Consider the following 54,505-nt stretch of genomic DNA (forward strand, 5'->3'; position numbering starts at 1 on the left):
TCAACGCGGCCGAGGGATTCGTCGCTGGCGAGCGTTGCATTGATGCAGTTGGTCGCGGTGGCCACTTCACGGGTCAACGCGAAGTGCACGCTGAAGTTCGGGTGCGCAGCGGCAAGGCCACGCAGCTCACCCGCGAAGCACAGGTCGGCACGGGTGCGGGCGGAGTACACCAGCGTCAAGGGCACCGGCATGCCCTGCGCGGCCTGCGCGCGTACGTGTGCCATCAGCGGCGTGATCCCGCTGCCAGCCGCCAGGAACAGCAGCGGCGCCGTCGGCATGGACGGCAGCGTCATCTCGCCGAATGCGGGCCCCAGCTCCAGCACCTCGCCGACGCGGGCGTGGTGGCACAGGTGCGTGCTGAGCTTGCCGCCGGGCACGTGGCGCACGGTGACCGACAGCCGGCCATCGGCGCGCAGCAGGTCGGACAGGCTGTAGCTGCGGCTGATGCGCGCGCCCTCGACTTCAGCACCCAGGCTCAGGTGCTGGCCGGGCGCAAACCCGCGCCAATGGCGGTTGGGGGCCAGCAGCAGGGTGACCGCGTCGTGCGACTCCTGCCGGCGGCCCACGATGCGCGCCAGCGGACGCTCCAGCGACCACGTGGGGTCCAGGTGCGACGCCCAGAAGTCGATGAAGGCCGGCGAAACCCACGCCTTGGCCCATCGTCGAAGACGGCCCGGGCGGCGGGTGGCGGGGGGAAGACGGACAGCACTCATGAGGCGCCACTATACACAGGAACAGACAAACGTATATACACGTGTATATTAATCGTTTGGCTATGATGGGGCTCCGAGCCCAGCGACGCGCCCCGTGACCCTTCCTTCCGACCTCGCCACCGACTTCCATACCGGGCGCAAGGCCACCATCTCGCGCGAGGACCTGACCGCGGCCGCGTTGCGCCTGATCGGGCCACACCGCAGCGTGTCGTCGCTGAGCCTGCGTGAAGTGGCGCGCGAGGCCGGCATCGCGCCCAACAGCTTCTACCGCCACTTCCGCGACGTGGACGAGCTTGCGGTGGCGCTGATCGAACTGGCCGGGCAGTCGCTGCGCGAGATCGTGGGCAAGGCGCGCCGCCGCGCCACCAGCGGCCGCAGCATCGTGCGCGGATCGGTGAGCGCGTTCGTCGAGCAGGTGCGCGCCGACGACAAACTGCTGCACGTGCTGCTGCGCGAAGGTACCGTGGGCTCGGATGCATTCAAGCAGGCGGTCGACCGCCAGCTCGACTTCTTCGAGGAAGAACTGCACGTGGACCTGGTGCGCCTGGCCGCCGCCGACAACCTGCCGCTGAAGGATCCGGCACTGGTGGCCAAGGCGATCACCCGCCTGGTGTTCGCCATCGGCACCACCGCGATGGACGTGCCGCGCGAACGCGACGCGGAACTGGTCGAGCAGCTCACCCAGATGGTGCGAATGATCCTGCGCGGCTCGCAGGCGATGGCGCGCACGCAACGCTGAGGGCAGCACCATGACGCACCGCAGCCGCTTGGCCGGCTTCATCATCGACTGCCAGACCGACGACCTCGACCGCGCAGCCGCATTCTGGAGCCAGGCATTGGGACTGCACGTGGCCGATCCGGACTCCGGCGGCCTGGGGCTCTACGCCGAATTCGGCGACGCACCCGGCGGCCTGCACGTGGAAGTGCAGAAGGTGGAGCACCCCTCGCGCGTGCACCTGGACATCGAGGCCGACGACGTCAATGCCGAGGCCACGCGGCTGGAAGCGCTGGGCGCGAAGAAGGTCGCCTTCGTGCGCGAGCGCTGGTGGGTGATGGAAGCGCCGACCGGCCAGCGGTTCTGCGTGGTGCCGATGCGCGAGGACACGCGGCGCGAACCGCCAAACCACTGGCCCTGAGCGGAACCGTCAGTGCAGTTCAGCGGTGGTCGGATCCATCATCGCGCTCACTTGCGACACCCGGTCCACCGGGAAGCCACCCAATTCGGCATGGCGGCGCACCGCGGCTTCGTTGTCGGCGATGTACACGCAGTAAAGCTTGTCGGCGGTGACGTAGGACTCCTGCCACTGGATGTGCGGGCCCATGTTTTCAAGCACGTCGCAGGACTTGCGTGCAACGCCCTGCAACTCGCCAAGGGTAAGCTTGCCCGCGCCGGGGAGGTTGCGTTCGATCAGGTACTTGGGCATGTCAGTGCCTCGGGTTCGCGCGGCCGCGCGTCCACGCCACACCGCGCCGGTTGACGGCGGCCACGCCTCGGCAGGCCGCACCTGCCGCTCGAAAGCGGCATAGAGGAGTCTGCGCCCGTCACCCTGGCACCGCAACGGGCGCCGGTGCCGGCCGCGCCAGCCACACGCCCAGCCCCTGCGCATTGAGTTCGATGTCCATGCCAAGCACGTCGGGCACTGCGGTCTCGGCGTTGGCCACCCCGTGAGCCGTTGCGCGCGCGATGTAGTAGCGGGTTAACCCGTCAACGAGGGCGACGTGGCGACCGGTGGCATCGTCCGCGCCGTCATGCGCGTGGCGGCCCAGCGCGACCATCGCATCGACCTGTTCAAGCAGATCGTGGCCCAGCCTCGCCACGTCCTCGACGCGCCCGTAATGGGTGAGGTACATGGCGTCCGGCTGGCGGGCGAGCAACGTGCGGATCGAGGCCTTCAATGGTTCCGGCTCGAACTGCACCGGCGAAGTGGTCGGGATGATGAAGGGGCGACCATCCACATCCAACTCGCGGTACGACAGACCGAAAGTATCGCCGGTGAACCAGCTGCGGCTACGTGCGTCCCACACGCAGAAGTGGTGGCGCGCGTGGCCGGGCGTGTCCACGCACAGCAGCGGCCGGCCGGCCAGCTCGATGACGTCGCCATCCGCAGCCTCGAGCACGCGCGCGGCGGGCACGCTTTGGATCACGCCATAGCTGCGCGCGATCTCGGCCTCGCCGTATACCGCGGTGGCGCCCGCGACCAGCCGCGAAGGATCGATCATGTGCGGCGCGCCGCGCGGGTGTACCACCAGCGTGGCATTGGGCAGGTGCTGCATCAGCAGGCCCGCGCCACCGGCGTGGTCGAGGTGGACGTGGGTCAGGATCAGCCAGTCCACGGCCTCTGGCCCCAAGCCCTGCTCGTCCAGCATGGCGAGCATCGCCGAGACGCTGTAGTTGGTGCCGCAATCGATGAACGCGGCGCGGCCCTGCTCCACCACCAGGAACGCGGCGTCGAAGTGCGGCCGCTGGAAACCGGTGTCGATGGTGAAGATGCCGTGCGTCGCGCCCATGCGTGCCTCGTTATGTCGGTCGTCAACGCAGTCTAAGCAGCGCCAGCGAGTGTCACGATTCGGCTTTGGTCGCGGCCCAGATCAAGCCTTGGCCGCCTCCTTGTCCTTGGCCGCCTGCACGATGGCATCCAGCGCGGTCTGCGCCTCGTCGGCGGCCACGCCATCGCCCAGCGAAGCGTGCTGACCGATGGTGTGTACCGTGAGCGTGCCGGCCTTCATCGCGCCGATCAGCTCGCCGACCTCGCGCGGCGCGGCGAAACCGGTGCTCTGCAGCAGCACGCGTTCGCCATCGACCAGCTTGAAGTAGAACCGGCCGTCCACCTCGCGGTACTGCTTGATCACCGGCAACGTGGCCTTGTCGACGGCCTTGACCGCGGCCACCGGCACGCGACCCAGGTCGCGCAGGCCCACCGCCTCGCGCAGTTCCGCCATCAGCGGCGTGGCATAGCGTGTACGCAGGCGCTGCGCACCGTCGCGCAGGATGGCCTCGATATCGGCCGGGCGCGCCATCAGCGCTTCGTACTGCTCGCGCTGCGGCGCGATCTCGGCATCGATGCGCTCGAACAGCGCCTGCTTGGCATCGCCCCAGCCGATGCCATCGGCAAACGCCTGGCGCATCGCCGCGGCCTCGGCGTCGGTGGAGAACGCCTGGTACAGCTGGAACACGTGCGAGCCATCGGCGTCCTTGGCCTCGCCCGGCGCGCGCGAATCGGTGACGATGCCGGCGATCAGCTTGCGCAACTGCTCGCGCGGCGCGAACAGCGGGATGGTGTTGTCGTAGCTCTTGCTCATCTTGCGCCCGTCCAGGCCGGGCAGCGTGGCCACCTGCTCCTCGATGTGCGCCTCGGGCAGCACGAAGTATTCGCGGCCGGTCGCCTCGCCGTAGAGGTGGTTGAAGCGCTGGCCGAAGTCGCGCGCCATCTCGATGTGCTGGATCTGGTCGCGGCCCACCGGCACCTTGTTGGCGTTGAACAGCAGGATGTCGGCGGCCATCAGCACCGGGTACATGAAGAGACCCGCGGTCACCGCCGCGTCATCGTCCTCGCCCGCTTCGCGGTTCTTGTCCACCGCCGCCTTGTAGGCGTGCGCGCGGTTGAGGATGCCCTTGCCGGCCACGCAGGTCAGCAGCCACATCAGCTCGGTGGTCTCGGGGATGTCGCTCTGGCGGTAGAACCACACCTTGTCCGGCTCCAGCCCGCAGGCCAGCCACGTGGCGGCGATCTCCAACGTGGAGCGCTGCACGCGCGCCGGGTCCTGCACCTTGATCAGCGCGTGGTAGTCGGCGAGGAAGTAGAAGCTCTCCACGTCGGCGGCGCGACTGGCGGCCACGGCCGGCCGGATCGCACCGGCGTAATTGCCCAGGTGTGGGGTGCCGGAAGTGGTGATGCCGGTGAGGACGCGGGTACGGGACATCGGGAAGGCAGCCGTGGGGTGAACGAATCCGCATTTTACCCGGCGGCGGCCAACCCCGCCGGATGCGGTCGCACGTCCCACCGTGCCCCCCCTGGCGGAGACACGCCCATGTCGCGCCTGACGCTTTGCCGTGGCACCACGCCAAATGTACACGGGCCGGCGATGCCGGCCCGTGTCCTTATCGGTGCAGCATCCACCACGGGTGGCTGGATCACCACGCCGCGGCGTAGTTTCGGTCAGTGCAGGGATTTCTCGAACTCACGGACCTCGCGTTGCGCGCGATCGCGGTCCCAGCCGTACTGTTCCTGCAGCTTGCCAGCGAGGTATTCGGCGTTGCCCTCGCGAACATCGAATACGTCGTCGGTGAGGTCGCCCCACTTGGTCTGGGCCTGACCCTTCAACTGGTTCCACTTGCCGGCGATGATGTCTTTGTTCATTGCATGGTTCCTCGTTCTTCCGGGAGAATGCGGCGGGTGCTTCGATGCCGCATGTACACCATCGCAAGGTGCCCATTCGCATACGGTAAGCGGTGCGTTACGCGCGCATTCGCGCGAGGTGAAGCCCGGCGTGTTCAGATGCCTGACCGGGAGTTCCGGGACCTTTGCAAAAAAAAAAGGACCGGACATGGATCCGGCCCTTCCTGTTCGCGCCGCGTCCCGGCGGGGATCAGCGCCTGCTCAGCACTTGCCGTCCTTGCAGTCGCCAGCCTTGTCTTCCACCTTCTCGCCGACCTTCTGCACGTCCTTGCCCACGCCTTGCATGGTGTTGCAGGCGGTGAGCACGCCGGTCGAGAACGCGGCCAGCAGCATGAGGGCAACAATACGCTTCATGGGTCATCTCCTTCGATCATTGGATGGGTCGCACTGCGCAGGGGAGGCCGCGTCGCCGCGCCGCCCGTATCCGCATCTAACGCGCCGCCATGTGAAACCCTTGTGTGGGCCTGCCGTTGGCGACCAGGCCCTGTTCACCCGGCACCACGCGCCGCGGTGCAAGCGTGGCGGTGGCCGATGAACGGGCGTGCCGCACCTGCCCCTCCGGAAACGAGCAAGGGCCGGATCGCTCCGGCCCTTGCGGGACCCGCATGGCGCGTGCGCTTACTTGTCCGCTTTTTCTTCCATCTGCTCGCCCACCTTCTGCAGGTCCTTGCCGAAGCCCTTGACGGTGTTGCAGGCGGTGAGGCCGGTGCTCGCGAACAGGGCGAGCAACAGCAGGAGGAAGGAACGCTTCATGGGCTCTCCGGTGAATTCTGGCGACAGGATGATTGGCGTGCACGCTACCACAGCGGCACGCCGCTCACCGCGACCGGCGGCGTATTCCACGTGGCGGGGCGCGGCATGCGCCCGCACCCCAGGCCGTCCGCTCAATCGCGCATCAGGGTGGATTTGCCGAACAGGCTTTCCACCAGGGCCACGGCCAGCCTGCCGGTGCGGTTGCGCTTGTCGATGATCGGGTTGAGCTCGACGATGTCCAGCGAGGCCATGCGCCCGGTGTCGGCGATCATTTCCATCACCAGCTGCGCCTCGCGGTAGTTGGGGCCGCCGGGCACGGTGGTGCCGACGCCCGGCGCGATGCTGGGGTCGAGGAAGTCCACGTCGAAGCTGACGTGCAGGTGGGTGTTGTCGTCCACGCCTTCCAGCGCCTCCTCCATCACCCGCTTCATGCCGACTTCGTCGATGTAGCGCATGTCGTAGACGTCGAGGCCGTATTCCTTGACCAGGCGCTTCTCGCCTTCGTCCACCGAACGGATGCCGATCTGCCGCACCACGTCCGGGGTGATGGCCGGGGCGTCACCGCCCAGGTGGGTCAGCTCGCGCGGGCCGATGCCGCACAGGCACGCCACCGGCATGCCGTGGATGTTGCCCGAGGGGGTGACCTGGCTGGTGTTGAAGTCGGCGTGGGCATCCAGCCACAGCACGCGCAGCTGCTTGCCGGTCTCGCGGCAGTGGCGGGCGACGGCGGTGATCGAGCCCAGGCCCAGGCAGTGGTCGCCGCCGAGCATGATCGGCATGCGCCCGCCGCGCAGTTCGGCCAGCACGGCCTCCATCACCAGGCGGTTCCACTCCACCACCTCGGGCAGGTGGCGGTAGCCTTCCACCGGCTTCTGCCACGGGTTGCGCGGACCGTCCAGGTTGCCGCGGTCCTCCACGTCCACGCCGCGGGCGACCAGCGCCTCGCCCAGTCCGGCGATGCGCAGCGCCTCCGGCCCCAGGCGGGCACCGCGGTGGCCGGCACCAACGTCGGTGGGCGCGCCGACGAGGGACACGGGCGGATAACGGCGGCTCATGCGGAAACGGCTCCTGCGGGCATTCGGGGGGATTCCATTCGATGGTGCCGACAGTCCGATTTGAACGGACGACCTACCGCTTACAAGGCGGTTGCTCTACCAACTGAGCTATGCCGGCAGCTCAGGCCACAGTTTACCCGAGTGGCACGCCAACGCCCCAGCGCAGCGTGGCGCAGTCGGCCGGCTGCGCCCGGGCGGCGCGGACCTGGATGCGCACGGCCTCGGCATCGAACCCCGCCGCGGCGCGCACGTCGACCCATGCGGCCCCAGCGCCTGCGCCCAACGGTTCGGCGCGAGCGGCGAAACCTGCGGCGTTGAGCGCGTCGGCATGGCGGCGCGCGGCGGTTTCGCTGCCGAACCGGCCCAGCGCCACCGAGTTGGCTTCCGCGCCCTCGCGCACGATGAAGTAATCGCGGAAGCCCGCGGCCGAGACACGGCCGGCGATGGCGGTCGCCTCCTCGGCGCTGGCCAATGGCGGCAGGTAGACCCGCCAGCCGCGGCCTGGGCGCAGTGGCGGACGTTGCACCAGCAGCGCCTGGGTCAGCGGCTTGAGCGTGGCCTGCGCGGCGACGAGGGCGTCCTCGCTGTCGAACGGCCCAAATCGGTAGCAGCGCGACGCACCGGTTGGCAGTTCCGGGCTTCCGGCATCGCCAATCCCTTGTGGCGCGGCAACCGTGGTCGCGTCGCCGCCGCCGGTCGGTTCGGTGGTCGTCACCGCGGGGGACCCTGGCCCGGTGGCCGATGGCGCCCGCGCCGCCGTCGCAGGCGTGGCCACGACGGCCTCGTCGCGTTCGCGCAGCAGTTGCAGTTGGCCGACGCCGGGCGGCACCGTCCCGGTGGCCTGTGGCGCTGCCGGCGTGGACCAGTGCCACCACGCCGCGACCCCCAGGTTCAATACCAGCAGCAGGACGATGAGGGCGCGGATGAACATGCGGCGATTGTATGCGGGCGCTGCCGATCAGGCGTCGACGCCGGTCTCGGTCCGTGCCCACACCGCCAGGCCGCGCAGCACCAGGTTCGGCACCAACCGCGCCTGTGGCCAGTGCGGCAGCAGCGATGGCGCGCCACCACCGTGCACGTACAGCAGGGGCGGCTGGCCCAGCAGCGCCGTCGCGTCGCGCAGGCTCTGCTCCACCAGGGCGATGGCGGCGCCTTCGCAACCGGAGGCCAACGCATCGTCGGTGTCACTGGCGAATGCGGTGTAGTGGCCGCCGCGCGCGGGCAGGTGCGGTGCGCGCGCATGCAGGGCTTCGCGCATCAGGGTGGGCGATGGGGCGATGCGCCCGCCATGGTGCCTGCCGCTGGCATCCAGCAGGTCGACGGTGACGGCGGTGCCCACACCCACCAGCAGGGTCGCGCCCTGCGTTTCGGCGCGGGTGGCCAACAGGCCCAGGAAACGGTCCACGCCCAGCCGCCGCGGGTCGGCGTAGGCAATGCGCACGCCGGCCAGCGCGGGTTGCGTGCGTGCCAACGAAATGCGCGTGCAGTGCCGTGACAGCAACTGCAGCACGCGGGCGGCGAGCGCGGGTGGAGCGACATTGGCCACGTGCGCCACGTCGATGCGCGGCGGCAGCGACTGGGCCACGCGGGCCTCGAAATCGGCGTCGGCGTGGGCCACGGCCAACACCCGCCCGAGCCCGCCGTCGTCCAGCAACGGTGCGTACTTGAGCCGGGTATTGCCCAGGTCGAAGGCCCAGCGGGTCATGCGCGTCTCCTCATGGCGCGGCCTCCCGGCGAACGCTCACCTCGCCCGAGTGCACGCATGCCTGCGCACCATCGGGCAGGCGCACGCGCAATGCACCGTCATCGGCCAGGCCCTCGGCAATCGCCTCGCGGGTGCCGCCGTCGGCCGCGACGAGGGTGACGTGCTGGCCGACCAGCGCATCCAGTGCCGCATAGCGGGGCAGGAACGGCGCAAGCCCCGCGGCATCGAACTGGTCCAGCGCCGGGACGAGCCGGTCCAGCACGGCCGCGGCCACCACGTTGCGGTCCACCGTGCCCGACAGTTCCGCCAGGTCGCACCAAGGCTGGTCGATCATGGCTGCGTGGGCCGCAGGCATGCGCACATTGATGCCCAGTCCGACCACCGCGTGCGCGGGGCCGGCGTGTTCGCCGCCGCCCTCCACCAGCAGGCCACCCAGTTTGCGCAGCCCACCGTCGCTGACCACCACCAGATCGTTGGGCCATTTCAGCCGCACCGCCGTGGCGCCCAGCGCATGCAGGGCTTCGGCGGCGGCAATGCCGGCGACCAGGCTCAGGCCGCCCAGCCGCCCCAGGCCGCCCGTGAAGCCGCGGGCCACCGACAGATACACATTTGCGCCCAGAGGCGAGGTCCATCGCCGCCCCCTGCGGCCACGCCCGGCCGCCTGGCATTCGGCCAGCAACGCCAGCGCGAGGCCATCCCCGGGCACACCACGGGCCAGCAAGCGGGTATTGGTGGAATCGACCGACCACGCCACGTCCAGCGCGACCAAGCGGGCCCGCGTGGCCGGCGCCAGGCGCTCTTCGATGGCATCTGTCGCCAGCAGCTGCATCGGCACTGCCAGCCTGTAGCCGCGCCCGGGGCTTGCCTCGATCGGCACGCCGGCTTCGCGCAGCCACTGGATGCGCTTCCATACCGCGGCACGGGTCAGCCCGGCGTGGCGTGCAAGCGCATCGCCGGTGGCCGGGCCGGCGATCAGCGTGGCCAGCAGCAGGCGATCGTCCATCAACGGGATGCCGCCGCCTTCGGCAGGGTGGCGGTGGCGGGCAACGCAAACGGGGGGAGGGTCGGCATGCGGGGGATTATGCGGGAGCAGCTGCCGGCACCGTGCGGAGCGTCAGCCCGACCGCCATGACCATGCCGCGTCGCAGCAACCTGCGACTCCCGGCAGCCTTGCGGATTTCACGCTATAGTCAACGAGTTACCTCATCCACCGGCCGAGATCCGCTCGCATGCTCCGCACCAGCCTGCTCCTGCTGCTTGCCTTGGCCAGCGCGACCGTTGCTGCCCGCGACATGAAGCACGCCGACGCCAATGGCGCCTGCGGTGGTCAGGATGGAGAACGTTCGGCCGCCGCCGAGGCCAACGCGCGCAACCCGGCGGCCGCCAAGCCATCCAAGCCGCGTCCAAGCGTGCACGGCGATGCCCCCTCCCGACTGCAGTCGCCGCGCTGGCACAGCTTCCTGCCGGGCATGTTCCGCTGACAGGGTGGGCGACGTCCGTGGCACGCCCACCGCGGTAGCTGCGTGATCGGTTTCCTGCGCCGCCTGCGCGGCACCCCCGCTCCCATCCCCGACGAGTTGTGGCGAGCCACCGCCACTGCCCTGCCATGGGTGCAGGCCCTGCCCGCCACCCGCCAGGCAACGCTGGCCACCTTGGCGGCGCGTTTCCTGCACGAGAAGACCATCACCCCGCTTGACGGGCTGACGCTGGACGACCGCCAGCGCTGCATGCTCGCCGCCCTGTGCTGCCTGCCGCTGCTGGAGTTCGGCCCCGAAGGCCTGCACGGCTGGTCGCAGTTGATCGTCTACCCCGACGCCTTCCGCGTGAACCGCAGCCACGTCGACGCCGCCGGTGTGATGCACGAATGGGACGACGAACTCATCGGCGAAGCCTGGGATGCCGGCCCGGTGATCCTGTCGTGGGCCGACATCATGGCCGACTGCGAGGAACCGCGCGCCGGCTACTGCGTGGCCGTACACGAGATCGCGCACAAACTCGACGTATTGGATGGTGTGCTCGACGGCACGCCGGCATTGCCACGCCGCTGGCAACGCGAATGGGCCCGTGATTTCCAGGCCGCCTACGACGCCTTCTGTATCGAAGTCGACGCCGGCCACGACACGACGATCGACGGCTACGCCAGCGAATCGCCCGAAGAGTTCTTCGCCGTCGCCACCGAATACCACTTCAGCGATCCCGCGACACTGCGCGCAGCGATGCCCGCCGTCGCCGACCACCTGACGCGCTTCTACGGTCCCGCGCCATTCGCTTGAAATGCCGAATTGGCTGCGGGTAGACCAGCATTAAACGCAACGCGCAGTTGCGCCAACCGGCAAACAATTTTCCGACATCGCCCTTGATGCCGCGTCGCGTCGTGCGGTGGCTTGGCAGTGGCGGCGGCGTGGCTGTAGCCGTTGCCATTGCTTCCTCTGCCACCCATAACGTTTGGTCAGGAGTGGAGCGGCGGGTGTGTTGCGGAAAAGCGCGCCACGGATGGCGCGCGGCGCGACTCCGCGCAGGACTGCGCGGACGGAGCGCTGCAGCAACACGCCCGCCGCTCCGCTCCGTACCGCACGCTCACAACCCCGGCGGCAACACCACCTCAAACCGCGCCCCACCCAGTTCCGTCGACCTGCGCACATCCAGCGTCCCGCGATAGCCCTTCACCAGGTCCTGCACGATCGACAGGCCGATGCCATGCCCCTGCACGCGCTCGTCGCCACGCACCCCACGCTGCAGCACCAGCCCGATCTTCTCCTCGGGGATACCCGGCCCATCATCGTCCACCGCGATCAACAGGCCCGGACGCCGGCCCGGCGCCGTCTCGCCCACGTGCACCGTCAACAGCACGCGCGAGCGCGCCCACTTGAACGCGTTTTCCAGCAGGTTGCCCAGCAGTTCCTGCAGGTCGCCGGGCTCGCCCTGGAACGGCACGCCCTCGGCGATGTCGAATTCGCAGATCACGCCCTTGCTGGCATACACCTTCTCCAGCCCGCGCACGATCTGCTCGGCGTGCGGCTCGATGGCGATGGGCGCGGCGAACAGCGCATGGCCCGACCGCGCGGCACGCGACAGCTGGTACGACACCAGGTCGCTCATGCGCCCCACCTGGGTGATCACTTCCTCGCGCAGCTCGCCGTGGGTGGCATCGCTGTCCACGCGTGCGCGCAACACCGCCAGCGGCGTCTTCAGGCTGTGGGCCAGGTCGGCCAGCGTGTTGCGCTGCCGGTCCAGGTTCTCGCGCTCGCTTTCGATGAAGGCGTTGATGCTTTCGGCCAGCGGCTCCAGTTCGCGCGGATGGCGCTCGCTCATGCGCGAGGCTTCGCCGCGCTGCACGCGCTTGAGCTCGTGGATCACGCGCCGCAGCGGCAGCAGGCTCCAGCGCAGGATCACCGTCTGCAGCAGCACCAGGATGATGCCGGCGCCGCCCAGGTAGCGCCACAACTCCTGGCGGAACACCTGCACCTGGCGGCTCAGCGCGGTGGTGTCCTCGAAGATGTACACGGTGTAGGCGAATTCCGCCGCCTTGCCGCCTTCCAGGCTCCAGATCAGGCCGCGGCCATACCGGTACGCCTCGCCCTTGGCGCCACTGATCTCGGTGATCTCCAGCGGGCCTTCGAACACTTCCTCCTGCGCCTGGAGCATCCGGCCCTCGGGCAACAGCGGGCCGATCGAGGATGGCGAGTCCCAGTGGCCGTTGGGGAACACGACTTCGGCGTACAGCCCGCTGCCCGGGCGCTCGAAGCGCGGGTCGGGCATGTCATACGGCGGGATGAAGGAGCCATCGCGGGCGAAGTCGCTGTCGGCGAAGGCCAGCGCGTAGCTGCGCATGCGCTCGCGCAGGTTGCCCTTGGCGGTCTCGAGGAACGCGCGGTCCAGCGCATAGCCGGCCAACGCCAGGAAGGCGACCAGTCCGAGACTGGCCACCAGTACCTGGCGTGCCTGCAGGGATAGCGGTTGCCTCCAGCTCAATCCGTGCCCCCAGAACCCCGTGTCCCCCGGCCGGCGTGGCCGCGACGGATGTCGCGGCGGGTCCGGCGCGGCGCTTCGCCTTCGTCAGTCACCCGACCGCGGGATCGCGAAGCGGTAGCCGCGGCCGCGCACGGTCTCGATCGGCTTCATCGCGCCGTCCGGATCCAGCTTCTTGCGCAGGCGGCCGATGAAGACCTCCAGTACGTTGGAATCGCGGTCGAAATCCTGCTGGTAGATGTGCTCGGTCAGGTCTGCCTTCGAGACCAGCTCGCCGGCGTGCATCATCAGGTACTCCAGCACCTTGTACTCGTAGCTGGTGAGGTCGACGTTGGCGCCGCTGACGGTGACCGTCTGCGCGGCAAGGTCGAGCACCACCGGGCCGCATTCCAGTGTCGGCTTGCTCCAGCCGGCGGCGCGGCGGACCAGCGCGTTGATGCGCGCCAGCAGTTCCTCGACGTGGAACGGCTTGACCAGGTAGTCGTCGGCACCCTGCTTGAGGCCCTCGACCTTGTCCTGCCAGCTGGAACGCGCGGTGAGGATCAGCACCGGGAACTTCTTGCCTTCCGCGCGCAGGGCCTGGATCAGTTCCATGCCCGACATCTTGGGCAGGCCCAGGTCGATGATGCCGAGGTCGAACGGCACCTCGCGGCCCATGTACAGGCCCTCCTCGCCGTCCTGGGCCGCATCGACCGCGAAGCCTTCGCGCTTCAGGCGCGCGGCAAGGGTTTCGCGGAGGGGGGCTTCGTCTTCGACCAGCAAAATGCGCATGGGAACTCCTGTTTCCGGCTGTCGGTTGCGGCGGCCCGGTGCTGCGCGCCAGGTCCGGCCAAGGCGCTACTGTGTGGTGTCAGTCGTCGTCGCCACGTGTACGCGGCCGCTGTCCACGGCCGGGCGGGTCTTCCATGTAGACACGGACCCGCCCGCTGGAGTCGACGACCTTGACCCGACTCACGTCGCGGCCATCGTACGGCACGCGCTCGGCGCTGAGCACCTGGCCGCCGGTACGTCGCTCGACACTGCGCACCGCTTCGGCCAACGCGTCGTTGCCGCCGCGGCGGTCATGGCGCCGGTCGTCGCCACGCTCGGGGCCACGGTGGTCCTGCGCCTGCGGCCCGCGCTCGGGCGGCCCGTCACGCCGCTGCGCCACGGCATCGCCAGCAACCACCAGGGCAGCGACGGACAGGGCGATCAAGGCAAGGCGGACGACGGGGCGGGTCATGGCACTCCCAGAACCTGTGGGCAGGTGACGCGAAGAACCGGATCGACCGGGTTGACGCCATTCTTGGAACGAGGCGGTGAATCCGGTCTGAACTTTTCCTTCACGCGGCAGCCTCCATTCAGGATGACCTGCGTTGGCCGCGAGCGCCAGCCCCCCGGATCAGAAGATCTCGCCCACGCAGCAGCGCAGCGAGCCGCCGCCGGCTTCGATGGCGTCGATTTCCACGATACCGACCTCGAACCCGGCTGCCGCCAGTTGCGCGCGGTGTGCTGGCGTGAGTGTGCGCCCGGCGTTGGCGCTCATCCACAGCTTCTCCGGGGTCAGCGCGATGCAGTTGCCGACGAAGGCCGCGTGTTCCTCCGGCGTGCACAGCACCGCGTGCGGGGCGTACAGGGCGACGATGGCGTCGGCCACCGCGGGATCGGCGAAGCCCTTGGGGCAGACCACGGCCGCACGCCCGGCCAGCACCGCCAGCACCACGTTGGTGTGGTACTCGCCTTCGGCCAGGTCGAACAGCAGCGTGGCGCGCAGGCCCAGCGCCTCGTGCATCAGGCGCGCGCCTTCGGCATCGCAGCGTTCGGACAGGCCGGCAAAGCCGAGGCCGCGGGCACGATCGATGACCAGCGCGCCGGTCAGTTCGGCCGGGTGTGGCTGGCGTGACAGGTCGACTTCGACATAGCCCATGGTGGCGAAGAAGCCACGGATGTCGGGGCGGTTGGCCTCGCGCTGGCGGACCTCGTGGCGCATGCGGCCGACCACGTAGCGCGGCGCGCCGTGCGGGTCGACGGCGGCATCCGGGCGGCCGGTGGCGAACACGTTGTTGGGGAACAGCGCGTCGGGGGTGTCGGGATTGCCGGCGAAGCACACCGTGGGCAGCACGCCGGCGAAGGCGCGGTGCAGGTCGCGGTGCTGGGCCGAGGCGCGCGCGGCGTCGAACGCGGCGGCCTCGGCCATGTAGCGGTTGTCCTGCGCGGACTGCTCGGCCAGGGTGAAGCCGTCGGGCGCGACCAGGAAGGCGGCACGCGCGGTGGCGGGACCGAAATCCGGCGCGGTGGCGCGGGCGAAGGCGAGGAAGGCGGCGGGATCGCGGGTCAGCATGGTGGGTCCAGTGCGTCGGCGTTTGCTTGGGGGAAGGCGACTCTCAGGCCGCCGTGGCGGCACCCTCGTCGCGACCGCCGGCGGCGAACGACTCGGTGACCATGATCGCCTGCTCCACCAGCGTCCAGTCCGCGCCGGGCTTGTGCGCGCCCTCACTGAGGATCTGGCGGAATGCGCGGCCGCCGCGCTCACCGGCGAACAGGCCCAGCAGGTGGCGGGTGATGTGCTTCAGGAACACGCCGTCCGCCAGTTGCGCCTCCACGTACGGGCGCAGCGCACGCAGCAGTTCAGCGCGGGGGCGCAGTTCGCCGCCGAACCACGCCATGTCCAGCCGGTGCAGCAGGTAGGGATCGTGGTACGCCGCGCGACCGAGCATCGCGCCGTCGGTGTGCTGCAGGTGCGCGGTGGCCTCGTCGGCATCGGCAATGCCGCCGTTGACGATGATCTGCAGGTCGGGGCGCTCGCGCTTGAGCCGGTAGGCCCAGTCGTAGCGCAGCGGCGGCACTTCGCGGTTCTCCTTGGGCGACAGGCCCTGCAGCCACGCATTGCGTGCGTGCACGATGAACATGCCGCAGCCGGCGTCGGCGATGCGGTCGATGAAGGCGCGGAAGCGGTCGTAGTCGTGGTCGTCGTCCACGCCCAGGCGGCATTTCACCGTCACCGGCACATGCCGGTCCAGCGTGGCGCAGGCGTCGACCATCGCCGCCACCGACTCGGCCACCAGTTCCGGCTCGCGCATCAGGCAGGCGCCGAAACGCCCGGCCTGCACGCGGTCGGAGGGGCAGCCGCAGTTGAGGTTGATCTCGTCGAAGCCGGCCTCGGCACCGATGCGCGCGGCCTGTGCCAGCAGGTTTGGCTCGCTGCCGCCCAACTGCAACGCGACCGGGTGCTCCACCGGGTCCATCGCCAGCAGGCGCGCGCGGTCGCCGTGGATGACCGCGTTGGCGTGCACCATTTCGCTGTACAACCGCGCATGTGGCGCGAGCAGACGGTGGAAGACACGGCAGTGCGAATCGGTCCAATCCATCATCGGGGCGACGGACAGACGCAGTTGCGCGGGATCGATGGCGGGCAAGGCGGTCATGGGGGCGCCATTGTACGGGCTGGCGCCAATGCGGGCCGGGAGGCCCCGACGTTCGGTCGTCAGGTGGTGCCGTCCGCCCCGTCCACGTGGGTCAGGTGCGCGAGCGCGGCGGTCTCGGCCTCGCGGTTGGCATCGTCGAACGGGGTGATGTCCATGCCCTCGACGGTGCCCGCCTCCAGGCAGCGCGCGTTGACGCTGTAGCCGTCCGGGTGGCTGCGCGGCACGTAGAAGCTCTTGATGCCGCAATGGCGACAGAACAGGTGATGCGCGGCGCCGGTGTTGAAGGTGTAGTCGGCCAGCGCGTCGCCCCCCTGCAACAGGCGGAAGCGCGCGGCGGGCACGATCAGGTGCAGGAAGCCGGTCATGCGGCAGATGGAGCAGTTGCAGTCCAGCACCGGCAACACGGCCGCGGCATCGACTTCAAACTGCACGCGGCGGCAATGGCAGCCGCCGCGGTGCGTGACAAGGGCGGTGGTCGCGGGTGGTTTCACCCATGCAGCTTAACCTTTGCCGTTGCCTTTTCCCTTGTCGTCGCCCTGGCCCTTGCCTTGCGACTTGCCCTTGCCGGGCGCGTTGCCTTGGCCGGGGCCGCGGTCGTCGACGCGCGCGCCGCCCGCATTGCCCTGCCCCGCCTTGCCCGCCGACGGGCCCTTGGCCTGGCCCTGGGTCTTGCCTGGCCCGCCCGCATGGGCCGGCTTGCCACCGGCCGTCGGCACCTTGCCCTGGCCGTTGTGACCCGGCACATGGCTGCCGTTGGGGCCCTTGCCGCGCCCCGGGAAGTCGGCGCGCAGGTCCTCCGACAGCGAGATCGGGCGGCCCCAGCGGTCATAGGTGGGCACGAAGCCCTTCTTCAGGCGGTGGAACTCGGCCGAACCGGGCTTGATGCCCAGCTCCTTGGCGACCACGCCCCAACCCTTGCCGTGGTGCTGGTCCCAGTAGTCGGCCACGTAGCGGCACGGACGGCCCAGTATCTGGGCGATGGCGCAGGCGTAATACACGTCGCCCGGCGCCCAGTTGCGGGTGGTCAGCAGGTCCACGACCAGGTCACGCGGTGCGCCGTAGTAGCGCACCATTTCGTTGACGAACGGATCGCGGTAGCGGCTGCCATAGCGGTTGACATCGCCCAGGTAGGTATCGACCCAGACGTCGCCGCTGCGCGGGTTCCAGCCGATGCTGTAGTCCTGCGCGTTGGCGCTGCCGGTGAATCCAGCCACTGCGGTGGCCAGCACGAAGAGCATGGGCTTGAATGAACGCATCAGCGGGTTCCTCCAGTTGGAAAAGTCACCGGCATCGGGCACCGGCAGGATGGACCGATCGTCGCCTGCCGAGACCGGTCCGGTTTGGGGCGGATACTGGCCGCCGGCCAATGAACGCGCGGTGAGAACCGCTCCCCATCCCGCGCGCCGTTCAAGGCCCGTTGCCCAAGGTGAGCGCGTGGCAACGCCGCTACTGGCTCAGCGTGACCCTGCTGACCGCGAAACCGAGGTCCCAGCCGCGACCCTTGCCCTTCATGCGCAACCTCACCGGGCCGTTGGTCATGGCGTGGGCGCTGCCCGCGCGATGTGCGCCGGCATGCGCGTCCACCGCCACGTAGCTGCCCAGCACATCACGGATGCGGTACACACCAGTAAAGCGGCCACGGCCCTCGATGGTGCGCAGCCGGCCGAAGCTCAACCCGCCGCCGCGCATGCGGATCTTCACTGTCAGGCTATCACCGCCATCGCAGGTCACCGTGCCGGTGCCGTTGGCGGTGCTGTACAGCGCCGACCAGCCGCTGAGCGTGTAGCGCAACGTGCACGCCTGCGGTCCCTTGGCCGCGGCGGCCGGCAACAGCAGTGCCAACAGCAGCATTCCCAGCATCCATACTGGCGTGAACCGACCCATGCAACCCCTCGCGGCAACGGCCTGCGGCAAGGCTATCACTGGCGCGATGACAGGCAACCATGCGTGCGGACGCGGAAACGCCGACGGCAAGGAATGCAGGGGCAAGCCAGCGGGAAAGCATGGTCATGATGACTTCTCCTTCGTCGAGCCAACCCGTGGCGGGTGGCCATGGAACCGACGATGCAGAAGTGGCGGTGAACCGGTTTTTTAACCGTGCCCCAGCCGCGGCTGAACACGCAAAACGGTATACGCGGCGTTCACCCGGCGGCGAGCGCCGCCAGCGTGCGCACCGCGTCCGGGAGCTCAGCGGCGGAGGCAACGCGGCGCATGCGCGCGACATCGCGCGCCGGCACACTGGCCTCGGTCTCGTGCGCCCAGGTGGTGTGGTACGGCATGTGCACGCCCCATCCGCCCAGCGCCAGCACCGGCGCGATATCCGAACGCAACGAGTTGCCGATCATCATGAACTGCGCGGGCGCCACGTCGAACTCGTCGAACAGCCGGGTGTAGGTGGCCGCGTCCTTCTCGCTGACGATCTCGATGCGACGGAAGCGGTCGGCGAGTCCGCATTGCTTCACCTTGGCCTCCTGGTGGAACAGGTCGCCCTTGGTGATCAGCACCACGTCGAACTCGCCGGCGATGGTGTCCACCGCTTCGGGAATGCCGGGCAGCAATTCGACAGGATGGCGCAGCAGATCCTTGCCCATGGCGACGATGCGGTGCAGGTCGGCGGCGCTGATGCGCTGCCCGGTGATCTCCACCGCGGCCTCGATCATCGACAGCACCATGCCCTTCACGCCGTAGCCGAACACGGCGATGTTGCGCGTTTCGATGGCATAGAGGTGGTCCTGCGCACCGCGCGCCTGCAGGTCGACGTACTGGCCGACCAGTCGCTCGAATTCGAGTTGCGCCTCGTCGAAGTAGTCCTGGCTGCGCCAGAGGGTGTCGTCGGCATCGAAGCCGACCAGGCGGATGGAAGAAGGGGCGTCGCGCATCCGTACAGTATGACGCGGGCCGGTGTGCCTAGGGTGGCCGCGATCACGGCCGGCGGCGGAAAAACAGGGGGCGGCGCGGGGGCCGCCCCCGAACACAGGCCTGCAGCGTCCCTGCTCTTTTTACTTCTTGGACGCGCCGCCGGCCCGCTTGCCAACACCACTGTTAGCCGCGGCCACGCGCTAGCGCCACCCTGAAAACGTGACGCGTTGGCAGCTTGGCCCCTGTTCAGTAGCCGCGGCAATCGCTGAACACCACACAACCTTCACGAATGGCGGCGTCCATGCCCGGCTCCGGTTCAGGACCCGGCTTCGGATTCGACGGTCACCAGCGGTTCGCCGTCGTCGTCGAGGTCGACCACCACGTACATGGGCTTGCAGCACACCGGGCAGTCCTCGGTGTAACGCTGCTCCTCGGCGCAGTTCTCCACGCGCAGTTCGATGCGCTCGCCGCAATAAGGACACTGGACTTCGACAACAGGCAGCATGGCGATACCCTCACTGATGAAGGGAACGAGCAGATCCCGCTGCGGCGGCCATGTACCGGCACTTGGCCGCGTGCCGGCGGCCATGGAGGCGGCCCTCGGCAGTGTCGGGAGTCGGCTACCGCGTTGCGACCGGGTTGTCGGCCGGGGCCGGACCGGAGATCGCCCGCACCAGCACCAAACCGCTGCCGCTCGATGCGCCCGGCCTGATGGCGTGCGTGCCGCCGCCGTCAGCGGCGTAATGCAGGCGTGGCGATCCCCTTGTTACGAGCGACCCACTGTCGGGCCGCTGCGCTTAGTCTAGCCTTGGCCGGCGGCCCGACCGCCGGGTCACGCCGTGGCATCAAAGTCGTCATATTCGATGGCTAGAGTCGGCACCTTCATTCGTCAACAGGGAATCGTTTACATGTCCATCCATCCGCTTCGGGGAGCGTGCGGGCTGCTGGCCCTCACGCTGGCGGCGGCGCCATTGAGCGCATCCGCCGAAGTCTTCATCAATGAACTGCACTACGACGATGCCACCAGCTCCGGCGACGTCGGCGAGAAGATCGAGGTGGTCGCCACCGCCGGCGAAAGCCTCAGCGGCTACCGCATCTACCTGTACAACGGCGCCACGCCATCGGCCGCGACCAGCTACGACAACGACCTGGTGCCTACCGGCAGCCTGGTGACCTGCGGTGGCACGGTGCGCATTGCCACGGTCAGCTACCCCACCAACGGCATCCAGAACGGCGCGCCCGATGCGATCGCGCTGGTCAACGGCAGCGGCCAGCTGGTGCAGTTCCTCAGCTACGAAGGCACCGTCACCGCCTCCAGCGGCCCCGCCGCCGGTCGCACCAGCACCAACCTGCCGGTGTCCGAGACCGGCTCCACGGCGGCCGGCACCTCGCTGCAGCTGGGCGGCAGCGGCAGCACCTACGCCAACTTCAGCTGGAAGGCCTCGGCCAAGCAGACCTTCGGCGCGTGCAACAACGGTCAGAGCTTCGCCTCGACCAACCCGGCGCCGACCGTGGTCTCCACCTCGCCGGCCAACGGCGCCACGGGCGTCGCCCCGGCGACCGACCTGGCGGTGACCTTCAGCGAGTCGGTGGGCCTGACCAGCGGCGCCTTCACCCTGCAGTGCAGCATCAGCGGCGCGGTCGGCCTGACCTATCCGGCCAGCGGCACCAGCTTCACCATCACCACCAGCGCCACGCTGGCCGGCGGTGAAACGTGCGCCTTCACCGTGGACAAGAGCAAGGTGTTCGATGCCGGCGGCGCGTCGCCGGCGCAGAACACGGTGGCCAACTTCACCGTGGCCAGCAGCGGCGGCACCGGCTACTACTCGCGCGTCAACACCAGCAGCGCCAGCCAGCTGCGCTGCTCGCTGCACGCGACCATCAAGGGCCACACCGCCTACCCGTACAGCGCCAGCACCACCGACACCTGGGACATCCTCGAGATCGCCGACGAGGACCCCAACAACGCCGGCCGCATCCTGGACGCCTACCGCAACCGCAGCTACCTCAAGGGCAGCGAGCGCGCGGGCACCGGCACCGGGATCGTCTACAACCGCGAGCACACCTGGCCCAACTCGCTGGGCTTCGGCAGCGCCACCGGTGACAAGGGCCTGCCCTACGCGCCGTACACCGACACCCACATGCTGTACCTCACCGACTCCGTCTACAACTCGGACCGCGGCAACAAGCCGTATGCCAGCTGCACCCTGGCCGGCGGCTGCGGCGAGCGCGTGACCGAAGCCAACGCCGGCTTCGGCGGCGGCAGCGGCGTGTACCCGGGCAACTCCAACTGGGTGAAGGGACCGGACGGCAACAGCGGTTCGTTCGAGGTGTGGGGCCACCGCAAGGGCGACATCGCGCGCGCCGTGCTGTACATGGCGATCCGCTACGAAGGCGGCGTGCACCCGACCAACGGCCAGGGTGAGCCCGACCTGGAACTGACCGACGACCGCAGCAAGATCGTCATCACCTCCGCCTCGCCGGCGTACATGGGCCTGCTGTCGACCCTGCTGGCCTGGCACCAGGCCGACCCGGTCGACGCCGCCGAGCGCGAGCGCAACGAGGTGATCTACAGCTTCCAGGGCAACCGCAACCCGTTCATCGACCACCCGGAGTGGGCGAGCTCGGCGCTGTTCACGTCCACCAAGCCGGCCAGCTGCCAGCTCAACTGAGCCACGCGGCAGCACGAAGGACGGCCCGGGCTTCGACCCGGGCCGTTTTTCTTTGTGGGCGTGATCGTTCCCTGCATGCAGGCGATGGCCGTGCACGTGCAGGGCGCTCACGCGGCGCGGTGCCGGCCGCATAATCCAGTCTGGCCACCGCCCCGGCGGCGGCCATCGCGCCCACCCCCACAGGAGCCCAGCATGACCACCAAGGCGTACGGCGCCCTCGCCGCCGACCAACCGCTCGAACCGCTCGATGTGCAGCGCCGCGCCCCGGGCGCGCACGACGTGCAGATCGACATCGCCTACTGCGGCGTGTGCCACTCCGACCTGCACACCGTGCGTTCGGAATGGGGCGGCACCCTATTCCCGTGCGTGCCGGGCCACGAGATCGTTGGCCACGTGAGCGCGGTTGGCAGTGCGGTCAGCGGCTTCAAGCTGGGCGACACCGTGGGCGTGGGCTGCATGGTCGACAGCTGCCAGCACTGCGATTCGTGCGGCGAAGGCCTGGAGCAGTACTGCGAGAACGGCTTCACCGGCACCTACAACAGCGCCACGCCCGATGCGCCGGGCCACACCCTGGGCGGTTACGCGCAGCGCATCGTGGTCAACGAGAAGTTCGTGCTGCGCATCCGCCACTCTGCCGACCAGCTGGCCGCGGTCGCGCCGCTGCTGTGCGCCGGCATCACCACCTGGTCGCCGCTGCGCCACTGGAACGTCGGCCCGGGCCAGAAGGTCGGCATCGTCGGCATCGGCGGGCTGGGCCACATGGGCATCAAGCTCGCCCATGCGCTGGGCGCGCACGTGGTGGCGTTCACCACCAGCGAAAGCAAGCGCCAGGACGCGCACGACCTGGGCGCGGACGAAGTGGTGGTGTCGCGCAACAAGGACGAGATGAAGGCGCACGCGGGCAGCTTCGATTTCATCCTCAACACCGTCGCCGCCAGCCACGACCTGGATGCATTCACCCGCCTGCTCAAGCGCGACGGCACGCTGTGCCTGGTCGGCGTGCCCGAGCACCCGCACCCCAGCCCGAGCGTGGCCGCGCTGATCTTCGGCCGCAAGGCGCTCGCCGGCTCGCTGATCGGCGGCATCGCCGAGACGCAGGAGATGCTGGATTTCTGCGCCAAGCACGGCATCGTGTCGGAGATCGAGATGATCAACGCGCAGCAGATCGACGAGGCCTACGACCGCATGGTCAGGAGCGACGTGAAGTACCGCTTCGTGATCGACACGGCCTCGCTGGCCCGGTGAACCGCGGAGGAAGCGCGGCGGCTGCAACCACCACGAACGGCAAGGTGGACGGGGCGATCCCGGCCGGTGCCGCGTCGGCACGATGACCGCCATGTCCCGCGCTCACGATGACCTCTGGATCGACACCGCCGACGGGCGCCTGTTCGCCCGTCGCTGGCATTCCGCCCTGCCGGCGCCGAGCGCTCGCGCGCCACTGGTGCTGTTCCACGACTCGCTGGGCTGCGTCGCCTTGTGGCGGGAATTTCCACAGCAGCTGGCCGACGTGACCGGCCGCGAACTGATCGCCTACGACCGCCTCGGCTTCGGCCAGTCCGACCCGCACCCCGGCCGGCTCGAGCGCGGCTTCGTGCATGACGAAGCCACCGGTGGGTTCGGTGCGGTGCACGCACAGCTCGGACTGGATGGTTTCGTCGCCTTCGGCCACAGCGTCGGCGGCGGCATGGCCATCGCCACCGCGGCCGCGCACCCCGACGCCTGTCGCGCGCTGGTCACCGAGGCGGCGCAGGCCTTCGTCGAGGACCGCACCCGCACCGGCATCCTGGCCGCGCGCACCGCTTTTGCCGCGCCGGGCCAGCTGGAACGCCTGGCGCGATACCACGGCGACAAGGCCGCATGGGTGCTCCACGCATGGATCGACACCTGGTTGGCCGACGACTTTGCCGACTGGCAACTGGACGACGCATTGGGCCAGGTGCGCTGCCCGGCGCTGGTGCTGCATGGCGACCAAGACGAATACGGGTCGACCGCGCACCCACAGCGCATCGGTGCGCGGCTCGGCGATGCCGCCTGCGTGCACCTGCTGCCTGGCGTCGGCCACGTGCCGCACCGCGAGCGCGCGGACGCGGTGCTGGCGCTGGTCAGCGGCTGGCTGGCCGAACACGCCAGGTGACGGCCACGCCTCGGCCGCACTCCTTGCGATGCATCAGCCCGGCGCCGTTATTTCTCCCGCTTGCCCGCCGGAATCGTCAGCAGGATCGAGACGATCGCGCCCACCACCATCAGCAGGTTGAAGCCCAGCGCGACCATCGCCGCCTCGCGGATGGCCATGTTGTCGCTGCGCCCCTGGAAGGTGATCACGCCCTCCAGCCACTGCACGCCGCTCCCGGACGGGCCCAGCGCGGTGAAGATCGCACCGGAGATCGCCACGCCCAGCGCGGCGCCCAGCGACGAGGCCATCTTGTAGATGCCCGCACCGGAGCCGGACTGGTCCATCGGCAGGCTCGACAGCGCCGCGTCGGTGGACGGCGTGGCGTAGAACGCCAGCCCCACGCCGAACAGCGTGTAGGCGACGACCGCCAGCACGCGATAGGTAGCGAGCATCACCTGGGTCGGCATCAGCAGCGCGATGGCCAGGGCGGTGATCAGGCAGCCCCACACCATCGGCTTGCGCGGTCCGAAACGCTGCAACAACTTCTCGCCCACGCGGATGAAGGCGATGATCGCGATGGCGTAACCCAGGGTCAGCAGGCCGGCCTGCTGCGCGCTCAGGCCGCCGCCCATCTGCACCAGCTGCAGCGACACCAGCTGCATGCCGACCGAGGCGTTGACCAGGAAGTTGGAGATGGTCGCGCCGGTGTACATCGGGTTGCGGAACAGCCGGAAGTCGATGAAGGCGTGCGCATTGCCCGCCTCGATGCGAAAGAACGCGATGGCGGCCACGACGAAGGTGATGGCCAGGCCGATGATCGTCGGGCTGCCCCAGCCCAGCGTGCTGCCCTGGGTCACCACCACCTGCAGCGCCAGCATGGCTGCCATGAACGTGATGACCCCAGGCAGGTCGAAGCGGTAGCCCTCCACCGCCGCCGCCTTGCTCTCCGGCGTGCCACGCACCAGCCAGAGGCCGAGCAGCGACACCGCCACCGAGATGAAGAAGATCCAGCGCCAGCCCAGCGACTGCGCCATGTAGCCGCCGAACAGCGCCGCCAAGCCCGAACCGCCCCACGAGCCGATCGACCACAGGCTCACCGCGCGCTGGCGCGCGGGGCCATCCCAGTACGCCTTCACCAGCGCCAGGCTGGACGGCATGATGCAGGCCGCCGACAGGCCCTGGATAGCTCGCCCCACCAGCAGCATCGCCGTGCCCGCACCACCGGCCGGCGCCAGCCCCACCAGCAGCGAGCCGACGATGCCGAGCACGAAGCCCAGCCGCAGGATGCGCATGCGGCCCAGGCGATCGGCGAGGCCACCCATCACCACGACGAAGATGCCGGAGAACAACGCGGCCATCGCCACCGCGTTGTTCATCGTGCCCGCGCTGATGCCCAGATCGCGCTGCATGTCCGGGGCGATGTTGAGCGTGGTCTGCGCGAACAGCCAGAAGGTGACCACGCCCAGGATCATGCCGAACAGCAGGCGGTCGTTGCCCTGGAAGCCGGCGCTGGTTTTCGCGGGGTTGGCCGTCGCGTTCATGCAGCACCGCCACGTGCATCGGCCACCGGTGCGCACAACCACGCCGACGCGGCGCTGAGCATCGCCTGCAGTCCCACCTTCAACGTCGGCTCCAGCACCGGCGCGAAGCGCGGCGAGTGGTTGCTCGGCAGCGTGTTGAGCGTGCCCTCGGCCTTGGCCTTGGCGTGCACCTGCGGATCGGTGCCGCCCACGAACCAGAACACGTACGGCACGCCCCAGGTGCGGCCGAACACGCTGAAGTCCTCGCTGGCCGCCATCGGCTTGCTCTCGAGCGCGTTGTCGCCGAACTGCGCGTGGAACGCTTCGGCCACCCGCGCGGTGGCGTCGCGGTCGTTGTCGGTCATCGGGTAGCTGCTGAGCGTGGTGAACTCCGGCGGGCGCGGCGCGTTGGACGCGTCGCACTCGGCGCAGCAGATGCGCTTCACCGCCTGCAGCATGTGCGTGCGCACGCCCTCGTCGTAGGTGCGCATGTTGAGCTTGATGGTGGCGTCGTCGGGGATGATGTTTTCCTTGGTGCCGGCCTGCAGCGAGCCGATGGTCAGCACCGCGCTGTCCAGCGGCGCGACCTCGCGGGAAACAATCGTCTGCAGGCGCATGACCGTGGCGGCGGCCATCACCACCGGGTCGATCGAGGTCTGCGGCTGCGAGCCGTGCGAGCCGCGCCCGAACAGCTTCACCTTCAGGCTGTCGGCCGCCGACAGGATCACCCCCGGCCGGTAGCTGACCGTGCCGGCCGCGCCCACCATCACGTGCTGGCCCAGCACCACGTCGGCCTTCGGCAGGCCGGTGCGCTCCCAGTCGCCGACCATCGCGCTGGCGCCCTCCGCGGTTTCCTCGCCGGGCTGGAACACGATCATCACGGTGCCGCGCCACGCGTTGCGGGCGTTCGCCAGCACCTGCGCCGCGCCGAGCCCCCACGTCACATGCAGGTCATGGCCGCAGGAGTGCGCCACGCTCACGGTCTGCCCGTCGGCATCGGTGGCGGTGACGGTACTGGCATACGGCAGGCCGGTGTCCTCGGCCATAGGCAGCGCGTCCATGTCGGCGCGCAGCATCACCGTGGGCCCGTCGCCGTTGCGCAGCAGGCCGACCACGCCGGTGACGCCGACGCCGCGGGTGACCGAGTAGCCCAGCTTGTCGAGGTAGTCGGCGGCGATGCCGGCGGTGCGGTGCTCCTGCATCGACAGTTCCGGGTGCTGGTGCAGGTCCTGGTAGATCTCCAGAAGCCGTGGCGCGAGTTGCGCGAAGGCCGGTTCCAGCGCGGCGGTCAGCGGATTCATGCCCGTTCCTCGGTAGATGACCAGTGGGCAGGCTACGCCCGGCCATGTTCACCCCGGGTGACACTGAGTCGGCCGCCCCCATCATCCCAGTACCGCGTGCCACCGGCTTCCGGCTGCCGGGCAAGCCTAGGGCCCGGGTATCCGGTGCTCCAGGATGAGCCGCCCGCGCGCATAGTCGAAAACAACGTTGAAGCGCGACAGGAAACGGGCCCCCAGACGGCCATTCTGGCCACTGGCGATCACCTCCCGCCCCATGGCGTATTCCACTGGCGTGGTCGTGGCGGCGCCGGCCAGCGCCACCTGCACCGGCACCCCCACCGTGTAGCGCGCCAGTCCACCGACGAAGCAGGCCTCGCGCACACGTCCACCGACCGGCGCCTTCACCGCCGGAGTGCTGCCCGGGAACAGCGTCATGTCGATGCCGGCGCCACTGTCCACGTGCAGGCGCGCGGCGTAGGCGGCTTCGCCTGGTGGCGCCACCTGCGCATCGACGAAGGGCTGGCGGCCTTCGATCCGCGCCGGCACCACCCGGCCGCTGCCCGTGTAGCGGTAGGTCGCCGGGTCGTGCAGCGTCACCGTGCCGCGGTCACGGTTGACCTCGACGGTGAAGCGGCGGAACAGGTCGTGGCCGATCACGCCGTTGAACGGCACTGGCTGACGTTGGCCCTTGCAGTCCATGGTCTCGGCGGGGATGGCGAGCGCGGCCTGGTCGGTGAGCGTGACGCCGCCAAAATCGATGGACAGTCCATCCTGCCGCGCACCGATCGGCGCGGCGAGGTTGTCGGCGGCGCCCAAGCGGCGCACCTCGCGCATGTCCAGCCCGAGGTGCGCCGTACGCCGGTCTGCCAGCAACGCCACCACCGAGGCGCCTGTATCGAGCACGAAATCCACCGGCGCATGGCCGTTCACGCGTGCCGGCAGCAGCACCCAGCCGTCGACGTCCTTGTAAGGCAGGGTCAGCGGCAATGGCTGCGTCACCGTGGCCTGGGTACCGTTGTTGGCCAGGTACAGCCGCGCCAGGTCCACCTGGTGGCATGCGACGAGCGGAAACGATATGGCCAACACCATACCGCGGATGCAGTTGCGCATGGTCGAGCCCTCCTCGGGCAATGGATGGCAATGGATGGCGTATGCGTCGCGGGCGACGCCGTTGCGGCGACCCGCTCAGTCCTTGTCGCTGCCGGCCGGACATGCGGCCGCGATCCGGCGACTGGACAGCACCATGTGCGTACCGACCGGCCCGGCACCGGGCGCGACCACCATGCTCATGCGCATGTCCATCGTCATCGCCGTTGGCGAATAGTTGCCGCTCTGCTTGAGGCTGGAGCGGATGCCGTCGTTGTTGCACGTACCGGCAATCGCAAACCGTCCGCCGCCGATGCTGCGCTGGGTGAAGCGGCAGTTCGCATCGTCCATGATCTCGGCCAGACGACGCTCCAGCGACTCCTGCTTCGCCTCGGCCGGCGTCACGCATTCGCGTGAGGTCTCGGTGCCGGGGCCGTCCTCCGGGTAACGCACCTGGGTCTCGTACAGACCAGGCAGGAACGTCACTTCCGCAGCCGCGGCATGCGCGGTGAACAGCGCGGCGAAGCCCAGCAGGGCGCTGATCAACGCCGCCTCGTTCATCGGGCGGGGCCCGATGGCGTTCTCGTGGTGGCACTGCACGCTCGGCATCATGGTTCGTCTCCTCGGGTGGCCCGGCGGGCCGCATGGCGCGTCGATGGAGGGGATGCTAGGCGTGCACCTGGCGCCGGGCGAGCAGAACTCGACCAGAGCACGCGGCCTGTCGACCGGTACCGGATGCATCGACAAAAACCGGGAATGGCGCGACGAAATCCGCGCGTCCACAGCGCCATTTCGCTAAGGTGGGTCCATTGCAGCAGGGGGGCCTGATGGCACGGTTGAGCGCGGACACACGGCAGGCGGCCTGGCTGGCCATCAGCGTCTGGACATTGTCGTGCGTCCTGTTCGTGCTGCCCACCTACTTCAGCGCAGGCGAATTGCCACCTGCCTTCCTCGAGCATGTGGGCGTGCTGTACCTGGTCGGGATCGCCCTCACCTCGCTGGTGCACCTGACGGCCGTACGCGCGCGGCAATGCCCGCTGGCCACCAAGATGATCGCCATGGTCGCAGCCGTGCTGGCCGCCGCCGCGCTGCTCGGCGTCGCGGATTTCCTCGCCACGTGGTGGCTGCGGCTGGGGGCGCGCGACGACCCGTTCGCCACGCTGGGCCGTTCGCTCAACAACGTCATCGGCTTCGTCTGGCTGTACGGGTTGATCGCCGCCATCCTCGTGATCATCCAGGCCAACCGCACGGTGCGCGAACGCGAGCGCGAACTGGCCGATGCGCGCGCAGCCGAGATCGAGGCACGCGCGCTGGCAGCCAGGGCCGAAGCCGCCGCCAGCGCGGCACGGCTCGCGGCGCTGCGCTACCAGCTCAACCCGCACCTGCTCTTCAACGCGCTCAACGCGGCCTCGTCGCTGGTGGTGACCGGGCGCAACGAGCAGGCCGAGGCACTGCTCTCCAAGCTGTCCGCGTTCCTGCGAACCACGCTGGTCACCGACCCGGCCAGCACCGTGAGCGTGGCGCAGGAGCTGGCCACCATCGAGACGTACCTGGACATCGAGACCGTGCGCTTTGGCGAGCGGCTGCGGGTGGTGCTGGACTGCCCACCCGAACTGGAGGACGCGCAGGTGCCGAGCTTCATCCTGCAACCGCTGGCGGAGAACGCGGTGAAGTACGCGGTGGCGCCGACGCGCGACACCGTGACCCTGCACATTGCCGTGGCACGCGAGGGCGACGACCTGGCGATCTTCGTCGAGGACGACGGCGCCCCCATCAAGGCCGCCGGCGTGCGCGGCGGTACCGGCGTGGGCTTGGCCAACGTCCGCCAGCGCCTGGCGGTGCTGCACGGCGAGCGTGGCACATTGCACGCAGCGCCCCTCCTCCGCGGCTATCGCGCGACGCTGCGCCTGCCGCTCGCACAAGCCCATGCCATCACGCTGGAGGCTCCATGAGCCGGCTGCGCGTGCTGCTGGTGGATGACGAACCGCTGGCGCTCGACCGGCTGTTGGCGCTGCTGCAGCAGCTGCCCGACGTGGAGGTGGTGGGCACCGCACGCGACGGGCAGGAGGCCAGCGAGAAGATCGCCACCCTGCAGCCAGACCTGGTGCTGCTCGACATCCAGATGCCGGAAAAGTGCGGGCTGGCCGTGGCCGCCGACCTGGCCACCGGCCCGCGCCCGGAGATCGTCTTCGTCACCGCCTTCGAGCAGTTCGCGCCGGACGCCTTCGAGGTGGACGCCACCGACTACCTGCTCAAGCCGGTGCGCTTCGACCGGCTGCGCCAGGCCGTGGAACGCGCCCGGCGGCGTCGCGCCCTGCAGGACATCGCCGCCGCCAAGCCTGCCGAGGTCGAAGCCGCGGGGCAGTACGAGCAGGCTATCTGGGTACAGGTGCGCAACGGCTCACAGCGCGTGCCGGTGGACAGCATCGACTGGATCGAAGCAGCGCGCGATTACGTGATGCTGCACACCGCCACGCGTAGCTACATCCACCGCGTCACGATGAGCGCGCTGCAGCGCCAGCTTGATCCGGCTGGACTGGTGCGCGTGCACCGCTCGGCGTTCGTCAGGCTCGGCCTGGTGACCGCCGTGCAGCGTCAGGGCAACGGCGGCATGGTGCTCACCCTGCGCGATGGGGCCTCGGTGCCGGTGGGGCCCAACTACGCCGATCCGGTCAGCGAACAGCTGGGGCTGGCCAAGGGTTGAGCGTTCCGAGGGCACCGAGGCGGAGCAACCCTCACTTTTTGTCGGTGCCCGCCGGGCAGGCCGCGGCGATCCGCTTGCTCGACATCACCATGCGTACGTCCACAGGCTTAGTACCCGGCGCGGGCACCATGCTCATGGTCATGTTCATCGCCATCGCCGTCGGCGAGTAGGTACCGGATTGCTTGAGGGTTGAGCGTACCCCGCCGTTGTTGCATGTGCCTGCAATGGCAAACCGGCCGCCGCCGATGGTGCGCTGGGTGAAGCGGCAGTTCGAATCGCTGACGGTCTCGGCCAGTTGCTGCTCGAGCGATTCCTGCTTGGCCTCCGCTGCCGTCAGGCATTCGCGTGACGTCTCAACCTCGGGGCCCTCGTCGGGATAGCTCACCTTGAACTCGTACAGCCCCGGCAGGAACGTCGCTTCTGCGGCTGCGGCATGCCCGGCGAACAGGGCGACGACGCCGAGTACGCAGCTGATTACTGGTTTCGTATCCATTCCTTTTCCTTTCCTCAATCTTGCCGATGGCCCTGCGGCCTTGGCGGGCGGAGGATGCTAGCAACGCCCCTGGTCCGCGCTGGAGTGCATATCGGCAGGGGTACTAACTACCCAGGATTGGTTGCCGCGCGGCCGGGGCTGGCCAGGGACTGAACCTCCAGCTGCGTCAGGTACAACCGCAGATCAAACTCCAACTGGTGGTAGTCCGGCTCCATGTGCGTGCACAGCTGGTAGAACGCCTTGTTGTGCTCGGCTTCCTTCAGGTGCGCCAGCTCGTGCACCACGATCATCCGCAGGAACGCCGCGGGCGCATCGCGGAACACGCTGGCGATGCGGATCTCGCGGCTGGCCTTGAGCTTGCCGCCATGCATCCGCGAGATGGCCGTGTGCGTGCCGAGCGCGTGCTTCATCACCTGCAGCTTGCCGTCGTAGAGCACCTTGCCCAGCGGCACCGCCTTGCGCAGGTGGCGATCTTTCAGCTCCTGGACATAGGCGTACAACTGGCCGTCGTTGCGCACCGCGTGGTCGTCCCGGTACTTGTCGGCCAGTACCGCGCCCAGCCGGCCCTGCGCAATCAACTCGTGCACGCGCGCCTGCAGGTGCGGCGGGTAACCGGCGAGGTACTTCAGGGGCTGCATCGGCGGCGGGCGCGACGGCGGGTGGTGGGGACGACGGGTATCATGGGCCGGAAACCCTGAACACGAAACCGCGACATGGCGAAGGCGAATCCGCTCCAGGAACAACTGCTCAAGGCTGGCCTGGTCAAGAAGTCCAAGGTGGCCGAGGTGGCGCGCGAGCAGAACAAGGCCCGGCATGCCAAGGGGCCGGCCGCACCCAACGAGATCCAGCTTGAGGCCGAGCGCGCGCGGGCCGAGAAGGCCGAGCGTGACCGTGCGCTGGAAGCGGAGCGCAAGGTGCAGGCGCGCACCGCGGAGCTAAGGGCGCAGGCGCGGCAGATCATCGAGGACCGCAAGGTGCCGCGTTCGGGGGAAAGCGAGTACCGCTTCACCGCCGATGGCGCCATCCGCACGCTGCTGGTCAATGACGACTTGCGCAGGCAGTTGTCGACCGGCGCGCTGGTGATCGTCAGCCTGGGGGATCGCTTCGAGTTGCTGCCGCGCGTGGCCGCGGACAAGGTGCGCGAGCGCGATCCCGGCATGATCGTGGTCGACCACGGGCAGGCTTCGGAGCCTTCGCCCACCACATCCGAAGATGATGCGTATTACGCCCAGTTCCAGGTGCCGGACGACCTGGTCTGGTAGCCACCCGCCGTCGGCGTTGACCACTGCGGCGACGGTCGCATCATCGGCAGCACTCAGGTCGCCAGGCCGGGTAGCGCATTCGTGTGCCGGGGCAACGCCAGCGGCAGCAGGGCGGCAATCCCCACCAGCACCGCCGATAGCGCCAGGCAGGCTTCAAGACCCGCCACCTGGAACACCCAACCTGACAGCACCGTGCCCAACAGGCGGCCCAACGCATTGGCCATGTAGTAGAAGCCCACGTCGAGTGATACCCCGTCCTCAGTGGCATGGCTGACGATCAGATAGCTGTGCAGCGACGAGTTGATCGCGAAGAGCACCCCGAACACCAGCAGGCCCACGATGAGCACGGTCTGGGCCGGGAGCTCCCGTGCCAGCATCGCCGCCATCACCGCCGGAACGACCGCGAGCACGGCCGCCCAGGCGAATGCCGTCCGACCATCGGGCAGCCTGCCGCTGCCGCGCCCGGTGAAATACGGCGCCAGTGACTGCACCACGCCGTAGCCGATCACCCACGCGGCCAGGAACCCGCCCACCTGCCAGAAATCCCAACCCAGTGATTGCGCCAGGAACACCGGCAAGGCGACCACGAACCAGACGTCGCGTGCACTGAACAGGAACAACCGGGCCGCCGACAGCAGGTTGATTGCGCGGCTCTTGGAGAACAGGTCGCGGAACTTCGGCTTGTTCCTGGCCTTGCCCAGATCCCGCTTGAGCAGCATCAGGCTGAGCACCCACACCACCGCCAGCGCGATCGCCATGGCGGCAATGGTCGCCCTGAAACCGATCAAGGTCAGCAACGCGCCGCCCAGGAAGAATCCGATGCCCTTCAGCGCGTTCTTCGAGCCGGTGAGCGCGGCCACCCACCGGTACAGCATGCCCTGCTGGTCGCCCGGGACGAGCAGCTTGATGCTGCTCTTGGCGCTCATCTTGTTCAGGTCCTTCGCGATGCCCGACAGCGCCTGCGCCGCCATCACCCAGGGCACGGTCAACAGCGCCGCCGGCACCAGCAGCATTGACAAGGCGACGACCTGCATCGCCAGGCCGAGGTTCATCGTGCGGTTGAGGCCAACGCGCGCGCCCAGCCAGCCCCCGAACAGGTTGGTGATGACGCCGAAGATCTCGTAGAAGAGGAACAGCATCGCCACCTGCAACGGCGAATAGCCCAGCTGGTGGAAGTGCAGCACCACCAGCATGCGCAGCGCGCCGTCGGTCAGGGTGAACGCCCAGTAGTTGCCGGTGATCAGCAGGTACTGGCGGACGTCTGGCGACAAACGCGCGAGCATCGGCTCAGCCCGCCCGTCCGACCAGTTGCACCAGTTCGGCGGTGCGGTTCACGTAGCCCCACTCGTTGTCGTACCAGGCGTAGATCTTCACCTGGGTGCCGTTGATGACCATCGTCGACAGCGCATCGACGATGCTCGAGCGCGGGTCGGTCTGGAAGTCGATCGACACCAGCGGACGCGTCTCGTATCCCAGGACGCCCTTGAGTTCGCCCTCGGCCGCATCGCTCAGCAGTTGATTGACCTCCTCGACCGTGGTCGCGCTCTCCACCTCGAACACGCAGTCCGTCAGCGAGGCGTTGGTCAGGGGCACGCGCACCGCGTGGCCATTCAGGCGTCCCTTCAGTTCCGGGAAGATCTCGGCGATGGCCGTGGCCGAGCCGGTCGAGGTCGGGATCAGGCCGCTGCCGCAGGCACGGGCACGGCGCAGGTCCTTGTGCGGGGCATCGACGATGACCTGCGTGTTGGTCAGGCTGTGGATCGTGGTCAGGCTGCCGTGGCGGATGCCCAGGCCTTCGTGGATGACCTTGACCACCGGCGCGAGGCAGTTGGTCGTGCACGACGCCGCGGACACGATGCGGTGCTGCGTGGGATCGAACCGCGCGTGGTTCACGCCCATGACCACGTCCAGCGTACCGGGCGACTTGACCGGCGCGGTCACCACCACGCGCTTTACGCCCTGGTCGAGGTACGGCTGCAGCACGTCGGGCTTGCGGAACTTGCCCGAGGCCTCGATCACCACGTCGCAGCCCGACCAGTCGGTGGCGGCGAGTTCCCTGTTGCGGCTGACCGGGATGCGGACGCCGTCGATGAGCAAGGTGTCGCCCTCGCTGCGCGCCTCGCGGTCCCAGCGTCCGTGCACGGAATCGAAGTTCAACAGGTGCGCCAACGTGGCGGCGTCGCCGGCCGGGTCATTGATGTGCACCCACTGCAGGTCGGGATTGCCCCAGGCGGTGCGCAGGGTGAGGCGACCCATGCGGCCGAAGCCGTTGATGCCAACGCGGATGCTCATGTTCTGCTCGTGGTGGTGGTAAATGGAAGTTGGATGGCCACCATGGTTGCGCCGGCGTAGCCTGGTGGGTTGAACTGCGCTACGCGCCGGAACGGCACCAGACCGGACACCTTGGTCGGTGCCGGCGCACTCATGCGGTTCGCTTCCTGGCGGGCACCCGCACCTCGGGTGCGCACTTGCCCGGATCGCCGCCACAGCAGTTCCGGGTCAGGAAATCGACCAGCCCCTGCATTTCCTGGAAGTTGGCGCGATACAGGATGTTGCGGCTGCTCCGCTCGGCCTCGATCAACCCGGCCTGGGCGAGGTTCTTGAGGTGGAACGACAACGTCGCCCCGGGCAGATCGAACTTCTGCACCAAGTCACCCGGACAGGCACCCTCGGGCCCCAGCTCGACGAGGTGGCGGAAGATGCCCAGTCGCGACGGGTTCGCCAGCGCGGCCAGGGCAGTGACAGCGGCACTCATATCCATATTTTTAGTATTATCGAAATAATACGGGGACGCAACGCCGCGACGCATACGTCCACCGACGCCCATGCGGGGCAGATCCGGTCCGGGCTGGCAGGGACACGTCCCACACTGGGCGCCTCCCTAGGTGGCGCCACGGCGAGCCGGTCAGCCCATCCCCATGGCACGGGCCAGCGCGGCCGCTGCAGCGCCCACCACCACGACCCCCAGGAACGGCACGCGCAACCAGAGCGCGACGCCGGCGGCCACCAGTGCGAGCGTGCGCGCATCGAAAACGAGTGCCTGGCCGGCGCTGAACGCATTCATCGCGGTCAACGAGGCCAGCAACCCAATGGTCAGCGTGCCGGCCACCCGCGTCATGCGCGGGTTCTGCAGCCACTGCGGCGGCACCAGGTACCCCGCCAACTTGGTGGCGTACGCGGCCGCGCTCGCGAGCAGGATCCACCCCCACAGCGACATCAGGCGCTCCCCTTGGGAGTCCCGCGACCGGGGTCTTGTGCAGCGCTGTCGTCTACGCGCTCGTAGTCCGCCGGGTCGACATCCGGCTCCAGCCCCTCGTCCGCCGGGCCACGGCTGAACCAGCCCCACAGCGCCGCGACCACGGCGGCCACCAGGATCGGGACCCCCGGCGGGGCCAGCGGCACCGCCAGCATCGTGACCACGGCGCAACACACGGCGATGGCGGCCGCTTCGCGGGCACGCAGGCGCGGCCAGAGCAGCCCGAGGAACGCCGCGACCGCAGCGCCATCCAGCCCCCACTGCCTGGGATCGCCCAGCGCGTCGCCCAGCACCGCGCCGACCGCCGTGAACAGGTTCCAGAGCACGAACACGCCCAACCCGGCGGTCCAGAAACCGCGTCGCTGCTCGTCCGCCTCGACCTGGCCGGCGGCGGTGGCGGCGGATTCGTCGATCGTGACGTGCGCGGCCGCGAGCCTGCGCCAGCCTTGCGGCTTCAGCATCCGGTTCAACTGCATGCCGTAGACCGCGTTGCGCACGCCCAGCAGCGTGGCGGCGCCAAACGCCGCCGAGCCGGTGCCACCGCCCGCGATGACCCCGATGAAGGCGAACTGCGACCCACCGGTGAACATGAGCAGGCTCAGCGCCATGGTCTGCCAGATGTCGAGTCCGGACGCGACGCCAAGCGCGCCGAACGAGAGGCCGTACAGGCCCGTCGCCAGCGCGATCGAGAGGCCGATCTTCACGGCATTGGACTGTCGCAGGTTCATGCGTGGATTGGGAGCCGGGCCCGCGAAAGCCCCTTCCCTGCGAACTTCAACCGCCCGTCCTCACCCGCACTTGCTGTAGCCGCAGTTGAGGCAGGTCGCGCACCCATCCATGATCACCACGGCCTTCTGACTGCACTTGTGGCACATGGTGGCCGACGGCGGGAACGAGGCACCTTCGCCGGTGACCTCAACATCCTCGCTGCGCGGCGCCTCGGCCACCCTCGGCTCAGGGAACAGGTCGGTTACATCAGAGTTTTTTTTTGAGCGGTCTTCGTACGCGCGGCGCTTCTCGGCGATCAGCGCGCGCTGCTCCGGACTCATCTCCGGGTCGTGCAGCATGCCGATCGACTTGAGGTGATCCTCGACAATCGCGCCCAGCTCGGCCACCAGCGACGGCATGTACACGCCGCCGGCCTTGAAGTAGCCACCGCGCGGGTCGAACACGGCCTTCATTTCCTCGACCACGAAGGTCACGTCGCCGCCCTTGCGGAACACGGCGCTCATGATGCGGGTCAGCGCCACGATCCACTGGAAGTGGTCCATGTTCTTCGAGTTGATGAAGATCTCGAAGGGGCGGCGCAGCTCGTGCTCGGTGCCGGCGTTGAGCACGATGTCGTTGATCGTCACGTACAGGGCGTGCTCGAACAGCGGCGATTTGATCTTGTAGGTGCTGCCGATCAGGATTTCCGGGCGCTCGATGCGCTCGTGCATCTGGATGACGTTGTCGGCCGGGGCCTCGGCGGCCGGCGCGGCGCTCTTGGCGGCCTCCGCCTGGGCCTGCTGCTTGGCCTTGTCCTCCGGCGTCACGACGCTGTAGCCCTTGATTTTCTTGTCGATCTTGACGGCCATCGGCCCTGCTCCTGGTGCGGTATTGCGGTGGTGTCGCATTGTTGGGTGGTCCGGGCCTCCCCTGCCAGGCAGGGGAGGTTCGGTACCGGGACGTGCTTACTTCCTGGCAGCCTTCTTCGCGACCTTCTTGGCGGGGCGCTTGGCGACCTTCTTCGCAACCTTCCTGGCTGGGGCCTTCTTGGCCACTTTCTTGGCCACTGCCTTGCGCGCGGTGGCCTTCTTGGCGGCGGCCTTCTTCGCCACCTTCTTCACCGCCTTCCTGGCGGCGGTCTTCTTTGCAGTCGCCTTCCTGGCCGCCTTCTTCACTGCCTTCTTGGCGGCGGCCTTCTTGGCAGTGGCCTTCTTCGCCACCTTCTTGACCGCCTTCTTGGCGGCCTTCTTCACCGCGACCTTCTTGGCGGTGGCCTTCTTGGCGGCCTTCTTCGCAGCCTTCTTGGCGGCGGTCTTCTTGCCGGTGGCCTTGGCCTTCAGCACCTTGGCCTCCTTCTTGGCGGCGGCGCTGGCGCTGGCGAGTTTCTTCTTCGCCGTGCCGACCGCCTTCTTGGCGGCCTTGCGCGCCTTGGTCGCGGTCTTCTTGACCTTGGCCACGGCATCTTCGGCGGTGCTGGCGATCGCGGTGCCGATGTTGCTGGCGGTTTCCTTCACGTTCTCGGCGGCCTGGTTCAGGGTCGCCGTCACTCCATTACCGTTGCTCATGCAGCCCTCCTTGCGGGCATCTATGCGTACAGACGTTGGGTGTTACCGGAGCGATGCTATACCTGCTGCGCGCGCAACGCGCCGTGAAGCGCGCCGCCTGCGGGGCCAACAACGTGACCGCGGAACCGGCCCGGTTTCCGCGCGGGGCGATGCGTCCGCCCCCACCGTGATCCGCAAGGATCAAGACTTGCCCGGCATCGGCGTTTGCCGATGTCAGAACTTGCCGTAATAACCTTCCTTCAGCGCGTCGAACAGGTTGGCGGCGGTGTGCATCTCGCCGTCGTACTCGATCTGCTCGTTGCCCTTGACCTCCAGCACCGTGCCGTCTTCCAGCTCGAAGCGGTAGGTGGTGTTCTCCAGGTCCGCTTCCTTGACCAGCACGCCCTGGAAGGCGGCCGGGTTGAAGCGGAACGTGGTGCAGCCCTTCAGGCCCTGCTGGTGGGCGTAGGTGTAGATGTCCTTGAAGTCTTCGTACGGGTAATCGGTCGGGACGTTCGCGGTCTTGGAGATGGAGCTGTCCACCCACTTCTGCGCGGCGGCCTGCACGTCCACGTGTTCCCTGGGCGTGATGTCGTCGGCGGCGATGAAGTAATCCGGCAGCGCGGCGGCGGCATCGTCGGCGAACGGCATGGCCTTCGGGTTGACCAGCTCGCGGTACGCCAGCAGCTCGAACGAATAAACGTCCACCTTCTCCTTCGACTTCTTGCCTTCGCGGATCACGTTGCGGCTGTAGTGGTGCGCGAACGAGGGCTCGATGCCGTTGGAGGCGTTGTTGGCCAGGCTCAGCGAGATGGTGCCGGTCGGGGCGATGGAGCTGTGGTGGGTGAAGCGGGCGCCGACCTCGGCCAGCTCGTCCACCAGTTCCGGGGCCACTTCGTGCACGCGCTGCATGTAGCGGCTGTACTTGGCGTGCAGCACCTTGCCTTCGATTTCCTGCCCGACCTTCCAGCCGTCCTTCACCATCTCCGGGCGCTTGCGCAGCATCTCGGCGGTGACGGCGAAGCGCTCTTCCATGATCGGCGCCGGGCCCTTCTCCTTCGCCAGCTCCAGGCCCATCTCCCAGCCGGCGACGGCCATCTCGCGGGCGATGCGCTCGGTGAACTCGCAGCTCTCCCTGGAGCCGTACTTCATCTGCAGCATGGTCACGGTGCTGCCCAGGCCCAGGAAGCCCATGCCGTGGCGACGCTTGCGCATGATCTCGTCACGCTGCTGCTGCAACGGCAGGCCGTTGACCTCGACCACGTTGTCGAGCATGCGGGTGAACACGCGCACCACTTCCTTGTACTCCTCCCAGTCGAACTCGGCCTGGTCGGTGAACGCGTTGCGCACGAACTTGGTCAGGTTGACCGAGCCCAGCAGGCACGCGCCGTACGGCGGCAGCGGCTGCTCGCCGCACGGGTTGGTGGCGCGGATGTTCTCGCACCACCAGTTGTTGTTCATCTCGTTGACGCGGTCGATCAGGATGAAGCCCGGCTCGGCGTAGTCGTACGTCGAGACCATGATCATGTCCCACAGGTGGCGGGCGCGGATGTGGCCGTAGATCTTGCAGGCCACCAGGCCGTCGTCGCGGGTGATGTAGTTCTTGTGCGCCGGCCAGTCGCGCCACACCACTTGCGCGGCATCGTTGAGATCGATGTCGCCCTGCTCCTTGATGTTGACCGGGAACACCAGCGGCCAGTCGGCGTCGTCGTGTACCGCGTCCATGAAGCCGTCGGTGATCAGCAGCGACAGGTTGAACTGGCGCAGGCGGCCGTCCTCGCGCTTGGCGCGGATGAAGTCCTTCACGTCCGGGTGCGACACATCGAACGTGCCCATCTGCGCGCCGCGGCGACCGCCGGCCGACGACACGGTGAAGCACATCTTGTCGAAGATATCCATGAAGGACATCGGGCCGGAGGTGTACGCGCCGGCGCCGGCGACGAACGCGCCGCGCGGACGCAGCGTGCTGAACTCGTAGCCGATGCCGCAGCCGGCCTTCAGGGTCAGGCCGGCCTCGTGCACCTTCTCCAGGATGCCGTCCATGGAGTCCTCGATGGTGCCGGACACGGTGCAGTTGATGGTGGAGGTGGCGGGCTTGTGCTCCAGCGCGCCGGCGTTGGAGGTGATGCGGCCGGCGGGGATGGCACCGCGGCGCAGCGCCCAGGTGAAGCGCTCCTGCCAGTACTGCTGCTTCTCGGCGGTCGGCTCGGCCTCGGCGAGCGCCTTGGCCACGCGCTGGTAGGTGCCGTCGATGTCGGCATCAATGGCCTCGCCGGTCTTGGTCTTGAGCCGGTACTTCTTGTCCCAGATGTCCGTGGACGCGGGTTGCATCGGGATGTCTTTGGCTGTGGTGACCATCTTTACCGCCTCGAGGCGCACGGTGCTCATGCCTGTCCTGTCTCCGTGATTGTGGTCGTGGAGGGCATCCACAACCATGGTTTCTTGTTTTCGTCGCCCCGACAGAAACCCGTCGACGCGCGTGCCCGCGGCTGCGTCATCCACGCCGCGGCTACTGCTGGTTTTGTGGGCCAAAGGCCATGCTTGCTTCGCTCATGCGCCAATCCCCATGGCTGCCTTACCGATCCAAGCGAACCCCTAAAACTGGGATTCCCCGCCAACCCGACCACAAGATGTAGTGGGCCGCGACGGCATTCGAAACTACCCCCCACCCCGAGGGAAGTCAACGGCTTTTTCATGTCGGTCGCGTATTGACTTTGCTGTCGCGCAGACGGAGCAGGGGTTGGCGCGCGAACGGGCATTTTTCCCGGTGCTGGCGCAGGCAGTGCATCGCGTCACGGCCGGCCCCTTCAGCCCCGATTGCAGCATCCGATTCGAAACTGAATGACAACCGCTTATTGTGGGCGCATCGCCCATGCCCCCGTCCTCCACCGACGCAACGCCGATGAAGACCTCCACCAAGACGCTGCTCGCCCTGTCCCTCGCCGCCACCTTCGGCGGGTTTGCCGCCACCGCCATCCGCGAAGGCCTGCGCACGCCGGCTGAAGCCGAACCGCTTCCAGCCGCCTCGACGCCGATGACCGCCGTCCTGCCGGCGTCGGTGGGCAACCAGACACTGCCCACGCTGGCGCCGATGCTGGCGCGGGTCACCCCGGCGGTGGTCAGCGTGCACACCAAACAACGCGTTCGAGTCAGCCCCTTCGGCAGCGATCCGATCTTCCGCCGCATGTTCCCCGAGTTGACCCAGGAGCGGATCAACGAGTCGCTGGGCTCGGGCGTCATCGTGGATGCGCAGCGCGGGCTGGTGCTGACCAACCACCACGTGATCGAAGGCGCCGACGCGGTGTCGGTGACGCTGGCCGACGGGCGCACGCTCAAGGCCGACTTCATCGGCTCCGACGCCGATACCGACATCGCGGTGATGCGCATTCCCGCCGACAAGCTGCAGGCGCTGCCGCTGGGTGATTCCAATGCGCTGCGCGTGGGTGACTTCGTGGTGGCGGTGGGCAATCCGTTCGGCATCGGCCAGACGGTGACCTCGGGCATCGTCTCGGCCATCGGGCGCAGCGGCCTGCGCGGGCTGGGCTTCCAGAACTTCATCCAGACCGATGCATCCATCAATCCGGGCAACTCCGGCGGCGCGCTGGTCAACCTCAACGGCGAGCTGGTCGGCATCAACACCGCCAGCTTCAACCCGCGCGGCAGCATGGCGGGCAACATCGGGCTCAGCTTCGCCATCCCCACCAGCCTGGTGCGCAACGTGATGGACCAGCTGGTGGCCACCGGCGAGGTGCGCCGCGGCACGCTGGGACTGGAGACGCAGGACCTGGATGCACGCCTGGCCGCCGGGCTGGGCGCGGCCGATGCGCGTGGCGCGGTGGTCACCCGGGTGTTTGGCGGCAGTGCGGCCGCCACCGCTGGCCTGCGCCCCGGCGATGTGATCACCGCGGCCAACGGCGAGCGCGTTGACGGTCACGATGCGCTGCGCAATTTCGAGGGCCTGCAGGCGGTGGGCAGCCGCATCACGCTGGACGTGCTGCGCGATGGCAAGCCGGTCAAGCTGACGGCGACGCTGCACGAGCAGCCGCGCGCGCTGGCGGGCGCCGACCTGGACACGCGCCTGGCCGGCGCCACCTTCGCCGAACTGCCCGAGCGCCTGCGCCAGGCCGGTGAGCGCGGGGTGCTGGTGGAGGCGGTGGCCCGCGGCAGCCGCGCGGCGCAGAATGGCCTGCAGGCCGGTGACCGGATCGTCGCGGCCAGCACCGGCGAGTTCGAGGATCTGCCGGGCTTCCGCGCCGGCTTCACACGCGCCCCGGCACAGTTGGTGCTGCGCATCGTGCGAGGCAACCAACGCGGCGACCTGCCGATGCGCTGACCCCACACCACGTAAGGAGCCGTAAGGATGAGCCCGAACGCCACCGATTCGATGAAGTCCAACCTTGGCGAGGCCGGCGGCCAGCTGCGCCAGGCTGCGGCCGATGCCGGCAGCGCCATCAAGGAGGCCGCCAGCGCGGCCGGCGCCGAACTCAGGGTAGGCAAGGCCAACGTCAAGGCCGACCTGGCCGACAGCGCGCTGGCCGGCATTGCCGCGGCCGAAGACGCCGGCGGCGCCGCCCGCGAGCAGGTGGACGCCCTGATGGACAAGGGCCGCGACCTGATCGACAGCGCCGCGGAGCTGATCCGCGAGCGGCCGCTGGCCTCGTTCGGCGTGGCGTTTGCCGCGGGCTGGATCATCGCCAAGCTGGCCCGCAGCGGCGACAAGTAAGCCATGGGTGCCAGCGGGACCGGGGACGACCGCGCCACACCCAACGATCCTGGCACGGGCCCCGCGCCCGGCTTGGACGATGCGCTGCGCGACATTGGCGACACCGGCAAGGCCACGCTGAAGGCCTCGGTGGATGCGGCCAAGGCCTTCCGCACGCTGGTGCTGGCGGACATCTCGCTGGCGCGCAGCGCGTTGGGTCGCGCGCTGGCCTTCACCGGCGTGGCGATCGCCTTCGGCGCGTCGGCGTGGCTGCTGCTGATGGCCGCGCTGATCGTGTTCCTCAGCAACGGGCTTGGCTGGTCGTGGACACTGTCGTTGCTGCTCACCGCGTTGCTCAGCCTGGCGATCACCGTGTTTGGCGGCTGGAGCGCGATACGCTATTTCGAACACACCCGCCTGCAGGCCACGCGGCGCCAGCTGGCGCGGCTGGGCATCGGCGAGCTGGCCGAATTCACCCCCACGCCGGGCTCGCCCGAGTCCACCCGCGAGGCAACCGAAGCCGCGCCGCCGGAGACCCCCGCGGGCGAGCCGGCGAAGGACAAGCGCGGCGTGGACATCACTCCGCCCTGAGGACCCTGCATGGGATTCGAGCAGCTCATCGAAAAGGTGCACCAGGCCGAGGACGCGCTGGAGTCGCGCGAGCGGGCAGTGGTGGCGCACGTGCGGCACGTGAAGGCGTCATGGCGGTCGGCGTGGACGCCGGGACGGATCGTGGTGGCGGGGCTGGCCAGCGGCTTCCTGGTCGGCCGCGCGCGCCCGCTGCGCGCGGCGGGCGATGGCGGGCAGTGGCTGCAGATGATTACGGCGCTGTCTGGCCTGCTGGCCAGTGGCAGCGCGCAGGTGGCCGCGCAGAGCGCCGACGAAGCGGCGACCGAGGCAAGCCAGGCCGCGGCGGCGGCGGCACCGGAGGCAGCCATCGCCGGCGCCACACGCGTATCGCCCACATCCGCTTCATCCCCCGGCGCTGACCCTGTTCATCCCGACGCCTGATCGACCGCGGCCCGCCATGCCCAATCCGCCTTCCTCCGGCACCAACCCTGATGCCCTACCCACGTCCGGGCAGGATGACCAGCGCCCTGCCCCGCCCACCGCTGCGCAAGCCGAACTGCCGGCCCGGCCGCGCTCCAGCATGGCGGCGATGGTGCTGGCCACGCTCGCCATCGGCTTCACCCTGTGGGCCACGCAGGGGCTGGTGCTGCCGATCCTGCTGGCGATGTTCTTCGCGCTGGTCGGCAATCCGATCATCCGCGGGCTGCAGCGACTGTACTTTCCCCGGTTTCTTGCCGCACTGGTGGTGTTGATCGGCGGCATCGCCATCACCGTGCTGCTGGGCAGCCAGCTGGTGGAACCGGTGGGCGACTGGATGCGCGAGGTGCCGCGCGAGATGCGCAGCGTGGCGCCCAAGCTGCAACGCATGGTCAAGCCCGTGCAGGAAGCCAACAAGGCGGCGGAGAACATCGCCCGCGCCGCCGGCGGCGAGAGCACGTCCAAGCCGGTGCAGGTGGTCAAGACCGAGGCCAACGACCCGTACAAGGCGCTGACCACCACGCCGCGCATGGCCGCGTCGGTACTGGCGGTGGTGCTGCTGACGTTCTTCTTCATGGTGTACGGCGAGAACCTGCAGAAGAAGGCGCTGGCACTGCTGCCCGGCCGCCAGCAGCAGAGGCTGACCGTGGAGATCCTGCAGTCCATCGAACGCGAGATGTCACGCTACGTGCTGACCATCAGCGTGATCAATGGCGTGGTCGGCCTAGTGTTTGCCGGCGCGTTGATGCTGCTGGGCGTGCCCATGCCCGAAGCGCTGATGTGGGGCACGATGGCCGCGCTGCTCAACTTCGCGCCGTACGTGGGGCCGCTGATCGGCATCATCGTGATGCTGCTGATGGGCTTCGTCACCTTCGACGACATCTGGCAGTCGCTGCTGCCGGCCGGCATCTACCTGCTGCTGCATACGCTGGAAGGCCAGATCATCACCCCCATCGTGCTGGGCAGGCGCATGGCCATCTCGCCGCTGATGCTGATCCTGGCGCTGATGGTGTTCGGCTGGCTGTGGGGCTTCATCGGCCTGTTGCTGGCGGTGCCATTGCTGGTGTGCGTGAAGCTGGTGCTGGAGCGGGTCGAAGGCCTGGAGGGCTGGGCACGGTTGCTGGAGTGAGCCCCAATCGCCGATTGATGCCGGCCGGCCCGATGGCGGCCGCCGCCGCAGGGTAAAATGGCAGCGTGAGCTTCCCCGTCCACGCCATCACCTTCGATCTCGACGACACGCTGTGGCCCATCGGCCCGGCGATCAACCGCGCCGAGGAGCAACTCGACACGTGGATGAAGCTGCACGCCCCGCGCAGCTTCGCCTGCTGGCCGCAGTCCAAGCGCCGCAAGCTGCGTGAACAGGTCGACCGCGAACGCCCGCACTTGGCCCACGACATGACCGTGCAGCGCCAGTGGATGCTGGAGCGCATGCTGGCCGAGGCCGGCGACGACGTTGCCCTGATGCCCGCTGCCTACGAGGCGTACTTCGCCGGCCGCTGCGACGTGAAGCACTACGGCGACAGCGTGCCCGCGCTCGACCGCATGGCCGCGCGCGTGCCGCTGGCGGCGGTCAGCAACGGCAACGCCGACCTGGCACGTATCGGCCTGATGCACCTGTTCCGCTTCCAGCTGGGCGCACGCGAGCACGGCAAGGCCAAGCCGTCGCCGTGCATCTTCCACGCCGCCTGCGCGCAGTTGGATGTCGCGCCGATGCACGTGCTGCACGTGGGCGACGACCCTGACGCCGACGTGGTCGGCGCCCATCGCGCCGGCCTGCGCACCTGCTGGATCAACCGCGAGTCGCGCCGCTGGACGCGCCGCGACGTGCAACCTGACCTGCAATTCACCAACCTTGCCGCGCTGGCCGACTGGCTGGACGCGACGCACCCCACGAGTTGACCCCATGACCCTGCCCACCGGCTTCACCGACGTTTCCGCCTCCGCCCTGCCGCTGCACGTGGTAAGCCGCACCGACTTCGCCGCCTGGCGCGATGCGCAGCCCGCGCACGTGGCCGCGTGGACGCAGGCACAGGGCTTTGACGGCAGCGCCGGCACCGCGCTGACCCTGCCCGGCGCCGACGGCGCACTGGCCGCCGCGGTGATCGGCGTCGGCGACGCGCTGGACCCCTACGCCTACGGTCACGCACCGGCCGCGCTGCCGGTGCGCGCGTGGGCGCTGACCACCGCGCTGGTGCCCGAGCAGCGGGCCGCGCTGCAGCTGGGCTGGGGCCTGGGCAGCTACCGCTTCAGCCGCTACAAGCAGCCGCTGCGCCAGCCCGCGCAGCTGGTGCTGGACGGCGACACCGCCGAACTGGGCGACGTGCTCGCCGCGTGCCTCCGCGTGCGCGACCTGGTCAACACCCCCACCGAGCACATGGGCCCCGACCAGCTGGAGCAGGTGGCCTGCGAGATCGCCGAGCGCCACGGCGCGAAGATCGAAGTCATCAGCGGAGATGACCTGCTGGCGAAGAACTTCCCCGCGATCCACGCCGTCGGCCGCGCCAGCCACCGCGCGCCGCGCCTGGTCGCGCTGACCTGGGGCGAGGCTTCGCACCCGCACGTCACCATCGTCGGCAAGGGCGTGTGCTTCGACACCGGCGGCCTGGATCTCAAGCCGGCCGACGGCATGCGCAACATGAAGAAAGACATGGGCGGCGCCGCGCACGCCATCGCGCTGGCCGAACTGGTGATGGCGCGCAAGCTGCCGCTGCGCATGACCCTGCTGGTGCCCGCCGTCGAGAATGCCGTCGGCCCCAACAGCTACCGCCCGGGCGAAGTGATCGCCACGCGGGCCGGCGTCAGCGTGGAGATCGACAACACCGATGCCGAAGGCCGCGTGGTGCTGTGCGATGCGCTGACCTACGCCGGCGAGCAGAAGCCGGCGCTGCTGCTCGACTTCGCCACCCTGACCGGCGCGGCGCGCATTGCGCTGGGCCCGGACTTGCCGGCGCTGTACAGCAACGACGACGCACTGGCGCAGCAGTGGCTGGATGCCGGAGTGCAACTGCGCGACCCGCTGTGGCGCATGCCGCTGTGGCGCCCGTACTGGCGCTACCTCAGCAGCGGCATCGCCGACATCGCCAACGGCGGCCCGTCGAAGATGGCCGGCAGCGTCACCGCCGCGCTGTACCTGGAGCGCTTCGTGCCCGCCGGGCAGAAGTGGGCGCACCTGGACGTGTACAGCTGGAACGATGCCGACCGCCCCGGGCGCCCGGCCGGTGGCGAGGCGCAGGGGCTGCGCGCGGCGTATGCGCTGTTGAAGGCGCAGGCCTGAAGCACCCGCGCCGCTGAGCGGCAGCCCATGGATGACTTCGGGTGACTCCCGTGCGGCCACAGGGCAGTGGTCGTCACGGTACAGGTTGACAACTCTGTATTTCAGAGTACTTTACATTACGTCAACCGACCCATTCGCAAGGAGCCCGCCATGCCCCACGCCGACCGCCTGCAGCAGGACCTGGACTACCTTTCCCGCACCGTGCGCCACCGCGAGCGCCCGGTCGGCACCCCTGCGATCTACTTTCTCTGGGCGCTGATCGTGCTGGTCGGGTTCGCCCTGCCCGACCTCGCCCCACGGGTCGCCGGTGCCTACTGGTGCGTCGTCGGCATCGGCGGCGGCCTGCTCAGCTGGTGGCTGGGCGCGCGCGACGCGCGCGTCACCGGCGTCAGCGATCCGGAACTGGGCAAGCGCTACGGCTACCACTGGCTGATCGGCGGCATCGGCTTCCTGCTTGCTGCGCTGCCGGTGGCACTGGGGCGCGCGCCGATCGAATCCGCGGTGGGCACGTTCATGCTCGTAGCCGGCCTCAGTTACGCGTTCGCCGGGCTGCATCTCAATCGCCCGATCCTCTGGAGCGGACTGCTGATGCTGGCCGCCTACGGGGTGATGGTGGTGGCCCAGCCGCCGTATGCCTGGACGTTCACCGGCATCGCGATTGCCGCCTCCCTGTTGTGGGCTGGCCTGTCCGCGCAGCGTCAGCGCAGGGCCGGGGCACTGCAGTGAAGGCGCTGGAAGGCCTGGACGCCGCACTGGAACACCGGGTGCGGCTGGCCATCGCCGTGCTGCTGGCGCGCCATGGCGAGATCAGCTTCGCCCGCTTCAAGCAGCAACTGGAGCTCACCGACGGCAACCTCGGCGCGCAGCTGCGCAAGCTGGAGGACGTGGGCTACCTGGCGCTGCGTCGCGACTTCGCCGACCGCAAGCCGGTGACCTGGTACTCGCTGACCGACGCCGGCCGCGCCGCGCTGGAGCGCCACCTGCAGGCGCTGCAGCACGTCATCGCCCAGGCGACCGGCACGCCGATGGCATGACGCCCTCGCAGCCGCGACGGCAAAGGACTGACTTCCGGCAGGATGGCGACGCCACGCGATCACCGTCACACTGCGCACCATGCCCGTAATGGACGACCGCATGAACCGCCCGCAAGACATGCTGAAGCAGCTACGCATCGAACGCCGTCCCGGCGCAAAGGGCGCCAGGCGCCGCAAGTGGCCGTGGGTTGTCGGCGCGACCATCGCGCTGATCGGCCTGTTCGTGGCGCTGGGCATGAACCGCCCGGTGCCGGTGGAAACCGCCCCCGCGCGCGATGCCGCCGATCCCGCCAACGCCTCGGTGCTCGACGCCTCCGGCTACATCGTCGCGCGGCGCATCGCCACGGTCTCGTCCAAGATCACCGGCAAGGTGCGCGAGGTGCTGATCGAAGAGGGCCAGAAGGTGGAGGAAGGCCAGGTGCTGGCCCGCCTGGACCCGTTGGACGCCGACGCCCAGCGCGAGCTCGCCGGCGCACAACTCGCTGCCACCCGCAGCCAGGCCGCGCAGGTGCAGGCGCAGCTGCGCGAAGCCGAGGCGCAGGCCACGCGCCTGCACGCGCTGGTGCGCGACAAGCTGGTCTCCCGCGCGCAGTACGACCAGGCCATCGCCCAGCGTGACGCCTTGCGTGCGCAACTGGCCAGCGTGCAGCGCAACGCCACCGTCGCCGGCCGCCAGTTGCAGGTGGCCGAGATCGGCGTCGACAACACCGTGGTGCGCGCGCCGTTCGCCGGCGTGGTCACCGCCAAGGCCGCGCAGCCGGGCGAGATCGTGTCGCCCATCTCCGCCGGCGGCGGCTTCACCCGCACCGGCATCGGCACCATCGTCGACATGGATTCACTGGAAGTGCAGGTGGACGTCAACGAGGCCTACATCGGCCGCGTGCAGCCAGGCATGCCGATCGACGCCGTGCTCAATGCCTATCCCGACTGGCGCATCCCCGGCGAGGTCATCGCCATCATCCCCACCGCCGACCGCACCAAGGCCACGGTGAAGGTGCGCATCGCGCTGGCGCAGAAGGACCCGCGCATCGTGCCGGACATGGGCGTGCGCGTGAGCTTCCTGGAGAAAGCCGGCACCAATGCGCCCAAGCCGGTGGGCGTGTGGATTCCGTCGAAGGCCATCGTGTTGCCGGAAGGCACCGATGACAAGGCCGCCGCGCGCGCGAAGACCGGCCACGTGTTTGTCGTAGCGGACGGCAAGGCCACGCAACGCGAGGTGCAGCTGGCCGAAGTGCGTGACGCCGACCGCCACGTCATCGCCGGGCTGAAGCCGAACGAAGCCGTGGCGCTGGAGCCCGCCAAGCTGCGCGATGGCCAGCGCGTGACCACCGCCGCTGACAAGCGTTGACGCCATGCACGCGTCCGATCACGCCGCAATGGGCACGGAAGCCAGCGACCCGCGCCCGTTGGTCCAGATCCGCGACCTGACCAAGACCTACGAACGCGGCAAGGAACGCATCGAGGTGCTGCACCACATCAACCTCGACATCGCGCACGGCGATTTCGTCGCGCTGATGGGGCCGTCCGGCTCGGGCAAGACCACCCTGCTCAACCTGATCGGCGGGTTGGACTCGCCCACCGACGGCGACCTGCGCGTGGACGGCGTGGCCATCGACGACCTGGACGGCGACGCGCTGGCCGCATGGCGCGCCGACACCGTCGGCTTCATCTTCCAGAGCTACAACCTGATGCCGGTGCTGACCGCGCAGAAGAACGTGGAGCTGCCGCTGCTGCTGACCGACATGGGTGCGGCCGAACGCGCGCACCGTGCCGGCATTGCGCTGCAACTGGTCGGCCTCGGCGACCGCGCCAGGCACAAACCCAACGAACTCTCCGGCGGCCAGCAGCAGCGCGTGGCCATCGCCCGCGCGCTGGTGTCCGACCCGCTGCTGCTGATCTGCGACGAACCCACCGGCGACCTGGACCGCAGGACCGCCGACGAGGTGCTGACCCTGCTGCAGCAGCTCAACCGCGACTTCGGCAAGACCATCGTCATGGTCACCCATGACCCCAAGGCGGCCGAATACGCCAAGCACACCGTGCACCTGGACAAGGGCACTTTGGTCGCCGAACCGCTGGATGGCGCGCACTGAGCCATGCTGCGCAAATACGTGCCACTGGTGTGGGGTTCGCTGTTCCGCAAGAAGACGCGGACCGGGTTCACCCTCGCCTCGCTGACCGCGGCGTTCCTGCTGCTGGGGCTGCTGCAGGCGGTGAACTCGCTGTTCAACTCCGGCGCGGATTTCCTTGGCGCCAACCGGCTGATCGTGCAGGCCAAGACCAGCTTCACCCAGCCGTTGCCGATGCGGATGATGCCGCAGCTGGAAGCGGTGCCCGGCGTGGAGCGCGTGGCCACCTCGCAGTTCTTTGGCGGCCAGTACCGCGACGAGCGCGCGGGCTTCCCGCAGTTCGTCGTGCTCCCGCAGCGACTGCGCGACACCTACCCCGAGTGGGTCATGCCCGAAGACCAGTGGCGCGCGTTCGTGTCCACCCAGGACGGGGCCATCATCGGTCGCCAACTCGCGGACAAATACGGCTGGAAGCTGGGCGACATCGTGCCGCTCAACAGCTGGATCTGGACCACCGCCGATGGCGGCCGGATCTGGGAGTGGCGCATCGTCGGCATCTTCGACGGCCGCGACGCCAAGTGGCAGGACCAGGCCAGCATCATGTACCTCAACTACGGCCAGTTCGACGAAGCGCGCAGCAAGGGCGCAAAAGGCCTGGCCGGTGTGTTCATCGTGCGCGTGGCCGATCCGCTGGATTCACCGCGCATTGCGGCGGAGATCGATCGCCGCTTCGCCAATTCCTCCGACGAGACCAAGACCCAGAACGAGCAGGATTTCCAGCTCGGTTTCCTGCGCCAGTTCGGCGATATCGGTTTCATCATGAACGCCATCTCCGGCGCCGTTTTCTTCACCATCCTGATCCTCACCGGCTTCACCATGAGCCAGGCGGTGCGCGAGCGCATCCCGGAGCTGGCCGTACTCAAGTGCCTGGGTTTCACCGACCGCACCGTCCTGTGGCTGGTGCTGGCCGAGGCGTTCCTGCTGTGCGCACTGGGTGCGGCGCTGGGGATGGGGCTGGCCGCGGTCATCACCGCAAACCTGCCACCGGAGTTTCCGCCGCTGCAGCCGGATCGGCGCGTGTGGCTGTTCGTGACTGCGGCCGTGCTGGTGCTGACCGCCGCGGTGGGCCTGCCGCCCGCGCTGCGCGCGATGCGGCTGAAGATCGTCGATGCATTGGCGGGGCGGTGAGATGAACCCCGGCGACCAGCAGCACGCAGGTGGCGCGCACCCCCATGGCATGAGTCCAGCGGGGCGATCACGATGATCGAACTGCCCAACGCCTTTCGCCAGGTGCGCGAGATCGTGTGGATGAACCTGCAAAGCATTCCGCAGCGGTGGGGCGCATCGCTGGTCATCGTGGTTGGCATCGCGGGCGTGGTCGCCGTCCTGGTGGCGATGCTGTCGATGTCCGCCGGCCTCACCCGCACGCTGGGCACCACCGGGCGCGTGGACCGCGCGATCGTGCTGCGCGCCGGCAGCAATGCCGAGCTGTCCAGTTTCCTCGACCGCGCGCTGGTCACCCTGATCAAGCAGGACCCCGCGATCGCCCGTGGCCGCGACGGGCTGCCGCTGGCTTCGGGCGAGATCATCGTCATCACCGAGGTCGCGCGCAAAGGCGAGAGCGGCGGCACCAACGTCACCCTGCGCGGCGTGGAACCCAACGCCTTCGAGCTGCGGCCCGAACTCACGCTGGTGCAGGGACGCCGCTTCCGGCCCGGCCTGCAGGAACTGCTGGTGGGCGTGGCCGCGCAGCGCCAGTTCGCCGGGCTTGAGGTGGGGCGCACGTTGCGTTTCAAGGGCTCCGACTGGCGCATCGTCGGTGTCTTCGAATCCGACGGCGATGGCCACGAGTCCGAACTGTGGGCCGACACCGAATCGGTGCAGAACGCCTTCGACCGCAGCGGCTATTCCTCGGTGCTGGCGCAGATGACCAGCGTGGCAGCCTTCGATGGCTTCCGCGAACGCCTGAAGAACGACCCGCAGCTCACCGTGGACGTGGAACCGGAGCTGGAATATTTCAGCAAGCAGTCCGAGACGCTGACCTTCCTGATCGGCCTGCTGACCAACGTGATCACCGTGATCATGGCCATCGGCGCATTGTTTGGGGCGCTCAACACCATGTACTCGGCGGTGTCGGCACGCACGCGCGAGATCGGCACGCTGCGCGCACTCGGCTTTGGCCGCCTGCCGGTGATCGCCTCGGTGATGGCCGAGGCGCTGGTGCTGGCGGTGGCCGGCGGCCTGCTCGGCGCGCTGCTGGCGTACCTGATGTTCAACGGCTACAGCGTGTCCACGCTGAGTCCCGGCTCGTTCACCCAGGTGGCGTTCAATTTCGCGGTGACGCCGGCCTTGCTGGCACAGGGACTGGCGTGGGCGCTGCTGATCGGTTTCCTCGGCGGGCTTATGCCGGCGTTGCGCGCGGCGCGGATTCCGGTGACCGAGGCGTTGCGCGCAACGTGAGTGCACTGACTGGCGATGGTTCAACGTCACGCTTGATTGCGCTCGCTGCCCGCAGCTAAACGGTGCAGCCGCGCAACCGCCTTATCCGCGCATGCCCCTGCAGACGCCCTTCGGCATGGGCATGCATGCGCCTGCACCCAGCCGCTTGTTTCATTGTTCCAGTGGCGTGGCCGCGGGTGCAACACGCCGGCGCGACTGCCGCCACCCATCCACGGCGAACACCACCAGTCCCAGCCAGATCAGCGCGAAACCGAGCATGCGCTCGCGCGGGAAGGCCTCGCCCAGCACCAGCACGCCCAGCAGCAGCTGCAATGTCGGCGAGATGTACTGCAGCATGCCGACGATGGTGTACGGCACGCGGCGCACGGCGAAGGCGAAACCGATCAGCGGCAACGCCGTCAGTGCACCGCCGAATATCAGCAGCAGGTCGATGCCCAGCCCCCAACCGGACAGGAAATGTCCCTGGCCGGTGACCTCGAACCACACCAGCGCGGCCAACGCCGGCAGGAACAGGTAAGCGCCTTCCACGCCCAGTCCAATGACCGCATCCACCGCGAGGATCTTGCGCAGCAACCCGTACACGGCGAACGACAGCGCCAGGCCCAGCGCGATCCACGGTACCTGCCCCAGCGCGAACGTCAGCCACAGCACGCCGGCAGCGGCCAGGCCCACCGCCACCCACTGCGCCACGTTCAGTCGCTCGCGCAGCACCAGCACGCCCAGCACCACGTTGACCAGCGGGTTGATGTAATAGCCCAGGCTGCCTTCGATCACATGGCCGGCATTCACCGCCCAGATGTACAGGCCCCAGTTGAAGGTGATCAGCACGCTGGTCACGGCCAGTAGTGCCGCGGCGCGCGGACGCGCCTTCACCTTGCGCCACCAGCCGCCGCCCTGCGTGATCACCAGCCACAACGCGACCAGCAACGCGCTCCACACGATCCGGTGCAGCACGATCTGCAGCGACGGCACCGCCTTGAGCAGGTGCCAGTACAGCGGCATCAGCCCCCACAGCACGAAGGAGGCCACCGCGCCCCATAGTCCGGCGCGGTCGATACGGGTGCCCGCGCTCATGCGGCCGGCTCGGATTCGGCGGGCGCTTCCACCGGTTTACCGGCACGCGCCTTGGCCAGGGTGATGATCACCACGCCGACGAGGATCACCGCCATCGCGCCCAGGTCATGCGCGGTGAAGCGCTCGCCCGCCAGCAGCGCACCGAACAGCACCGCGATGGGCGGATTGACGTAGGCGTAGCTGGTGGCCAGCGCGGGGCGCACGTGGTGCAGCAACCAGATGTAGGCGGTGAAGCCGAAGATGGAGCCGGCCACCACCAGGTACAGCATCGCTGCCGTCGCGCCACCCGAAGGCATGCCGTCGAAGCGCTCGCCTGTGAGCGCCGCCGCCGCCAGCATCCAGATGCTGCCGGTGAGCATCTGTCCCGCCGCCGACATGAAGGGGCCGGGCAGGTCCTGGTCGCGGCTCCAGATGGAGCCCCACGCCCACGCGATCGGCGCGATGATCAGGCACACCAGCCCCAGCGTCGACGACGACAGCGCACTGCCCGCATTGAGCCACAACACGCCGAGGAAACCGACCACCAGGCCCACCCACTCGATCCTCGACGGATGGCGCCCGCGCAACATGGAAAACACGCCGGCAAACAGCGGCATCGACGCCACCGCGATCGCCGCCAGACCGGAACCGACCTCGGTCTCGGCCAGGTTCACCAGGCCGTTGGACAACAGCACCATCCAGATCGACAGCACCCACAGCGTGCGCCATTGCCTGCCGGTGGGCCGCGCCTCGCCGCGCGCGCGGAGCACCGCGTACATGATCGCGCCGGCCAGCGCCATGCGGATGGCGCCGAGCAGGAACGGCGGGTAGCTCTCCAGCGCGAAGCGGATCGCGAGGTAGGTGGAGCCCCACAGTACATACACCGACGCCAATGCGAAGGCGATGGCGGCGGGCGACGCGGGGCGGGCGGAAGCGGCATTGCTCATGCAGTGGGGACTCGGGGGAAAGTCGTAGCCGGACCGTCAGCCGCGGAGGCGGCCCCGGTCCGGAGCGGAATGTCGCACACGCCAAACGCGCCGGGGCGGTCGCTCCTGCGAGCCGTCCCCCGGCGCCAATCAGGCGACGAGTGCCGCCAGCGTAGCCGGTACCCACGCACGTCGGTTGAAAATTAATGCGCTGCAGCGCAAAAATCTTGCATGGACTCACTGCCCCCGCTCGACGAGTTCGACCATCGTCTACTCGAACTGCTGCAGCGCGACGCCAGCACCACCCTGACCGCCCTCGGCGAGGCCGTGGGCCTGTCGGCCAGTGCGGTGCAGCGGCGCATCACCCGCTATCGTGCCAGCGGCCTGCTGCGGCAGGTCGGCGTGCTGGACGCGCGCCAGCTGCCCCACGTCACCCTGGCCTCGGTG

The 54,505-nt window shown here is 68.9% G+C and carries 61 protein-coding genes and 1 tRNA gene (2 of these 62 running past the window's edge); 24 read left to right on the forward strand and 38 right to left on the reverse strand.

Translation table 11 applies throughout. The annotated features are described in order from the left end of the window. Positions 1-713, reverse strand: the 5' portion of a protein-coding gene (locus IP93_RS01595; protein ID WP_144811287.1) for a ferredoxin reductase. 421 nt of this gene lie to the left of the window's left edge; the window shows 713 of its 1,134 coding nt (coding positions 1-713); it begins with the start codon at positions 711-713; the stop codon falls past the left edge of the window. A 94-nt stretch (positions 714-807) separates the two neighbouring features. On the opposite strand from IP93_RS01595, the gene fabR reads away from it, so the two are divergent. After that, complete coding sequence (gene fabR, locus IP93_RS01600) at positions 808-1,452, forward strand: HTH-type transcriptional repressor FabR (protein WP_144811288.1); 645 nt, start codon at positions 808-810, stop codon at positions 1,450-1,452. Positions 1,453-1,462: 10 nt separating this feature from the next. Next, positions 1,463-1,849 (forward strand): VOC family protein, encoded by a 387-nt coding sequence (locus tag IP93_RS01605; protein ID WP_144811290.1) that lies wholly within the window; start codon positions 1,463-1,465, stop codon positions 1,847-1,849. A 9-nt stretch (positions 1,850-1,858) separates the two neighbouring features. On the opposite strand, the gene IP93_RS01610 is transcribed toward IP93_RS01605, so the two are convergent. From IP93_RS01610 to IP93_RS01660, 11 genes are all read right to left on the reverse strand, one after another. Next, positions 1,859-2,137, reverse strand: coding sequence for a DUF4242 domain-containing protein (locus IP93_RS01610; RefSeq protein WP_144811291.1), 279 nt, complete (start codon positions 2,135-2,137; stop codon positions 1,859-1,861). 118 nt (positions 2,138-2,255) lie between these two features. Continuing rightward, positions 2,256-3,221, reverse strand: coding sequence for an MBL fold metallo-hydrolase (locus tag IP93_RS01615; protein WP_144811293.1), 966 nt, complete (start codon positions 3,219-3,221; stop codon positions 2,256-2,258). Positions 3,222-3,302: 81 nt separating this feature from the next. Beyond that, positions 3,303-4,634 (reverse strand): tryptophan--tRNA ligase, encoded by a 1,332-nt coding sequence (locus IP93_RS01620; RefSeq protein WP_144811294.1) that lies wholly within the window; start codon positions 4,632-4,634, stop codon positions 3,303-3,305. Between the two features lie 236 nt (positions 4,635-4,870). After that, positions 4,871-5,071, reverse strand: coding sequence for a CsbD family protein (locus IP93_RS01625; protein ID WP_144811296.1), 201 nt, complete (start codon positions 5,069-5,071; stop codon positions 4,871-4,873). A gap of 240 nt (positions 5,072-5,311) precedes the next feature. Further along, on the reverse strand, positions 5,312-5,464 hold the full coding sequence (locus tag IP93_RS01630) for an entericidin A/B family lipoprotein (protein ID WP_144811298.1): 153 nt from the start codon (positions 5,462-5,464) through the stop codon (positions 5,312-5,314). Positions 5,465-5,728: 264 nt separating this feature from the next. Continuing rightward, positions 5,729-5,863, reverse strand: coding sequence for an entericidin A/B family lipoprotein (locus IP93_RS01635; protein WP_144811300.1), 135 nt, complete (start codon positions 5,861-5,863; stop codon positions 5,729-5,731). Between the two features lie 131 nt (positions 5,864-5,994). Further along, positions 5,995-6,918: an arginase gene (gene rocF, locus IP93_RS01640; protein WP_144811301.1), complete on the reverse strand. Its 924-nt coding sequence runs from the start codon at positions 6,916-6,918 to the stop codon at positions 5,995-5,997. A 42-nt stretch (positions 6,919-6,960) separates the two neighbouring features. Beyond that, a tRNA-Thr gene (locus IP93_RS01645) sits at positions 6,961-7,036 on the reverse strand. A gap of 15 nt (positions 7,037-7,051) precedes the next feature. After that, complete coding sequence (locus tag IP93_RS01650) at positions 7,052-7,849, reverse strand: SPOR domain-containing protein (RefSeq protein WP_144811303.1); 798 nt, start codon at positions 7,847-7,849, stop codon at positions 7,052-7,054. A gap of 27 nt (positions 7,850-7,876) precedes the next feature. Beyond that, the gene (locus tag IP93_RS01655) at positions 7,877-8,623 is read right to left on the reverse strand and encodes a type III pantothenate kinase (protein ID WP_144811304.1); all 747 of its coding nucleotides are present in this window, start codon (positions 8,621-8,623) and stop codon (positions 7,877-7,879) included. 10 nt (positions 8,624-8,633) lie between these two features. Further along, the gene (locus IP93_RS01660; RefSeq protein ID WP_144811306.1) at positions 8,634-9,626 is read right to left on the reverse strand and encodes a biotin--[acetyl-CoA-carboxylase] ligase; all 993 of its coding nucleotides are present in this window, start codon (positions 9,624-9,626) and stop codon (positions 8,634-8,636) included. A gap of 226 nt (positions 9,627-9,852) precedes the next feature. On the opposite strand from IP93_RS01660, the gene IP93_RS01665 reads away from it, so the two are divergent. Then, entirely contained in the window at positions 9,853-10,104 is a 252-nt protein-coding gene (locus IP93_RS01665) for a hypothetical protein (protein ID WP_144811307.1), read from the forward strand. Positions 10,105-10,146: 42 nt separating this feature from the next. After that, on the forward strand, positions 10,147-10,896 hold the full coding sequence (locus IP93_RS01670; protein ID WP_425480008.1) for a M90 family metallopeptidase: 750 nt from the start codon (positions 10,147-10,149) through the stop codon (positions 10,894-10,896). A 304-nt stretch (positions 10,897-11,200) separates the two neighbouring features. On the opposite strand, the gene IP93_RS01675 is transcribed toward IP93_RS01670, so the two are convergent. The 10 genes from IP93_RS01675 to IP93_RS01720 all read right to left on the reverse strand — a co-directional run bounded on the left by IP93_RS01675 (position 11,201) and on the right by IP93_RS01720 (position 19,360). Continuing rightward, positions 11,201-12,595 (reverse strand): ATP-binding protein, encoded by a 1,395-nt coding sequence (locus IP93_RS01675; RefSeq protein ID WP_242006681.1) that lies wholly within the window; start codon positions 12,593-12,595, stop codon positions 11,201-11,203. Positions 12,596-12,679: 84 nt separating this feature from the next. Beyond that, positions 12,680-13,363 carry a response regulator transcription factor gene (locus IP93_RS01680; RefSeq protein ID WP_144811309.1) on the reverse strand — a complete coding sequence of 228 codons (684 nt, stop codon included), beginning with the start codon at positions 13,361-13,363 and terminating at the stop codon, positions 12,680-12,682. Positions 13,364-13,442: 79 nt separating this feature from the next. Next, positions 13,443-13,814, reverse strand: coding sequence for a PepSY domain-containing protein (locus tag IP93_RS01685; RefSeq protein WP_144811311.1), 372 nt, complete (start codon positions 13,812-13,814; stop codon positions 13,443-13,445). 159 nt (positions 13,815-13,973) lie between these two features. Beyond that, the gene (locus IP93_RS01690; RefSeq protein ID WP_144811312.1) at positions 13,974-14,912 is read right to left on the reverse strand and encodes an arginine deiminase-related protein; all 939 of its coding nucleotides are present in this window, start codon (positions 14,910-14,912) and stop codon (positions 13,974-13,976) included. A gap of 43 nt (positions 14,913-14,955) precedes the next feature. Further along, complete coding sequence (dusA, locus tag IP93_RS01695) at positions 14,956-15,996, reverse strand: tRNA dihydrouridine(20/20a) synthase DusA (RefSeq protein WP_144811314.1); 1,041 nt, start codon at positions 15,994-15,996, stop codon at positions 14,956-14,958. Between the two features lie 59 nt (positions 15,997-16,055). Then, positions 16,056-16,487 (reverse strand): GFA family protein, encoded by a 432-nt coding sequence (locus IP93_RS01700; protein WP_144811316.1) that lies wholly within the window; start codon positions 16,485-16,487, stop codon positions 16,056-16,058. Positions 16,488-16,496: 9 nt separating this feature from the next. Then, the gene (locus IP93_RS01705; RefSeq protein ID WP_144811318.1) at positions 16,497-17,252 is read right to left on the reverse strand and encodes a hypothetical protein; all 756 of its coding nucleotides are present in this window, start codon (positions 17,250-17,252) and stop codon (positions 16,497-16,499) included. Positions 17,253-17,442: 190 nt separating this feature from the next. Further along, positions 17,443-17,847, reverse strand: coding sequence for a hypothetical protein (locus tag IP93_RS01710; RefSeq protein WP_242006684.1), 405 nt, complete (start codon positions 17,845-17,847; stop codon positions 17,443-17,445). 290 nt (positions 17,848-18,137) lie between these two features. Continuing rightward, complete coding sequence (locus tag IP93_RS01715; RefSeq protein WP_144811321.1) at positions 18,138-18,875, reverse strand: HAD family hydrolase; 738 nt, start codon at positions 18,873-18,875, stop codon at positions 18,138-18,140. A gap of 296 nt (positions 18,876-19,171) precedes the next feature. Then, positions 19,172-19,360: a CPXCG motif-containing cysteine-rich protein gene (locus IP93_RS01720; RefSeq protein ID WP_144811323.1), complete on the reverse strand. Its 189-nt coding sequence runs from the start codon at positions 19,358-19,360 to the stop codon at positions 19,172-19,174. Positions 19,361-19,763: 403 nt separating this feature from the next. Here IP93_RS01720 and IP93_RS01725 point away from each other — a divergent pair, with 403 nt between their 5' ends. The 3 genes from IP93_RS01725 (at position 19,764) to IP93_RS01735 (ending at position 23,661) form a co-directional block, all read left to right on the forward strand. Beyond that, positions 19,764-21,527, forward strand: coding sequence for an endonuclease (locus IP93_RS01725; protein WP_144811324.1), 1,764 nt, complete (start codon positions 19,764-19,766; stop codon positions 21,525-21,527). A gap of 192 nt (positions 21,528-21,719) precedes the next feature. After that, positions 21,720-22,772 carry an NAD(P)-dependent alcohol dehydrogenase gene (locus IP93_RS01730; protein WP_144811326.1) on the forward strand — a complete coding sequence of 351 codons (1,053 nt, stop codon included), beginning with the start codon at positions 21,720-21,722 and terminating at the stop codon, positions 22,770-22,772. Positions 22,773-22,863: 91 nt separating this feature from the next. After that, positions 22,864-23,661, forward strand: a complete 798-nt coding sequence (locus IP93_RS01735) for an alpha/beta fold hydrolase (protein WP_199747031.1) — start codon at positions 22,864-22,866, stop codon at positions 23,659-23,661. A 47-nt stretch (positions 23,662-23,708) separates the two neighbouring features. Here the strand turns inward: IP93_RS01735 and IP93_RS01740 are convergent, their stop codons facing one another. From IP93_RS01740 to IP93_RS01755, 4 genes are all read right to left on the reverse strand, one after another. Beyond that, on the reverse strand, positions 23,709-25,181 hold the full coding sequence (locus tag IP93_RS01740) for an MFS transporter (protein ID WP_144811329.1): 1,473 nt from the start codon (positions 25,179-25,181) through the stop codon (positions 23,709-23,711). Continuing rightward, positions 25,178-26,461, reverse strand: coding sequence for an amidohydrolase (locus IP93_RS01745; RefSeq protein WP_144811331.1), 1,284 nt, complete (start codon positions 26,459-26,461; stop codon positions 25,178-25,180). Before IP93_RS01745 ends, IP93_RS01740 begins: the two co-directional genes overlap by 4 nt. A 126-nt stretch (positions 26,462-26,587) precedes the next feature. Beyond that, positions 26,588-27,550 (reverse strand): aspartyl protease family protein, encoded by a 963-nt coding sequence (locus IP93_RS01750; protein WP_144811332.1) that lies wholly within the window; start codon positions 27,548-27,550, stop codon positions 26,588-26,590. Positions 27,551-27,625: 75 nt separating this feature from the next. Beyond that, a complete protein-coding gene (locus IP93_RS01755; RefSeq protein ID WP_158636245.1) occupies positions 27,626-28,138 on the reverse strand; it encodes a DUF3617 domain-containing protein in 513 nt (170 codons plus the stop codon). A gap of 215 nt (positions 28,139-28,353) precedes the next feature. Between IP93_RS01755 and IP93_RS01760 the strand changes: the two genes are divergently transcribed. Both IP93_RS01760 and IP93_RS01765 read left to right on the forward strand, forming a co-directional pair. Beyond that, a complete protein-coding gene (locus IP93_RS01760) occupies positions 28,354-29,478 on the forward strand; it encodes a sensor histidine kinase (protein WP_144811335.1) in 1,125 nt (374 codons plus the stop codon). After that, a complete protein-coding gene (locus IP93_RS01765; RefSeq protein ID WP_199747033.1) occupies positions 29,475-30,230 on the forward strand; it encodes a LytR/AlgR family response regulator transcription factor in 756 nt (251 codons plus the stop codon). Before IP93_RS01760 ends, IP93_RS01765 begins: the two co-directional genes overlap by 4 nt. Positions 30,231-30,261: 31 nt before the next feature. Here the strand turns inward: IP93_RS01765 and IP93_RS01770 are convergent, their stop codons facing one another. Both IP93_RS01770 and IP93_RS01775 read right to left on the reverse strand, forming a co-directional pair. Then, a complete protein-coding gene (locus IP93_RS01770; RefSeq protein ID WP_144811337.1) occupies positions 30,262-30,723 on the reverse strand; it encodes a DUF3617 domain-containing protein in 462 nt (153 codons plus the stop codon). Between the two features lie 107 nt (positions 30,724-30,830). Beyond that, the gene (locus IP93_RS01775; RefSeq protein WP_144811338.1) at positions 30,831-31,361 is read right to left on the reverse strand and encodes a M48 metallopeptidase family protein; all 531 of its coding nucleotides are present in this window, start codon (positions 31,359-31,361) and stop codon (positions 30,831-30,833) included. Between the two features lie 75 nt (positions 31,362-31,436). Between IP93_RS01775 and IP93_RS01780 the strand changes: the two genes are divergently transcribed. Beyond that, the gene (locus IP93_RS01780; protein ID WP_144811340.1) at positions 31,437-31,985 is read left to right on the forward strand and encodes a DUF2058 domain-containing protein; all 549 of its coding nucleotides are present in this window, start codon (positions 31,437-31,439) and stop codon (positions 31,983-31,985) included. Between the two features lie 53 nt (positions 31,986-32,038). Here IP93_RS01780 and arsJ read toward each other — a convergent pair whose 3' ends face one another. From arsJ to IP93_RS01820, 8 genes are all read right to left on the reverse strand, one after another. Then, positions 32,039-33,268 (reverse strand): organoarsenical effux MFS transporter ArsJ, encoded by a 1,230-nt coding sequence (arsJ, locus tag IP93_RS01785; protein ID WP_144811342.1) that lies wholly within the window; start codon positions 33,266-33,268, stop codon positions 32,039-32,041. Between the two features lie 4 nt (positions 33,269-33,272). Continuing rightward, positions 33,273-34,277, reverse strand: coding sequence for an ArsJ-associated glyceraldehyde-3-phosphate dehydrogenase (locus IP93_RS01790; protein ID WP_144811343.1), 1,005 nt, complete (start codon positions 34,275-34,277; stop codon positions 33,273-33,275). Between the two features lie 130 nt (positions 34,278-34,407). Next, positions 34,408-34,740, reverse strand: coding sequence for an ArsR/SmtB family transcription factor (locus IP93_RS01795; RefSeq protein WP_425480009.1), 333 nt, complete (start codon positions 34,738-34,740; stop codon positions 34,408-34,410). A gap of 150 nt (positions 34,741-34,890) precedes the next feature. After that, positions 34,891-35,202, reverse strand: a complete 312-nt coding sequence (locus IP93_RS01800) for an AzlD domain-containing protein (RefSeq protein WP_144811347.1) — start codon at positions 35,200-35,202, stop codon at positions 34,891-34,893. Continuing rightward, positions 35,202-35,969: an AzlC family ABC transporter permease gene (locus tag IP93_RS01805; RefSeq protein ID WP_144811348.1), complete on the reverse strand. Its 768-nt coding sequence runs from the start codon at positions 35,967-35,969 to the stop codon at positions 35,202-35,204. The genes IP93_RS01800 and IP93_RS01805 overlap by 1 nt, the downstream gene beginning before the upstream one ends. Before the next feature lie 60 nt (positions 35,970-36,029). After that, complete coding sequence (locus tag IP93_RS01810; RefSeq protein ID WP_144811350.1) at positions 36,030-36,818, reverse strand: TSCPD domain-containing protein; 789 nt, start codon at positions 36,816-36,818, stop codon at positions 36,030-36,032. A gap of 96 nt (positions 36,819-36,914) precedes the next feature. Then, complete coding sequence (locus tag IP93_RS15585) at positions 36,915-37,514, reverse strand: hypothetical protein (RefSeq protein WP_158636246.1); 600 nt, start codon at positions 37,512-37,514, stop codon at positions 36,915-36,917. A 213-nt stretch (positions 37,515-37,727) separates the two neighbouring features. Beyond that, positions 37,728-39,881: an adenosylcobalamin-dependent ribonucleoside-diphosphate reductase gene (locus IP93_RS01820; protein ID WP_144811352.1), complete on the reverse strand. Its 2,154-nt coding sequence runs from the start codon at positions 39,879-39,881 to the stop codon at positions 37,728-37,730. A gap of 514 nt (positions 39,882-40,395) precedes the next feature. On the opposite strand from IP93_RS01820, the gene IP93_RS01825 reads away from it, so the two are divergent. The 13 genes from IP93_RS01825 to IP93_RS01880 all read left to right on the forward strand — a co-directional run bounded on the left by IP93_RS01825 (position 40,396) and on the right by IP93_RS01880 (position 52,079). Then, a complete protein-coding gene (locus IP93_RS01825) occupies positions 40,396-41,826 on the forward strand; it encodes a Do family serine endopeptidase (protein ID WP_144811353.1) in 1,431 nt (476 codons plus the stop codon). A 27-nt stretch (positions 41,827-41,853) separates the two neighbouring features. Continuing rightward, positions 41,854-42,216, forward strand: coding sequence for a hypothetical protein (locus IP93_RS01830; RefSeq protein ID WP_144811355.1), 363 nt, complete (start codon positions 41,854-41,856; stop codon positions 42,214-42,216). Positions 42,217-42,219: 3 nt separating this feature from the next. Next, positions 42,220-42,786 carry a phage holin family protein gene (locus tag IP93_RS01835; RefSeq protein WP_242006685.1) on the forward strand — a complete coding sequence of 189 codons (567 nt, stop codon included), beginning with the start codon at positions 42,220-42,222 and terminating at the stop codon, positions 42,784-42,786. Between the two features lie 9 nt (positions 42,787-42,795). Continuing rightward, complete coding sequence (locus tag IP93_RS01840; protein ID WP_144811357.1) at positions 42,796-43,206, forward strand: hypothetical protein; 411 nt, start codon at positions 42,796-42,798, stop codon at positions 43,204-43,206. Positions 43,207-43,222: 16 nt separating this feature from the next. Beyond that, entirely contained in the window at positions 43,223-44,371 is a 1,149-nt protein-coding gene (locus IP93_RS01845) for an AI-2E family transporter (RefSeq protein ID WP_144811358.1), read from the forward strand. 65 nt (positions 44,372-44,436) lie between these two features. Beyond that, positions 44,437-45,141, forward strand: a complete 705-nt coding sequence (locus tag IP93_RS01850; protein ID WP_144811360.1) for an HAD family hydrolase — start codon at positions 44,437-44,439, stop codon at positions 45,139-45,141. A gap of 4 nt (positions 45,142-45,145) precedes the next feature. Next, entirely contained in the window at positions 45,146-46,516 is a 1,371-nt protein-coding gene (locus IP93_RS01855; protein WP_144811362.1) for a leucyl aminopeptidase family protein, read from the forward strand. Between the two features lie 150 nt (positions 46,517-46,666). Next, positions 46,667-47,242, forward strand: coding sequence for a hypothetical protein (locus IP93_RS15590; protein WP_158636247.1), 576 nt, complete (start codon positions 46,667-46,669; stop codon positions 47,240-47,242). After that, positions 47,239-47,550 (forward strand): transcriptional regulator, encoded by a 312-nt coding sequence (locus IP93_RS15595; RefSeq protein ID WP_158636248.1) that lies wholly within the window; start codon positions 47,239-47,241, stop codon positions 47,548-47,550. Before IP93_RS15590 ends, IP93_RS15595 begins: the two co-directional genes overlap by 4 nt. A gap of 100 nt (positions 47,551-47,650) precedes the next feature. Beyond that, the gene (locus tag IP93_RS01865) at positions 47,651-48,898 is read left to right on the forward strand and encodes an efflux RND transporter periplasmic adaptor subunit (RefSeq protein WP_144811365.1); all 1,248 of its coding nucleotides are present in this window, start codon (positions 47,651-47,653) and stop codon (positions 48,896-48,898) included. Between the two features lie 4 nt (positions 48,899-48,902). Then, positions 48,903-49,643: an ABC transporter ATP-binding protein gene (locus tag IP93_RS01870; RefSeq protein ID WP_242006686.1), complete on the forward strand. Its 741-nt coding sequence runs from the start codon at positions 48,903-48,905 to the stop codon at positions 49,641-49,643. 3 nt (positions 49,644-49,646) lie between these two features. Further along, a complete protein-coding gene (locus tag IP93_RS01875) occupies positions 49,647-50,807 on the forward strand; it encodes an ABC transporter permease (RefSeq protein WP_144811368.1) in 1,161 nt (386 codons plus the stop codon). 72 nt (positions 50,808-50,879) lie between these two features. Next, positions 50,880-52,079 carry an ABC transporter permease gene (locus IP93_RS01880; RefSeq protein ID WP_199747034.1) on the forward strand — a complete coding sequence of 400 codons (1,200 nt, stop codon included), beginning with the start codon at positions 50,880-50,882 and terminating at the stop codon, positions 52,077-52,079. Positions 52,080-52,229: 150 nt separating this feature from the next. Here IP93_RS01880 and rarD read toward each other — a convergent pair whose 3' ends face one another. Together rarD and yedA are read right to left on the reverse strand one after the other, a co-directional pair. Then, positions 52,230-53,153 carry an EamA family transporter RarD gene (gene rarD, locus IP93_RS01885; protein ID WP_144811370.1) on the reverse strand — a complete coding sequence of 308 codons (924 nt, stop codon included), beginning with the start codon at positions 53,151-53,153 and terminating at the stop codon, positions 52,230-52,232. Then, positions 53,150-54,079, reverse strand: a complete 930-nt coding sequence (gene yedA / locus IP93_RS01890) for a drug/metabolite exporter YedA (protein ID WP_144811372.1) — start codon at positions 54,077-54,079, stop codon at positions 53,150-53,152. Before yedA ends, rarD begins: the two co-directional genes overlap by 4 nt. Positions 54,080-54,289: 210 nt before the next feature. Between yedA and IP93_RS01895 the strand changes: the two genes are divergently transcribed. Then, on the forward strand, positions 54,290-54,505 hold the start of the coding sequence (locus IP93_RS01895) for an Lrp/AsnC family transcriptional regulator (RefSeq protein ID WP_144811374.1). Its footprint extends 276 nt past the window's final position; 216 of the gene's 492 nt are visible here — the first part of the coding sequence; the start codon lies at positions 54,290-54,292; its stop codon lies beyond the right edge, outside the window.

Origin of the sequence: Aerolutibacter ruishenii, from assembly GCF_007830115.1 — a bacterium.
In the GTDB taxonomy this organism is placed as follows: domain Bacteria; phylum Pseudomonadota; class Gammaproteobacteria; order Xanthomonadales; family Xanthomonadaceae; genus Aerolutibacter; species Aerolutibacter ruishenii.

Coding starts and splice junctions, on each gene's coding strand:
- IP93_RS01605 (WP_144811290.1), top strand. CDS start 1,463: ATGACGCACCGCAGCCGCTTGGCCGGCTTCATCATCGACTGCCAGACC.
- IP93_RS01610 (WP_144811291.1), bottom strand. CDS start 2,137: ATGCCCAAGTACCTGATCGAACGCAACCTCCCCGGCGCGGGCAAGCTT.
- IP93_RS01615 (WP_144811293.1), bottom strand. CDS start 3,221: ATGGGCGCGACGCACGGCATCTTCACCATCGACACCGGTTTCCAGCGG.
- IP93_RS01620 (WP_144811294.1), bottom strand. CDS start 4,634: ATGTCCCGTACCCGCGTCCTCACCGGCATCACCACTTCCGGCACCCCA.
- IP93_RS01625 (WP_144811296.1), bottom strand. CDS start 5,071: ATGAACAAAGACATCATCGCCGGCAAGTGGAACCAGTTGAAGGGTCAG.
- IP93_RS01630 (WP_144811298.1), bottom strand. CDS start 5,464: ATGAAGCGTATTGTTGCCCTCATGCTGCTGGCCGCGTTCTCGACCGGC.
- IP93_RS01635 (WP_144811300.1), bottom strand. CDS start 5,863: ATGAAGCGTTCCTTCCTCCTGCTGTTGCTCGCCCTGTTCGCGAGCACC.
- rocF (WP_144811301.1), bottom strand. CDS start 6,918: ATGAGCCGCCGTTATCCGCCCGTGTCCCTCGTCGGCGCGCCCACCGAC.
- IP93_RS01650 (WP_144811303.1), bottom strand. CDS start 7,849: ATGTTCATCCGCGCCCTCATCGTCCTGCTGCTGGTATTGAACCTGGGG.
- IP93_RS01655 (WP_144811304.1), bottom strand. CDS start 8,623: ATGACCCGCTGGGCCTTCGACCTGGGCAATACCCGGCTCAAGTACGCA.
- IP93_RS01660 (WP_144811306.1), bottom strand. CDS start 9,626: ATGGACGATCGCCTGCTGCTGGCCACGCTGATCGCCGGCCCGGCCACC.
- IP93_RS01665 (WP_144811307.1), top strand. CDS start 9,853: ATGCTCCGCACCAGCCTGCTCCTGCTGCTTGCCTTGGCCAGCGCGACC.
- IP93_RS01680 (WP_144811309.1), bottom strand. CDS start 13,363: ATGCGCATTTTGCTGGTCGAAGACGAAGCCCCCCTCCGCGAAACCCTT.
- IP93_RS01685 (WP_144811311.1), bottom strand. CDS start 13,814: ATGACCCGCCCCGTCGTCCGCCTTGCCTTGATCGCCCTGTCCGTCGCT.
- IP93_RS01690 (WP_144811312.1), bottom strand. CDS start 14,912: ATGCTGACCCGCGATCCCGCCGCCTTCCTCGCCTTCGCCCGCGCCACC.
- dusA (WP_144811314.1), bottom strand. CDS start 15,996: ATGACCGCCTTGCCCGCCATCGATCCCGCGCAACTGCGTCTGTCCGTC.
- IP93_RS01705 (WP_144811318.1), bottom strand. CDS start 17,252: ATGCGTTCATTCAAGCCCATGCTCTTCGTGCTGGCCACCGCAGTGGCT.
- IP93_RS01710 (WP_242006684.1), bottom strand. CDS start 17,847: ATGCTGCTGTTGGCACTGCTGTTGCCGGCCGCCGCGGCCAAGGGACCG.
- IP93_RS01715 (WP_144811321.1), bottom strand. CDS start 18,875: ATGCGCGACGCCCCTTCTTCCATCCGCCTGGTCGGCTTCGATGCCGAC.
- IP93_RS01720 (WP_144811323.1), bottom strand. CDS start 19,360: ATGCTGCCTGTTGTCGAAGTCCAGTGTCCTTATTGCGGCGAGCGCATC.
- IP93_RS01725 (WP_144811324.1), top strand. CDS start 19,764: ATGTCCATCCATCCGCTTCGGGGAGCGTGCGGGCTGCTGGCCCTCACG.
- IP93_RS01730 (WP_144811326.1), top strand. CDS start 21,720: ATGACCACCAAGGCGTACGGCGCCCTCGCCGCCGACCAACCGCTCGAA.
- IP93_RS01735 (WP_199747031.1), top strand. CDS start 22,864: ATGTCCCGCGCTCACGATGACCTCTGGATCGACACCGCCGACGGGCGC.
- IP93_RS01740 (WP_144811329.1), bottom strand. CDS start 25,181: ATGAACGCGACGGCCAACCCCGCGAAAACCAGCGCCGGCTTCCAGGGC.
- IP93_RS01745 (WP_144811331.1), bottom strand. CDS start 26,461: ATGAATCCGCTGACCGCCGCGCTGGAACCGGCCTTCGCGCAACTCGCG.
- IP93_RS01750 (WP_144811332.1), bottom strand. CDS start 27,550: ATGCGCAACTGCATCCGCGGTATGGTGTTGGCCATATCGTTTCCGCTC.
- IP93_RS01755 (WP_158636245.1), bottom strand. CDS start 28,138: ATGATGCCGAGCGTGCAGTGCCACCACGAGAACGCCATCGGGCCCCGC.
- IP93_RS01760 (WP_144811335.1), top strand. CDS start 28,354: ATGGCACGGTTGAGCGCGGACACACGGCAGGCGGCCTGGCTGGCCATC.
- IP93_RS01765 (WP_199747033.1), top strand. CDS start 29,475: ATGAGCCGGCTGCGCGTGCTGCTGGTGGATGACGAACCGCTGGCGCTC.
- IP93_RS01770 (WP_144811337.1), bottom strand. CDS start 30,723: ATGGATACGAAACCAGTAATCAGCTGCGTACTCGGCGTCGTCGCCCTG.
- IP93_RS01775 (WP_144811338.1), bottom strand. CDS start 31,361: ATGCAGCCCCTGAAGTACCTCGCCGGTTACCCGCCGCACCTGCAGGCG.
- IP93_RS01780 (WP_144811340.1), top strand. CDS start 31,437: ATGGCGAAGGCGAATCCGCTCCAGGAACAACTGCTCAAGGCTGGCCTG.
- arsJ (WP_144811342.1), bottom strand. CDS start 33,268: ATGCTCGCGCGTTTGTCGCCAGACGTCCGCCAGTACCTGCTGATCACC.
- IP93_RS01790 (WP_144811343.1), bottom strand. CDS start 34,277: ATGAGCATCCGCGTTGGCATCAACGGCTTCGGCCGCATGGGTCGCCTC.
- IP93_RS01795 (WP_425480009.1), bottom strand. CDS start 34,740: ATGAGTGCCGCTGTCACTGCCCTGGCCGCGCTGGCGAACCCGTCGCGA.
- IP93_RS01800 (WP_144811347.1), bottom strand. CDS start 35,202: ATGTCGCTGTGGGGGTGGATCCTGCTCGCGAGCGCGGCCGCGTACGCC.
- IP93_RS01805 (WP_144811348.1), bottom strand. CDS start 35,969: ATGAACCTGCGACAGTCCAATGCCGTGAAGATCGGCCTCTCGATCGCG.
- IP93_RS01810 (WP_144811350.1), bottom strand. CDS start 36,818: ATGGCCGTCAAGATCGACAAGAAAATCAAGGGCTACAGCGTCGTGACG.
- IP93_RS15585 (WP_158636246.1), bottom strand. CDS start 37,514: ATGAGCAACGGTAATGGAGTGACGGCGACCCTGAACCAGGCCGCCGAG.
- IP93_RS01820 (WP_144811352.1), bottom strand. CDS start 39,881: ATGAGCACCGTGCGCCTCGAGGCGGTAAAGATGGTCACCACAGCCAAA.
- IP93_RS01825 (WP_144811353.1), top strand. CDS start 40,396: ATGAAGACCTCCACCAAGACGCTGCTCGCCCTGTCCCTCGCCGCCACC.
- IP93_RS01830 (WP_144811355.1), top strand. CDS start 41,854: ATGAGCCCGAACGCCACCGATTCGATGAAGTCCAACCTTGGCGAGGCC.
- IP93_RS01835 (WP_242006685.1), top strand. CDS start 42,220: ATGGGTGCCAGCGGGACCGGGGACGACCGCGCCACACCCAACGATCCT.
- IP93_RS01840 (WP_144811357.1), top strand. CDS start 42,796: ATGGGATTCGAGCAGCTCATCGAAAAGGTGCACCAGGCCGAGGACGCG.
- IP93_RS01845 (WP_144811358.1), top strand. CDS start 43,223: ATGCCCAATCCGCCTTCCTCCGGCACCAACCCTGATGCCCTACCCACG.
- IP93_RS01855 (WP_144811362.1), top strand. CDS start 45,146: ATGACCCTGCCCACCGGCTTCACCGACGTTTCCGCCTCCGCCCTGCCG.
- IP93_RS15590 (WP_158636247.1), top strand. CDS start 46,667: ATGCCCCACGCCGACCGCCTGCAGCAGGACCTGGACTACCTTTCCCGC.
- IP93_RS01865 (WP_144811365.1), top strand. CDS start 47,651: ATGAACCGCCCGCAAGACATGCTGAAGCAGCTACGCATCGAACGCCGT.
- IP93_RS01870 (WP_242006686.1), top strand. CDS start 48,903: ATGCACGCGTCCGATCACGCCGCAATGGGCACGGAAGCCAGCGACCCG.
- IP93_RS01875 (WP_144811368.1), top strand. CDS start 49,647: ATGCTGCGCAAATACGTGCCACTGGTGTGGGGTTCGCTGTTCCGCAAG.
- IP93_RS01880 (WP_199747034.1), top strand. CDS start 50,880: ATGATCGAACTGCCCAACGCCTTTCGCCAGGTGCGCGAGATCGTGTGG.
- rarD (WP_144811370.1), bottom strand. CDS start 53,153: ATGAGCGCGGGCACCCGTATCGACCGCGCCGGACTATGGGGCGCGGTG.
- yedA (WP_144811372.1), bottom strand. CDS start 54,079: ATGAGCAATGCCGCTTCCGCCCGCCCCGCGTCGCCCGCCGCCATCGCC.